Below are 57531 nucleotides of genomic sequence, written 5' to 3'. Positions count from 1 at the left end.
CTGTCGCGCTCCCAACTGGCGCGTACCACGCAGATCGACTATGACCGCGCGATGTCGTTCGTCGCCATGGCGCCTGGCGACGTACCGGGCACGGAGCGCATGCTGGGCATCGCGCAGGCCATCGTGGACCCTGATAATTTCTGTGCCGAATATGCGATCACGGTGCGCTCCGACTTGCAGGGCAAGGGGCTGGGGCGCATTCTGACCACCAAAATGATCGACTATTGCCGTCAGCGCGGCACGGCGGAAATGGTCGTCTACATCCTCGCCGATAATCGGCGCATGCTCACGCTGGCGCGTCACCTCGGGTTCGGCGAAACCGAAAGCGAAGGCGACGGCGTGTTGCGGCTGACGCTGAGACTGCAGCACTGACGTGCCGCAGGTGATCAAACATCCCCCAGGAGAAAGCGGACAATGCTGGTGAATTGCGCGGCCTATCAAGATGGCCGCAAGCTCGCTGATATTCAGCCGAACGACATCAACACCTATCTGAGCCGGCCTGGCTGCTTCGTCTGGGTTGCGCTATGCGACATCGAACCTGGCGAGCTGGCACATATGCAGCGGCAATTCGGGCTGCATGACCTGGCGGTCGAAGACGCCACGCATGGCCACCAGCGCGCCAAGATCGATGAGTACGGCGAATCGTTATTTGCCGTGCTGCACGTGATCGACCGGCAGGACGACGGCGAGCTGACGCAAGGCGAAATCGACATCTTCACCGGGCCCGACTACGTGCTGACGGTGCGCCACGGCACCCGGCAGAATTTCAAGGATGTGCGTGCGCGTTGCGAACACGATCCGGACCTGCTCAAGCAGGGGCCGGGCTTCGTGCTGTATGCGCTGATGGACAGCGTGGTCGACCGGTACTTTCCGCTGCTGGAGGATCTCGGCGCTGAAGTCGACGACATCGAGGACCGTCTTTTCGTCAAGGCAGACACGCGCGCGTCGCGCGCCGTGATCGAAGACATGTATGCCGTCAAGCGTCGGCTGATGCTGCTGCAACACACCTGCGCACCGCTGCTCGACGCCGTCGGCAAGCTATGTGGCGGTCGCGTGCCGGCGATCTGTCAGGGCATGCAGGATTACTTTCGCGACGTGCAGGACCATCTGCAACGCATCAGCAAGGTCATCGAGGGGCGTCGCGATATGCTGACTACGGCCTTGCAGGTGAATCTGGGCATGATCTCCCTGGCCGAGAGCGAGATCACCAAGCGGCTTGGCGCATTCGCCGCGCTGTTCGCCGTGCCGACCATGATCGCGGGCATCTACGGCATGAATTTCCGCGACATCCCGGAACTCCATGCAACTTACGGCTACCCGATTTGCCTGTTGGCGATGCTGGGGATCGATTTGTTCCTGTGGTGGCGTTTCAAGAAGGTGGGCTGGCTGTAGCGGCGCCGCGGTGCCAGCCCAATGGCTTGACGTCAGTGCGCGCCGCGCCGCCAGGCCACACTCAGGCCGTAGCCGAGAGCCGAGAGCAGGGTGATCCAGAAACTGCTCGGCCAGTCGGTGTAGAAGGCGAGCGTGATGCCCAGCCATGCCTCGATCACGGCCAGCAGCGCCGCACAGGCCACTCCGCTGCCCAGACGGGAGGTGAAATTCTGCGCCGCGGCGGCCGGCCCGACCATCAGCGTGAACACCAGCAACACGCCGACGATCTGCGTGCACTCGGCCACCGCCAGCGCGACGATCGACAGGAACAGCACCGACACCAGCCGCAGCGACACGCCCTTGGCTTCGGCCAGTTCCGGCTGCAGCGAGGCAAACACCAGCGGCCGCGCAATCACCGCGAGCGCCAGCAGGCTGACGATGCCGAGCACTGTCAGGATGCGCAGCGTCGATGCGCTCACGCCGAGCACATTGCCGAACAGCAAGCTGGTGACCTGGGTCGCGTAAGACGTAAAGAAATGCAGAAACAGCAGCCCGAAGCCGAGCGACAGCGAGAGAATCAGTCCGATCGCGACATCTCGCCCGGCCAGCCGCTCGCCGAGCAGCCCCATGCCAATGCCGGCCGCGAGCGTGAAACCGATCAGACCCCAGATGGGCGAGATGCCGATCAGCACCGCGCCGGTGGCCCCGGTGAACCCGACATGCGAGAGTGCATGGCCCGCGAACGTCTGCCCGCGCATGACCAGGAAAAAGCCGACCGTGCCGGCGACCAGCGCGACGATGCCCGCCGCGGCGAACGCGCTGATCATGAAGTCATACTGAAAGATGCTGGGCATGGCGGGTATCAACCTGCTTCGTGATGTTGGTGGCGATGCGCATCGGCATCGCCGTGTGCGTCGTCGTGTTCCTGGCCGCTTTCGTGCTGGTGATCGTGTTTCTCGATCTCGACGCCGCCGGACATGACAAAAATCCGGCCGTTGACCCGCATCACGTCGATCGGCGCGCCGTACAGGCGGGACAGCACCGGACCGGTAATGACCTCGGCCACCGGGCCGAGCGCGGCATCGCCGTTGCCCAGATACAGCACGCGATCGAGCGCGCCGAGCAGCGGGTTGAGTTCATGAGCGCTGAACAGCACGGTGATGTCGAGCTCGCGCTGGATGCGCCGCACCAGCTCGACCACGCTGGCCTGATGGTTCGGGTCCAGGCTGATGAGCGGCTCGTCGAGCAGCAACAGCTTCGGTTCGCCGAGCAGGCACTGCGCCAGCAAGAGGCGCTGGCGCTCGCCGCCCGAGAGCTCGGCCAGCGGCCGGTCGGCGAGCCGTTGCGCGCCCACGATCGCCAGCGCGTGCTCGATCGCCGCGCGTGCGGCCCGGTCCAGATGCGGCACGCCCCAGCGGTGCCCGTCGGCCGCGCACGCCACGAAGTCGCGCCCGCGCAGCCGGCGTCCGGCCATCGTGCTGCGCACTTGCGGCATGTAGCCGATGTCCGCATTGCCGCGCGCAACCGGCTTGCCCAGCACACGGATCTCCCCGGCGTCAGGCGCCACCAGGCCGAGCAACGCGCGCATCAGGGTCGTTTTGCCGGCGCCGTTGGGCCCCAGCACGCCGATGAATTCGCCTTGGCCGATCGACAGGCTGACGTCGCGCAGGATGACGCGCCGGCCGTGCGCCAGCCTTACGTGGGCCAGTTCGATCGTGGCGGGATTGTCCAGGTTCACCGCGCTGCTCCATGCAGCGCCGCGTCGAGTTCGTTCAACTGCTGCAGCATCCATTGCTGATAAGACAGGCCGGCCGGCTGGGTCTCGGTGACATGCACCGCCGGTACGCCGCTTTGTTCGGCCAGGCGCAGCATGCGACGGGTCAGATCGTCGCTTGCCTGGCTGTTGTAGATAAGCGCCTTGACGCGCCGCTGACGCAGATCCTGTTCGAACGCCGCGATGTCTGCCGCGCTGGCCTCGGTGCCGTTCATCGCTGCCATCTGGAAGCGCGTGTTGCGCATCGTCAGGCCGAGCGCCTTGGCCATTTCGCCGAACACCGGTTCGGTCGCGGTGATCGGCGTGCCGTGATAACGGGCGCGCATCGCGGCGACCTTCGCGTCGAGCGGCGTGAGCGAATCAAGGAATGCGACCAGGCGCTGATCGTAATCGGCCGCGTGCGCCGGATCGGCCTGCTTGAGGTAGGCCGTGACGGCCCTCGCTACCGTCGGCATGGCGGCCGGCGAGTACCACAGATGGGGGTTGTCTCCGGGCCGTTTGCCAAGCAGCGCGGCGGCCACGATGCTAACGCGGTGCGGCGCCTTCGATGCGGCCAGCAGTTTGTTCATCCAGGGATCGTAGGCGGCGCCGTTGTATACCACGAGCCTGGCTTGCGACAGCGCGCGCGCGGTTTTGGGACTGGCCTCGAACAGGTGCGGATCCTGGTCCGGGTTGCGCAAGATGCTGGTCACGGCCACATGGGTGCCGCCGAGCTGCTGCACGACGTCGCCGTAGAAATTCTCGGCCGCGACCACCGGCAGCGGGCCAGGTGCATCGTTTGCGCGACCGGGGCCGGGCGCGCAGATCAGTACCATGGCGCAGAGCGTGGCGAATATTTGCTTCAAATGAATTCTTTGCATCGGGAAAGGTCCGGGCGATCAGGGTTTGTGATGCGAGTGGCTATGCTTGCAATCGCCGCAAATGCCGCTGAGTTCCACCACCTGGCGATGCACCTCGAAGCCTTGAGCGGGTTGGCTGTGCGAGAGCTTGTCGGCCAGTTCGGTGCCGGGTATCTCCAGCGCGTGCCCGCATTCCTCGCAAATCAGAAATTGCCCCTCGTGCGGCTCACCCAGCTCGCAGCACGCGAAAAACGCATTCCTGGACTCGATCCGGTGGATAAACCCGTTCTCGACCAGGAAGTCGAGCGCGCGGTACACCGTGGTCGGGGGGACCGGCCCGCGCTGCGGCGCAAGCGCCGCCAGCAGTTCGTAGGCGCCGATCGGACGCTCGGCGGCCAGCACCAGCTCATAGACTTGCCGGCGCAACGTGGTGAAAGCAAGCCCGCGTTGTGCGGCGATGGCTTCGGCGCGGGCAAGACGATCTTGGATATTCGCGGGCATGGCGGCTCCCAGGAAGGCATTACGGCAGAGGTCGACATGATATAACGTATCAAATTAGTTGGCAAAAATTCTTTTTCTGCCGCAAGCAATGCACCGGAATCTTTCGAGGATCAAGAAGAATTCACGAAGCGGGCATACGGATATTTATGGTCCCGGTTCGTCCTGGTCTGAAAAGCGCGTTCACAAGTCATCGCGCTGGCACAAGAAGCCGTCTCGGCACAAACAAATCGCAGCCAATCCCGTCGAACTCCGCTCATCAACACGTATACCGAGGGTCTGCCATGAAGAAATCGCTTACCGTATCCGCCGGACTGGGGCTTTTGCTGAGCGGGTGTGCTGGCTTCGAGCCGCATGCGGGGTGGGTCGAGGACCGAGGGCAATACAAGGCCGACACCACTTCCTATCGGGCAATAAGCCAAAACGAGAGAATCCGTTATCTCGTTTTGCATTACACCGCCGTCGACGATGAGGAATCGCTTCGGCTATTGACCGCCGGCGGCGCCAGCGCCCATTATCTCGTCACCTCGATACCGGGATCGCACGGCGGCAAGCCGGTCGCGCTGCAGTTGGTCGACGACGACAAGCGTGCTTGGCATGCCGGTGTGAGCTATTGGAATGGGCGACACAACTTGAACGACACGTCGCTCGGCATCGAGATCGTCAATCTCGGCTATACCGACGAGGCGTCGGGCCGGCGCTGGCATCCGTATCAGCCAGCTCAGATCGAGCTGATCGAGCGCCTGGCTGCAGACCTCATCAAGCGCTACGGCATTACCCCCGACAATGTAGTCGGCCACAGCGACATTGCGCCGCTGCGCAAGTCCGATCCGGGTCCGTTGTTTCCCTGGCAGACGCTGGCGGCGAGAGGCATCGGCGCCTGGCCCGACCCCGATACCGTCGAAAAATATCTTGCCGGCAGACCGCCGACAGCACGTGCCTCGGTTGCGCGTATTCAGCAGGCGCTGGCCAAATATGGTTATCGGATTGAACAAACCGGCACGCTCGATGAGGCAACGCGTCTGGTCATTACCGCATTTCAGATGCACTTTCGGCCGGCCGATATCACTGGCGAGCCGGATGCCCAGACCGAAGCGATCGCGCTGGCGTTGGTCGAAAAGTATCGATCCTGACGCCTGAGGCGCGCTCAGCCGTGACAGGCCAATGGCGTCGGCGCATCGTGAGGTGCCGCCATGGCCTTGACGATCGGCGCTACCGAGCGCAGCAATTGCACCGCCATCGCGCTGGTGAAAGTGTAGCGCGACGCATAGGGCTCGTGCACATAGGCGGTGATGCTGCCAAACAGGCGGTTGCCGACGAAGAACACGAAGGTCGCGCTGCGATTGATGGCGTGCGTGGCGATCAACCGGCCGCCGGGCGCGTAAACCGAGAAAGTTTGCGTGCCCGTGCCGGTCTTGCCGCCGGCCGTGTCGAACACGCCTCTCAGCCCGATGGCGGTACCGCCATCGACCACGCTGAGCAGCGCGCGGTGCAGCGTGTCGGCGACGGCGGCCGGCAACAGGCGCGCCCCCCGGGTTGGGCGCCGCGCGAAATTTGTCTCGTAAGGCGTGCCGCCCGCGAATTGCAGGTTACGCACCGACTCCGCCGGCCATTGCACGCCATGATTGAGAATCAGCCCGATCAACTGCGCCAGCGCGGCGGGCCGGTCGCCCGAGGCGCCAATTGCGGTGGCCAACGATGGCGTCAGCGTGCCGAACGGATAACCCAGTCGACGCCAGTCCCGATCGATGCGCTGGAACGCCCCGATTTCGAGCAGGTGCCGGATCCGGTTCGTCTGGCCGGCGCGGCTGCGGGCCTTGAAGAGCCACGCGTAAGCTTCTTCACGCGGTGCATGGCTGACCCGCAATACCTGTGCCAGACTGGCCCCGGGATGCGCGTGCAGGTAAGCGACCAGCCACAGCTCGAGCGGATGCACCCCGACCAGATAGGCGCGGTCGTTCAGGGAAAAGTGGTCGATGTCATATTTCGTATAGAGCGTTTGCAGATCGCGATCGGACAGTCCGCGATAGGTCGCCGGCAAGCGGCGTCGCATGGCTCGCGCGAACTGCGCCTCGCTGGCCGCTGGCTCGACGGTGCGCAGCGCCGTCGCCAGACGCACCGGGGTGCCCCATTTGTTTTGCAGCAGCAGATCGAGCGCGTCGTCCGGCGTCTTGCCATGGTATGCGCGGTAGAAGCGCCGCAGGAATTCGCTGCCCTCCATATCGGCGAAGCGAGCCAGATAGGCTTGCCGCTGCGGCGACTGACGGGCCGCCAGCCACTGGTCGACCGTCGGGTCGATCCGCAGGATTTCGTAGCGCACGATATCGCGCATCAGCCGCACGAATACCAGATTCACCGAGTTCTGGAACGCCGCCTGGACCGTGAATATTTGCGAATTCTCCCACTTGGCGAAGTTGTGAAAGCGCTGCAGGCCGCCGCCAGTGGCGAACGCTTCGCCCGGGTTGGCCGAATACCTGCGCTGCATTGCGGCCCCCAGCATCTGCGGCAAGCTTGCGTTGGGCGCGTGCATCAGATAATCGACTGCCCAGCGGCTCAAGGCATCTTCGGGTGCCAACTTCAACCGCCGCAGCGCCGCTGGCGAGAGACTGGCGTAGCGCCGATGCAGTGCGGTGACGATTTCCAGATAGGTCGTCAGCGTGCGCAGCTTGGCAGTCGAGCCCAGATTCAGGCGGGCGTCGCGATTCAGGTCGAACGGTTCGTCGACGGTATCGGCTTGCACGCGCAGCCAATTGGCGTCGCCACGATGTTCATAAAGGGTAAAGCTGATCCTGAGCCGGCCCGGATCATCGGCTGGGCGCAGCATCTGCACGCCGTATATCCCGGCTGCCCGCGCCCCCGCTGGCGTGCGCGCGCGCATCAGGGCGGCCGTGATGGCGTTCTGCGCTGCCCGGTCAATACTTGTCGATGCGCTGAGATCGAGCCGATCGAGGTGGTATAGCGTATCGACCCCCAGCAAGGTCGACAACCTGGTCCGCAAGCCGGTAACGGCTTTGCGCGTCACAAACGACAGAGCGGCGCGATGGTTGGGCGCCGGCGCCAGTTGCAGCGGCAACGCCAGCGCTGCATCGCGCAATTGCGGCGCAATAACGCCAGCTTTTGCCAGCAACTCGAGGTAATGGTCGGTCAGCTTGCCCAGTGCCGTCATGTCGTGTTGCAGGTAGAACGAGGGTCCGCGCTGCGCGATGATCAGCGACAGCGCTTCCTTGTAGGCTCGTGCCTGCGCCAGCGTCCGCCGCGGGTTGACGCCTGGCGCGCCAGGTGCGCGGCGCAGCACTTGATTGACGCGATGAAAATCCTCGCCATACCAGAGCGCCAGACCGTCGCCGATTCCCTCGATCGCGCCATGGCCGGCCCGCGCGGCCAGCGGTACCGTGTTGAAATAGGTCAGCACGATGTGCTGGCGATAGGACAGCGTGTTTTCGCCGTCGAGATAGGCACGCACCGATGCGCTGGCCATTTGTCGCAGTTTTTCCATTCGCGAGACGGTGCGTCCGCCAGGCGAATGTCGATATTTCTCGATCTGGGTCGCCAGCGTGCTGCCACCGGGAGTCGGGTGATTCCGGTCGAGCAAATGCAACCCCTGGTCGAGCAATGCACGCGAGAAGCGCCGCCAATCGATGGCCGGATTGCGCATCGGGTGTGCCGTGTCGAGCAGATCATGATCTTCGATAAAGAGCAGGCTGTTGACCAGCACGGGGGGGATGGCCCGGAAATCGGCGTAGGCGAGCCGAGGAAAACGCCGGCGATACAGGGCAAGACCGTCGCAGTCGAGCAAGCGCAGGCCGGCCTGATTTTTTTCAGGATACGGTGCGAACCAGCCTCGATCCATCAGCCGGGCCATCTCGGGTGAGATACGGGCTTGCGATGCGACGTCGAATCCCTCGCGCGCGAGCCGGTGAGTGAAACGAGGCAATTGCGCGTAACCGAGACGCAAGTCGTACGGGCCATGGCCAGGGAAACGAATCGCATCGCTCGGACCGGCCCGCACCCGGTAACTCAGTCGCCTGTCGAGCCGGGTCAGGTAATACGCTTGCCAGCGCGACGACTGCATTTCCGCGGCGACCAGCGCGACAGCAAGATAGACCGCCCCACACAAGGTGGCGAGCAAAAGGTATTTACCCCAAGGACGTCGCGGCACTTTCTTATGACCGATCAGTGAAACGTCTGGGCGGCCTCGCTTGGCGATGCTTGCATCGCGCGAAATCGTCAACAGTTGGATAAAGCACGCGATGCTTTAGTTTCGCCCGAATCGCATCTAACCGGAACACTTGGTGCAAAATGACGCATGAGGCAACGGGCTTCCTGAGCTTTGCGCAAGCCCGTTTTGCCGCCGTTTTCCGCCAGATCAAGTCAAGGACGAACGATGACCGAGCGCACCGACGCAGAACTCGCGAGCCGCACCGCGCCAAGAGGCTTTTATCCACCGCTGGAGCCCTTCAAAACCGGATTTCTCGACGTCGGCGATGGGCACAGGGTTTATTGGGAGTTATGTGGTAATCCTAATGGCAAGCCGGCGGTGTTTCTGCATGGCGGTCCCGGAGGCGGGTGCTCGGCCGACCACCGGCGTCTGTTCAATCCGCAGCGCTACTGCGTGTTGCTGTTCGACCAGCGCGGCTGCGGCCGCTCGACGCCGCACGCCTGCCTGGAGGCAAACACCACCTGGCATCTCGTGGCCGATATCGAACGGTTGCGCGCCATGCTGGGCGTCGAGCGCTGGCTGGTATTCGGCGGGTCGTGGGGCAGCACGCTGGCGCTGGCGTACGCGCAGAAGCATCCCGAGCACGTCAGCGAATTGATCGTGCGCGGCATCTTCACGGTGCGCCGTGAGGAGCTTCACTGGTACTACCAGGAAGGCGCGTCGTGGCTTTTCCCCGACAAATGGGAGCATTTCATTGCGCCGATTCCGCCCGCCGAGCGGCATGATCTGATCGCCGCCTATCGGCGGCGGCTCACGGGCGACGACCAAGCGCAAAAGATGGCGGCCGCCAAGGCGTGGAGCGTATGGGAGGGCAGCACGATCACGCTGCTGCCGGACGACGCCCTTGCCGCGGCGTTCGGCAACGACGAATACGCACTGGCCTTCGCGCGCATCGAAAATCACTATTTCACACACGACGGATTTCTCGAACCGGGACAACTGCTGCGCGATGCCTCGCGCCTTGCCGGCATCCCGGGCGTGATCGTACAGGGTCGTTATGATGTTGCCACCCCCGCGCGCACCGCGTGGGACTTGCACCGCGCGTGGCCCGAGGCGCAGTTTCATCTCATTAAGGATGCCGGCCACGCCTACGATGAGCCCGGTATTCTCGACCGCCTGATCCGGGCCACCGATGAATTCGCGGGGGGTGCGGGCGAAACGGAAATGATGCCGGTATCGTAATCAGGGAGCATTTCGTATGCTTGACGACTATCGTGCCTACGTGGCGGTTGTCGACCAGGGCAGTCTATCCAAGGCTGCACGCGTGCTTGGCCGCTCGCTGTCATCGGTGAGCCGTTCCCTGATTGCCGTCGAGCAATCGTTAGGAGTCTCGCTGGTGCGGCGCAGCACCCGCAGCCTGGTGCCCACCGAGGCCGGCCTGCGTTTTCATGGCCAGCTCAAGGCCGTGCTCGACGCGCTCGACCAGGCGACCGCCGAGCTCGCCCAGGACGCGGCAGCCGTGTCGGGCCTGGTGCGCATCGGCGCTTCGCCGCTGTTTGCCGCGTCGCACGTCGTGCCTTTGCTGGCAGCCTGTCAGGCGCGCTACCCGCAACTGAGCATCGATCTGGATGTGTCGGACCAGCACGCCGATCTTTTCGCTGCCGGGCTCGATTTCGCCATCCGCATCGGCGATTTGCCTGACTCGACGTTGCGAGCCCGCGCGCTCGGAGTCCTGCGTCGAGTTGCGTTCGCCGCACCGGGCTATCTGGCCCAACACGGCACACCAGCGGCGCCGGCCGAACTGCGTGGGCACACCTGCGTGATCCGCGCGCTCGAGGCCGACGGCGGATCGGTCTGGACATTCCGCCATACCAACGGCAGCACCGAGAAAGTCACCGTCGAAGGGCGCTTCAGATCCGGCAGCGCGCTCGCATGCAATGCCGCGGTGCTCCACGGTGCGGGCATTGGCCAGGCATTCCTCTGGCAAATACGCGAGTGGGTCGACAGCGGCCAGGTGCGCCTGGTGCTGACCGAATTCGAAATGCCGCCGGTCGCCGTGCAGGCGGTCTGGCCAGGCAGCGCGTTGCTGCCGGCCCGTGCCAGGGTGCTGGTCGATTTTCTGGCCGAACATATGGTGCTCGATTCCGTCGATTAATCTGCGGTATTCTCCCGCTCGGCCGGCACGGCGTCTCGCACGCACATGGGCGTGCGGCGCACGAGGAAATCGTCGATCAGAGCGGCGATGGCCGCGCCGTGGTCTTCGAGAGCAAAATGTCCGGCCTCCAGCACATGCAGCTCCGCGCCCGGCTCTTCGCTGGCGATGGCGTGTGCGCCGTCGAGCGTGAAAATCGGATCGTGCTTGCCCCAGGTCACCAGCACGGGCGGCCGATGTTCGCGCAAATACGCTTGCCAGGTCGGATAGGCGGCCACATTGGACTGATAGTCGTAAGCCAGGTCGAGTTGAATCGCGGCCTGCTCGGGCCGCCGCAAAAACGCAATCTCGTCCATCCAGGCGTCGGGATTGAACGCTTCGAGCGGCTCACGCCCGCCGACGTGGCGCGCGATGCCGGCGGCCTCCGACAGCAGTGCGGCGCGCATCGCTGGCTCGTGATCAGCCCGCTGCGCCCAGTAGGCGCGGCGCTTTTCCCAGACTGCCGACAAACCGGCCTCGTGAATCACGGCGTTCTAAATGATCAGTGCCGTCACGCGCTCAGGGTGCGCCAACGCCAACCGGAAACCGATCGGACCGCCGTAATCCTGCAGATATAGCGTGTATTTTCGCAAGCCGAGCGCTTGGGTGAAGGCGTCGACGATCTGCGCCAGATGAGCGAATGTATAGTCGAATTCATCGGCCGGCGGCGCGTCGGAATAGCCGAAACCCGGATAGTCCGGCGCGATCAGCCGGTACCGTTCGCTCAGGTGCGTCAGCAAGGGTTCGAACATGCGCGAAGACGATGGATAGCCATGCAGCAGCAGGAGCACTGGCCCGTCCTTGGGGCCGGCCTCGCGGTAGAAAATCTTGAGACCCTCGACGACGATCGTGTGATAAGTCGTGCCGGTGCGCAGCGCTGCGGCGGCACATGAGCTGGCGGTACGGATGGTTGGCGAGAGGGATTTCATCGGCGTGCATTCGGTGAGTTGAAGACACGCCCAGTATAGGTTTGGCGCCCGCGCGCCGGTAGCCAGGCGCTGCGGGAAGGAGATTCCCGCACCTTGCAAGAATCGCCTTGCGACGCTCAGTTATCCGACCGATTCAGCTTGAAATAGGCGTCGAGCAGCGACGATTTGTAGACCACGCCGAGCAGGGTTGGATTATCAATGCTTTCCACGGTAGGTAGACGCTCCCCCTGGTGGGCCAGGAAGTGCTCCAATGCCTCGCCCAGCGACATATCAGGCGTCACGACATGCACGAAATCGCGGCGCAGGAACTCGACCGCCGGCCTGGCGCCGACGTCCTTCTTCTCGAGTAATGTGGAAGTCACGTCCTGCAACGAGACGACGCCTTGGTAGCGATTTTCGTCATCGACGATATAAACATATTTCACCGGATATTCGAGGAACATGCGTGAAATTTCCTCGAAGCTGGCCGTCAACGGCAACACCGTGTCCGCCGGCTTGATGAGATCGCGCATGCGGGTGCCGCGCAGTCGCAGGCGCGCCTTGGCGTCGCGGTTGCGCTTGATGGTAATCTCGTACATCGAGGTGTCGTCGATCGAGCGGGCGATGAAATACGCGACCACACACGCCAGCATCAGCGGCAACACGACCTGATAACTCAAGGTCATCTCGAAAATCATCAGGATGGCCATCAGCGGGGCGCTGGTGGCCGCCGAGAGAAAGGCACCCATGCCGACAATGGCGTAGGCGAACGGCGCCGAAGTCGCGCTTGGGAACAGATCGTGCACGCCGAAGCCGAACAGGTAGCCGACGGCTGCGCCGACGAACAGCGTCGGCGTGAACACCCCGCCGATCGCGCCCGAGCCCATGGTAAAGCAGGTGGCCAACAGCTTGAGCAACAACAAAACGAGTACGGCCGTCCAGGCCCACGGCTGATGCAGCATCGAATTGACCACGCTGTAGCCGTTGCCCCAGACCTGGGGCTCCCAGATGGAGATGATCCCTACCAGCAGGCCGCCGAGTCCAAGCCGCGTGGGCAGGGGCAGTTTGGTTTTCTGGAACTTGCGTTTGGCGTAGGCGAGCAACTGCAGAAACAACGGCGAGGCCAATCCGCAAAGAATGCCGAGTCCGACAAAAAAAACGACTTCCGCGCCGAAGATAGCCGGAAATGCTGGCATTTCATAGGTCGGTTGATAGCCGGGGAATTCGCGCATCGTGATATTGGCGACCACCGATGCGACGACGATCGGGCCGAAGCTTTGCATCGCGATCGATCCGAGTACGATCTCTGTGACGAAAAACGCGCCTGCGATAGGCGCGTTGTAGGCCGATGTCAAGCCTGCGGCCGCCCCGCAGGCAACCAGCAAACGCAGGCGAGGTGGGTCGAAATGGGTAATGCGTCCAATGAACGACGCGGCCATGGCCGCCAATTGGACCATCGAGCCTTCTCGCCCGATCGAGCCGCCCGAGGCCACCGTGCTCAGCGATGACGCGCTGCGCAGCAAGCTCTGCCGCACGGGAATGTTGCCGTCGCCGATAGCCACGGCCTCCATGTAGTCGGACGACGCGCCCACGGCAAATCGCTTGGCGAGCGCCAGGAAGATGCCGGCGGCCACCCCGCCGGCGGCCGGCAGCAATAAGCGGACGTACCACTGCAAGCCCTTGCCCATCTCGACGAGCGAACCGCTTTTGCCGGTGAGCATCCACTGCACGGCGTGAATCGCCTCCCGAAACGAAATGGTCGCGAAGGCGCCCACCAGACCGACCACAGCGCCCCACAGCAACATCGTGTGATCTTCTGAAAAACGGAACAGCCGTTGAACGCGGATGCGATATTTGAGAAGAGTGGTAAGCACGTTGTTGCTATGGAATAGGACTAAGAGACGCCGCGGTAATACATGTTCTGCGGATGATGCGCTTCGGCGAAGAAGAACCAGCGCTCCGCCAGAAGCCCGGCGTATTGTATCGCGAACGCCGCTGCCAGCAGCGCCGCCGAAGCATTCGCCAGGCCGGCGGCGAGCAATGCCAGCGGAACCGGGAAAGTCAGCGCCAGGAAACTCCACTTGATCGTGCGCATGGTCTGCTCGCTCTGGCCGTGGAAAAACTCCTTCAAATTGAAGGCGCCGCCGGTGAAGCCGCGCGACTTCTGCACCACCTGGCGATGCTTGATGCCGGTGGCGCTTTGCAGGGTCGCCTTGGGCCGCAGCCGGGCATTGCGTACCAGGGAAGCCACCCGCGTGACGCAGCCAACGAGGGTCAGCACGACGGCGGCGATCGCCAGGAAGCGGATGTCGGCGGGGGCCGTCCAGGCCGCGAGCCCAGCGGCCAGCGTGAAGCCGGAGGCACAGCCGAGAAAGATGAAGTTCGTCGTGGTCAGCGGCGTGGCCCATTCACGCAACACCTTGATGCAGGTATAGATCATGCCGGTGCTGACAAATAGTCCAAAGCAGCACACCGCCGCCAGCGCGCCGATGGCCAGCGTCAGGCCGGAATCGAACCAGTGCGCCAGGCCATAGGCGAACACTGTGGCCATGAATGCCGGCAGGAAGATGCATTCGCGCGACAGCCATGACGTGCGCCACATGGCAATGGCCCGCCAGGCGCGCTCCGGATGTCCGAGGTGAAAGAACGACGCCAGCAGCCCCAGGCCGGCGAGTACCACCGCGAGCACTGCGCCAGTCACGAAGAACGCCACGCCGGGCCATGCAAGCACGCCAAAACCGGCCAGCAGCTCGGTCGCGAACAGCGCCAGGAAAAGTCCCTGCGCCGCGCCGGTCAACGTGGTGAGAAAAACTACCGAAAATGCCGGACGCATAGCCCGCTCCTCTTGTTCTGATGATTGCGTGGTTACTGCCTGGCCATCGCCGCCAGGTTGATCTCGCCTCGTTCGAACTGCCGCTCGAGCTGCAGTGCGTTATCGGCCCGCTCGACCTCCTCGGCGCGCACCTGCACCTGGGTCTTGCGGCGGGGCAGGTAGTGGTTAGCCGGCTGCGTGCCCCATTCAGGCATCAGTTGGTAGCCGCCGCGCTCCTGGATGGCTTTCGAGACGACCGATTCGGGATCGTGAATGTCCCCGAACAGGCGCGCCGAAGTCGGGCAGGCCAGCACACAGGCTGGCTTGCGGTCGCGCTCTGGCAGCGCCTCGTTGTGGATACGATCCGAGCACAGCGTGCATTTGGTCATTTCCTGGCGCTTTTCGTCGATCTCGCGCACGCCGTAGGGGCAGGCCCAGGCGCAGTACTTGCAGCCGATGCATTTGTCGTAGTCGATCAGCACCAGTCCGTCTTCCTTGCGCTTGAAACTCGCCCCGGTCGGGCACACCGGCACGCACGGGGGATCTTCGCAATGCAGGCACGATTTCGGAAAATGGATCGTTTCGGTGTCCGGAAACTCGCCAGCCTCGAAGGTTTGCACGCGGTTGAAGAACGTGCCGCACGGGTCGGCGTCGTAGGGATTGAAGTCGGCCAGGCTGCCGGCTTCGCCGGACGTATTCCACTCCTTGCAGCTCGTCACGCACGCGTGGCAACCCACGCAGACATTCAAATCGATTACCAGTGCGAGTTGGGTCATGATTGCGTCCCTTTCAGGCGTTTCTTGAATTCACCGCGTCCCGCGAAATAGGCCTGGAACACGCGCTTGACGGTGTGGGTCGAGCCCGGCATGGGTTGCATCGCGTCGAATTGCGGCAGCGTGAAGCTGGCGTCGGCCTCGGCCGGGTAGATGCGCACCCGCACGTCGTACCAGCCGGCCTGGCCGGTGATCGGATCGGAGTTCGACACCGGGCCATGCTGGGTCGGCAGTTCGTCGGAAATCAAGTGGTTCAGCAGGAAGCCGCGCTGCGATTCATTGGCTCCGGGGCCGAGGTTCCAGGCCCCGGACGCCTTGCCGATGGCGTTCCAGGTCCAGACCGTGCCGGGCTCGACCGCTTCACTGTAGCGCGCCATGCAGCGCACCTTGCCCCACGGCGACTCGACGTACATCCAGCCGCCGTCGGCCACGCCGCTCTGGCTGGCGGTGCGCGGGTTGACGAACAGGTAATTCTCGCCGTGAATCTGCCGCAGCCACGCGTTTTGCGAATCCCACGAGTGATACATCGCCATCGGCCGTTGCGTGACCGCTGCCAGCGGAAAGCGCTCGCTATCCGTCACCGCGCGCTCGAGCGGCTCGTACCAGAACGGCAGCGGATCGAAGTACTTCTCGATGCGCTCTCGCAGATGAGCCGGCGGCCGGCGTCCCTGGGTCTTGCCTTGCGCGGCCAGACGGAACTTCTGCATCACCTCGGAGTAAAGCTGGATGACGATCGGTTCCTTGAACTTGCGCATGCCGGTGGCCTGCGCCCATTCGAGGTAATCGCGGTTGCAGTTGCGCATGTATTGCTGCGATTCGGGCAGCGTGTAATGAAATACGCAATTGTTCCTGGCGTATTGCTCCCACTGGTTCGGGTTCGGCTCGCCAACCACCGCCTTCTCGCCGTTCTTGCCACGCCAGCCGATCAGGAAGCCCGTGCCGGAGTCCGGCGCGGTCTGGAAGTTGACGATGAAGTCCGGATAATCCTTGAACTTGCGCGAACCGTCCTCGCGCGTGAAAGCCGGGAACTTGAGCCGGCTAGCCAGCTCGATCAGCACCTCCTGGAACGGCTTGCACTGACCGGTCGGCGGCAGCACCGGCACGCGCACCGAATCGACCGGGCCGTCGAACTCCGAAATCGGGCGATCAAGCACCGACATCGCATCATGCCGCTCCAGATAGGTCGTGTCAGGCAAGATCAAATCGGCGTATGCGGTCATCTCCGACTCGAACGCATCGCACACGACGATGAACGGGATCTTGTATTCGCCGCGCCGCTCGCCGTCCTGATGCTTGTCGTTGAGCATCTTGCGGATTTCCGAGGTGTTCATGGTCGAGTTCCACGCCATGTTCGCCATGAAAATCATCAGCGTGTCGATCGGGTAGGGATCGCCGCGCCATGCATTGGTGATCACGCTGTGCATCAGGCCATGCACCGCCAGCGGGTATTCCCACGAAAACGCCTTGTCGATGCGCACCGGGCCGCCCTGGTCGTCGACGAACAGGTCGCCCGGCTCGGCCGGCCAGCCGAGCGGGCCGGTCGCCAGCGGCGTATTGGGCTTGACCGCATCCGGGCTGTTTGGCGGTTTGGCCGAGGGCGGTACCGCACGCGGGTAGGGGGCCTTGTGGCGAAAGCCGCCGGGCCGGTCGATGGTGCCCAGCAACGACATCAGCACCGCCAGCCCGCGGATCGTCTGGAAGCCGTTCGAGTGAGCCGCCAGGCCGCGCATCGCATGAAATGCCACCGGGTTGCCGGTGACGGTCTCGTGAGTCACGCCCCAATGATCTGTCCAGCGAATCGGTAATTCGATCTTGTGATCGCGGGCCGTCACGCCCATCTCGTAAGCCAGCCGGCGGATGGTCTCGGCCGGAATGCCGGTGATACCTTCGGCCCATTCGGGCGTGCATTCCTCTACCTGCTCCATCAGCAACTGGAACGCCGGTTTCACGGGCGTGCCGTCGGGCAGGGCGAATTCCCCCAGCAGCACCGGGTCGGCCCCCTCGGCGTGCGTCTTGACCGCGCGCCGCGTATGGCGATCCCACCACATCTTGTTTTGCGGGTAGAGCGGATTGCCCACCGGACTGGCTTCGTCGTGCACGAACAGGCCGAACGTGTCGCTGGCCGGATCGGTATTGACCAGCTCGCCGGCATTCGAAAAGCGCGCAATGAACGACCGGTCATACAGCCCCTTGGCGATCAGTTCGTGAATCAGCGCCATGAACAGCGCGCCGTCAGTGCCAGGCCGAATCGGGATCCACTCGTCGGCGATCGCCGAGTAGCCCGTGCGCACCGGATTGATCGAGATGAATCGGCCGCCTTCGCGCTTGAACTTCGAGATGGCGATTTTCAGCGGATTGGAGTGATGATCTTCGGCCGTGCCGATCATCACGAACAGGCGCGCGCGGTCCAGGTCGGGCCCGCCGAACTCCCAGAACGAGCCGCCGATGGTGTAGATCATGCCGGCAGCCATGTTCGACGAGCAGAAGCCGCCGTGCGCCGCGTAATTGGGCGTGCCATATTGCTTGGCAAACAGGCCGGTGAGCGCCTGCATCTGGTCGCGCCCGGTAAACAGCGCGAATTGCTTCGGGTCGGTGGCGCGCAGCTTGCCCAGGCGCTTTTCCAGAATATCGAACGTCTCGTCCCACGAAATCGGCTCGAATACCGCCGCGCCACGCTCCGTGCCGGGCTTGCGCCGCAGGGGCTGAGTCAGGCGCGCGGGCGAATACTGCTTCATGATGCCCGAGGCCCCCTTGGCGCAAATCACGCCCTGATTCAAAGGATGCTCGGGGTTGCCGTCGATATAACGCACCTCGCCGTCGCGCAAATGCACACGGATGCCGCAGCGGCAGGCGCACATGTAGCAAGTGGTGGTTTTGACTTCGAGCTGCTCGTTTTGCTCGCGGACCGTGTGCTCCATGCCGGGGTCTCCTGCAACGCTGTCAACCGCGCCGTCGGCGCCGTTGCTCGATTTGGGGGGGGGCAGCCGGCCAGATTCTTGGTTTTCGTCGGCTGTTTCGTCCGATGATAGCGACGCAGCCGTCTAACGAAAAATCATGATTTCCGATCGAAATATAGATTATTCTGATATTTATGTCGCTCGACAAATCGCAAACGGCGCCTCGCGCAGCACAAACCGGACGCATGGCGGGGGTTCGTCGGCGCAATGGCATTTACCTTGATAGGGTCCCGAAATCGGTGTAACAATGACTGCCGCACGCAGGGCTCCGAACCGCCCGGGCAGTAACCACGACTGCATCAGCCACGTTATGAAATACATCCCTGTTCTGTTGTTCGTCATCGGTGCCCTGTGCCTGGTGCTGTTTGCAGCGTCCGGAAGCGAAGTTGCACCGAACGGTCAATTGCACGAGCCATTCGCGTTGTTGGCGCTCGGCTGGTTATGCATTGCGCTTGGCACTTGCGGCCTGATGGCCGGCGCCATCGGCCGGCTCTGGCGTCGCATCGCCCGGCGGTAGGATGCTCCGGGCAGATCGTCCCGGGCACGGCAAGGGTGTGTCACCCGGCCATTTGAGGCCAATGCTATTCGAACAGTTTGCCTGGATTCAGAATGCCCTTGGGATCGAGTGCCTGCTTGATGCGCCGCATGCAGGCCAGTTCCTCGGCAGTCCGGGAATAGGGCAGGAATTCGCGCTTGAGCAAACCGATGCCATGCTCGGCCGAAACCGATCCGCCGTACCGGCGTAGCAGCGAATACACCAATTGATCGACCGCCTCGTGAGTGACGCCCGGCACCGTGTTGCCGTCGACCGTCACATGCAGGTTCGAGTCGCCGATATGGCCGAAGAACAGCGACAGATGCGGTCCCCACTGCGCATCGAACAGCTGCTGGCATTCGTCGGCGAAGGCGCCGATTTTGCCGATCGGCAGGCTGATGTCGAAGTTGATCGGCGCTAGCCGTTGCGGAAATTCGGCGGTGCATTCGCGAATCGCCCACAGGGCGTTGGCCTCGCTGCCCGATTGGGCCAGCACCGCGTCCGATAGCCAGCCGGCCTCCAGCGCCTCGCTCAATGCGGCGCCGAAGCGCTCGGCATCGGCCTGCTCGGCGAAGCCGCGCTGCTCCACCAGGGCATATAAGGGGTGGCGTTCGGCAAACGGGCTTTTCCTGTCACGCGTGAGCGATACGCCCAACTCGAAAAACGACGGCCACATCAGCTCGAACGCGCTGACGTCGCCCCCGAGGTGGCGGCGCAACTGGTGCAGAAATCTCACCGCGGTGTCATAGTCGGGCAACGCGCACAACGCGGTCTGGCATGAGGTACGTTGCGGCTGCAAACGCAGCACCGCCCGCGTGATCACGCCCAACGTACCCTCCGAGCCGATGAATAGCTGCTTGAGATCGTAACCGGTGTTGTTCTTGATCATCTTGTTGAGCGAGCTGAGCACCGTGCCGTCGGCCAACACGACCTCAAGGCCGAGTACCAGGTCACGCGTCATGCCGGATTGAATCACGCGCGTGCCGCCCGCGTTCGTGGCGATGTTGCCGCCGATCTGGCACGAGCCGCGCGCACCGAGATCGAGCCCGAACTCGAAACCCGCCTCCCGCGCGGCCTCCTGAATCACTTGCAACGGCGTGCCGGCCAGCACCGTCATGGTGGCCGCGGCCGGATCGATTTCCTCGATACCCGCCATCTGCTCGAGCGACAGCACAATGTCGGCCGTGCCGGGAATGGCGCCGCCTGCCAGCCCGGTCATGCCGCCTTGCGGCACCACGGGCTGGCCGTGCGCATTGCACAAACGCAGCACCGCCGCGACCTGTTCGGTGCTGCGCGCAAACACGACGGCCAGCGGCTGTGCCGGTGCGTGCCGTGTCCAGTCGGTGAAATGCTTGGGGTTGATTGCAGCGCCGGTCCGAATGGCCTGTTCGCCCACGGCATAGCGCAGGGCGGAGAAAATGTCGCTCATGAATATAAGCCTTTTAGCGGGCAACCGAAGCGGTGCCACGTCGAATCATCCATTTGTCCGAGCTTCGTCTGCAGCCCGACGCTTAACCGGCAGCTGCTTTCTTGCGGTACCCCATCGACGCGTTGATACGCCCCAGGATGTAATCGCCCGCGGCCACCGGCTCATAGAGCGAGGCACCCGGCGCGACGCCAAGATCGCGCGGATCGACCACTGCGGCATAGGTCGGATCGTAGAACGTTGCAATCGAGTATCGCTCCTGCCCGGAACGGTTGATGACACGGTGCAGCGTCGAGCGAAAGCGATCGTTCGACCAGCGCGCCAGCAGGTCGCCGACGTTGATCACCAGCGTGCCTTCGATCGGCGGCGCGTCGATCCACGACTGGCTGGCGAGTTCGCGCACCTGCAGCCCGCCGATATTGTCCTGCCACAGCAAGGTGATGCAGCCATAGTCGGTATGCGGCGCTACGCCGAACTGGTCGGCGTCGGATTGCGGCGGCTGCGGCGGGTAATACACCATCTGGGTGCGTTGCATGCGCTTGGCATAGCGCTGCGCGAAAAAATGTTCATCGACATCCAGACTGATGGCGATCGCACGCAGCAAGTCGGCGCCGCACGCGCCCATTGCCTCGTAATAACCGTAGAGCGCAGGGCGCAGCGATGGCATGAAATCGGGCCAGTTGTTGGGCCCGCGCAGCGCTTCGCCGGCCATGACATTGGGATCGTCCTCCGGCAGTTCCAGCCCGATGCTGAAAAACTCCTTGTAGTCCGGTTTGGTCGCCTGGTACATCGTCGCGTCGCCCAGCGAGTTGAAGCCGCGATGGCGGTGATTGACCGCCACCCGGCGCTTGACGTCGATCGGGTGAGCGAAAAATTCGCGGGCGGCCCGCGCGGCGCCGTCGATCGCCGCCTGCGGCACGCCGTGGTTTTTAATATAAAAGAAACCGATCGTCGTGCACGCCTCGCGGATTTCGCGCGCTGCCCGTTCGAGCCCGTCGCGGCTGCCTGCCCTGACTGCCGCCATGTCGATCAAAGGAATGCCAGCCAACTGCGCCATGATGCTCATCCTCCAGGTGATTGCCGCAATGCGCAAGAGAAAGGCCGAATCTGCCCAAATGCGCCAGCCCAGTGGGGCGATACGGTGTTTGTACCGGTATATACTACCTCGGTTGCCCTGGCGCGGCTATTGGCGTTTCCCCGGTGCGCGGGCGCCCGGATCGCCGCACCAGGGTTTCCTGCACCGCCGCGTGAATGCACTCTGCAACCAATTGCGACGCGCGCGTGTGCAAAGCCTGCGCGGCGCGCGCGATGACCAGCGGCTGGCGCACCGTCTCTTCCCGAATCGGCCGCTCGACCAGCGTCGGCGTATGCATAGTTGCGCTTTTTTGCGTAATCAGCAAGGTCACGCCCAATCCTTCCGCCACCATGGCCCGCGCCAGTTCAATCGACGCGACCCGATATCGGACCTCGGGCGAGAGACCGTACTGCCAGAATGGCGCCAATAAAAATTCCCGGCTATACGGCAGGTCGATCAGAATAAACGGCTCCTTGACCAACTGGCGCAACGATACCGGCCCGCGGGTCTTGCCCAGGCGCGAACCGGCCGGAATCAGCGCGTGCGGCTTGAGGTCGGCCAGGCACTCGCGCTCGATGCCAGCAGGCAGCCCGACATCGTAGGTCAGCGCGAGATCGATGCGATGGCTCTGAAGACGGCTTTCCAATTGGGCCAGATCGCCTTCTTCGCAGCGGATCGAAAGCTTGGGGTATCGCTGTTGGGCAATCCTCAGCAAGGACGGAAGATAAACCGGCGCGATGGTCGTGAAAACACCGAGCCGGACCTCGCCGGCCGCTGCGTTTCCGCCATCGTCCGCCTCGAACGCCGCCGCCACCGCCAGCAGCTGACGTGCCTCGCTCAATTTGCGCTCCCCGAATTGCGTAGCAATCAGGCCAGAGCCGAGCCCGCGCGTGAACAATGCCTCGTTGAACACAGACTCCAGCTCGCGGATCGCCACCGAGATCGACGGCTGCGACACATTCAGCGCCCTGGCGGCGGCCGTGGTGCTGCCGGTCTCGGCCGCCGCCACGAAATACCGCAACAACCGTAGCGAGATATGCATTAAAAAATCCTATATCGATTAAATGAATTCCATATTTTACCTAATAGCTGCGCGCACTCAGAATAGCCTGGCGGATGTGGCATGAAGCTGCCTCGGACATCGAGGGCAGTTGGCCGTGAGCCGCATGTTCATCGCTGCTTGTGCGTTATTTCTGCATGGGAGGTAAACCTTGATTGCACAACGACTGCCCCTGGCCGGCATTCGCGTAGTGGACTTCTCGCGGGTATTGGCAGGCCCCTTTTGCACCGCATTGCTGGGCGACCTTGGTGCCGAGATTTTGAAGGTCGAACCGCCCGGCGGCGACGACTACCGCGCGGTCGGCCCCTTCGTCAATGGTCGCAGCGGCCTGTTCGAGGCAATCAACCGCAATAAGCAGAGTATTGTCGTGGATCTGAAATCCGACGACGGGCGCGCGCTGGCGCAACAACTGGCCACGCATGCCGACGTGGTGGTCGAGAACTTTCGCCCGGGCGTGGCCGACCGCCTCGGCATCGGGTATGCCGCGCTCGCCGCTTTGAACCCGTCGCTGATCTATGCAAGCGTGTCCGGATTCGGCCAGACCGGGCCGGAATCGCACCGGCCGGCTTACGACATTGTCTTGCAGGCAATGTGCGGCCTGATGGACGCCACGGGCTCGCCGGACGGGCCGCCGACGCTGGTCGGCGAGTCGATCTCGGACGTTGTCAGCGGCCTGTTCGCCTCGTGGGGTGTGCTGGCCGCGTTGTTTGCGCGCGAGCAGACCGGCCGTGGAACCCAGGTCGACGTTTCCATGTTCGATGCCACGCTCAGCCTGATGGCTACGCTGGTCGCGCGCTACGCGGCAACCGGTTTGACGCCGCAACGCGTCGGCAATCGACACCCGTGCTCGGCGCCGTTCGGCGCATACCGCGCGGCCGACGGATTCTATGTGGTTGCCGTGTTGAACAACCGTTTGTTCGAAACCTTTGCCCGCACCATCGGCCGCGCCGACCTGGCTACCGATCCGCGCTATGCCGATGACGACGCCCGCAGCCGCTTCGAGCCGGAATTGCGGCGCTGCATCGAAGCGTGGTCCGCCGCGTTGCCCGTGGCCGAAGTCAACCGCATCCTGGGCGACGCACACATTCCGGTGGCGCCGATCTGGAGTGTCAAGCAGGCACTCGAGAGCGAGCACGCGGCGTTTCGTGCGCTGCTCACGGAAGTGCCGGCACCGCACGGCCCGGCCGCGCGCGTGCCGTCGCAACCGGTCAAATTCTCGGGCTATGCAGCCAACCGGGTTGGGCGTGCGCCTGGCCTGGGCGAGCATACCGAACCCATCCTCGCAGACTGCCTGCGCCTGAGCCCGGAGCGCATCGCGCAATTGCGCGCCGCCGGGGCGTTCGGCCCGGCCCGCGCGACCGCTTCACAGGAGCCATGACATGTTGCCCAGACTCGGCATTGAACACGACGACATCGAAATCGCCAGCGCCATCGAGCGCTTTGCACAACACGAACTGGCGCCACATGCCCGTCAGGTGGACGAGGAGGAGATAGCCACGACACGCTACGTGCCGGCCTTGGCCGAACTCGGTGTGATGGGCATGAATCTGCCCGAGCGCTGGGGCGGGGTCGGTGCTTCGCCCACCGGCGTGATCCTGTCACTGGTCGAGATCGCCAAGGCCTGTGCCGCGACCTCCTCGATGGTCGGCGCGCATTACCTCGCTACCGACTCAGTGCTGATCGGCGGCGACGACGCCATCCGCGACCGCCTGTTGCCCGCAGCGGCAGCGGGCACCCGACTCGGGGCATTCGCCCTGACCGAACCGCGCGCCGGCTCGAATCCGGCCGATATGGCAACGCGCGCGACCGCGCACAGCGATGGCTATCGGATTCAGGGGGTCAAACACTTCATCTCGAATGCGGGCCACGCGGACTTTATCGTCGTGTACGCAAAAACCGACCCCGCAGCCGGCGTGCGCGGTATCAGTGCATTCGTGGTGGAGCGGGGCACTCCGGGCGTGGCCATTTCGCCGCCGGAAAAGTTGATGGGTATTCGCGGCGCGCCGGCGCACGAAATCGTGCTTGACTGCGTCGTGCCGCGCGCCAACCGGTTGGGTGAGGAGGGAAGCGGCTTTCGTACCGCGATGCGAGTGCTCGACAACAGCCGCCTCGACGTTGCCTCGACCTGCATCGGCATCGCCGAAGCCGCGCTGGCCGCCGCGCTGAACTGGGTTGCGCAGCGCATCGTCGGAGGCGAGCCGCTCGCCTGCAAGCAAGGCATTCAGTGGATGCTGGCCGACATGAAAGTGCGTCTGGAGGCCGCCTGGCTGCTGACGCTGCAGGCCGCCGCCAGGCGCGGCGCGGCACAGCCTTTGACGGAGGCCGCCGCGATGGCCAAATGGTACGCCTCCGAAGCGGCGGCTTACGTCACGGACATGGCCTTGCAGATTCATGGCGGCTACGGCTTCACGCGCGACATGCCGCTCGAGCGCTTCGCGCGCGACGCTCGCATCATGCGCATCTATGAAGGCTCGTCGGAAATCCAGCGCACCGTCATCGCCAGGCACATGCTGGGTCGCCCTTCAAGTACGCCATCATTGCCGGGCAACGCCCCAGCAAGCGCCATGCCGGAACCGGCGCGGGGGGCTGGTTAACACCTATAAGAAACCGATTTCTAATTCAAATGAGTTGTATATACTGGTATGGTCAGCATCGTTAGCGTCGTTGGGCAATCGCTCCACCAGCCTCCGGACCGAGGTCGGTTTTGTCAGTCTACACACTAGGAGAAGCGTCGATGAAATCTTTTTCCATCTTCAAACGGGGTGCTCTATCGCTGTGCGCATGCGCAGTGACGCTGGCAACGCTGACGGTGACTGCCCACGCCGAGGATTTGCTCGCCAAAGTCAAGCACGACGGAGTGCTCACGATTGGCACCGAAATGCAGTTCGCGCCGTTCGATTTTCTGCAAAACGGCCAGCATGAGGGGTTCAACAAAGACTTCTTCGACGAAGTCGGCAAAGAACTCGGCGTGAAGGTGAAATTTCTCGATTTGCCGTGGCCTAGCGTGCTCCCGGGACTTGAAGCGGGCAAGTTCGAATTGGTGGGCGGACCGGTAACGATCACCAAGGCGCGCATGGCGCGCTACGCGTTCACTTTGCCGATCGCCGATGCCACCACGGCGCTGCTCAAGCGCGCCGACGACAAGAGCATCAACAAACCTCAGGACATCGCCGGCAAGCCGGTCGGCGGCGGCAAGGGCTCCGCGCAGCTGGCGCAGTTGCAGGCCTACGTCGCCCACTTGCCCGGCAAGGCCGATATCCGCGAGTACATCGACAACAACCAGGCCTATGCCGATCTCGCGGCCGGCCGCATCGACGCGGTGGGCAATTCGCTGCCCAACCTGGCTTATGTGGCCAAGCAACGCCCGAAAGTCTTCGCGGTGGTGCTGCCGACCTTTGGCGCCAAGACTTACTTCGGTTTTGTCGGGCGCAAGGACGCCGATAGCCGGGCGCTGATCGACGCGGTCGACAAAATCATCATCGAAATGGACAAGGACGGGCGCATGGCCGCGCTGCAGAAGAAGTGGTTCGGGCTGGCAATGGATATGCCGCAAACGATGCCGGCAATCAATTTCTGATCGCGTGCGGACTGCCCGGCGCAGCGGCGCCGGGCCTCGTATGCGACAGATTTTTCAGCGTCTTGTCGAGAGTGTTCCTATGTCGGGTTTGACTACCTTCGTTCAAAGCATGCCGTTGCTCGCGCATGCTGCGATCAGCACGATCTGGATCTCGCTGCTGAGTTTGTTCATCGGTTTTTTCATCGGCACCGGGGTCTGCGCGGCGCGTCTGAGCCGACATGCAGTGCTGCGCTGGATCGGCGGCGTCTACGTCGGCGTGTTTCGCGGGGTGCCGATGCTGGTCCAGCTGCTGGTCGCCTATTACTGCCTGCCGTTCATCGGCATCAACGTACCCCCGCTGGTCGCCGCGGTCGGTACCGCCTCGCTGTGCACCGCGTCGTATATCGCGGAAATCATGCGCGGCGGGTTTCTCGGTATCCCGGCCGGACAACTGGAGGCGGCCCGCGTACTGGGGATGTCATGGTTCGATATGCTGGTGCGCATCCAAGTCCCGCAGGCGCTGCGCCTGACGTTGCCGGCGCTGGTCAACGAGATGATCCTGCTGCTCAAGGCTTCATCGCTGATCTCGGTGGTCGGGGTCGAGGAGTTGACCCGCACCGCCCAGAATGTCGCCGCCAGCACGTTCGAGCCGTTGCCCGCTTATCTTGGTGCGGCGGTGATCTATCTGTGCATCAACGGCGTGCTTGCGCTGGCCGGCCAGGCCGCCGAGCGGCGTCTGAAGATCGCTTGAGGGGAGCGCGATCATGCATATCAATCCAAGCGTCATCACCAGCAATGCGGGCCCGATACTCGACGGACTGGGCATTACCGTCTTTACCTGGACCGCGGGCATCGCCATCGGCATCGCCCTGGGATTTTTCATCGCCGTGCTGCAGATCTTTTGCGGCCGAGTCGTCCGCGGGGCGCTGCGCGTCTATATTGAAATCATCCGCGGTACGCCGTTCTTGCTGCAATTGTTCCTGTTGTACTACGGCGGCCCGTCGTTCGGCCTGCGGCTCGAGCCGATGACCGCCGGCATATTGGGCCTGGGCCTTTATGGCAGCGCCTATTTTGCCGAGATTTTCCGCGCCGGATTTCTCTCCGTTCCGTCCGGGCAGCTGGAAGCCGCCGACGTGCTCGGCATGGCGCGCTGGCAAATGATCCTGCGCATCCAGGTACCGCAGATGCTGGTGATCATCGTGCCGGCCCTGGTCAATCTGATCATCGTCCTGAGCAAGGAAACAGCCGTGTTGTCGATCGTCACGGTGCCCGAGCTTACCTTCGTGCTCACGGCGATCGGCTCGGCTTCGTTTGCCTTCGTCGAGACGCTGCTGACGCTGTGCCTGTGCTACCTGGCCCTGGTCGAACTGACCGCGCGTGCCGGACGCTGGATGGAATCCCGCGTCGGGCGCTTCATGATTCGCTGAAATACCGGAAAAAGCCGTTATGGACCTTATCAATCAAAACCCGGCCAGCGCCGATGCCGCGCCGCTGATTCAGATCAAACAGCTCGCCAAGCATTTCGGGGCGACACAGGTGCTGAAAGATATTTCGCTCGACATCCGGAAATCGGAGGTGGTGTGCATCATTGGCCCGTCGGGCTCCGGCAAAAGTACGCTGCTGCGCTGCCTGGCGTTCCTCGAGGAATACTCGAGCGGTCAGGTGCTGATCGAGGGTGAACTGCTGGGCTATGTCGATCAGGCCGACGGCCAGCGCGCGCGCGCGCCGCAGCGCGAGATCAACCGGGTGCGGCGCAACGTCGGCATGGTGTTCCAGCAATTCAATCTATGGCCGCACATGACGGCGCTGGGCAACGTCATGGAAGCGCTGCTGCGGGTACGCAAGATGCCGCGCGACCAAGCCCGCGAGCATGCGCTGGCGATGCTCGACAAGGTCGGGCTGAGTGCCAAGGCCGACGCCTATCCGGCGCGCCTGTCGGGCGGCCAGCAACAGCGTGTTGCGATTGCCCGGGCGCTGGCGATGGAGCCGCACATCATGCTGTTCGACGAGCCGACCTCGGCGCTCGACCCGGAGCTGGTCGGGGAAGTGCTGCAGGTCATGAAGGACCTGGCCCGCGAGGGCATGACGATGGTGGTGGTCACGCACGAAATGGGTTTCGCCGCGCAAGTGGCCGACACGGTCGTGTTCATCGATCATGGCACTATCGTGGCGCGCGGCACGCCGCAGCAAGTCTTCCACGACAACCATCATCCGCGCCTGTCGCAGTTCCTGCAGAACTATTTCGACCGCAATGCGTTCTGGACGCGTGAGGACGCCTCCAAGGAAGACGCCGCATGAGCACCGCGCCTTTGCTCGAACGCGTACGCCCGGCGGTGCGGGACTTGCCCGCCTATAACGCCGGCCTGTCGGCCGAATACGTGCGCCGCACCTATGGCGTGGCACACGTGGCCAAGCTCGGCAGCAACGAAAACCCACTGGGCGCCAGCCCCGCGGTGGCGACAGCCCTGGGACAAATCGGCGCCGAACTGGCGCAGTATCCCGATCCGGCCTGCGGCGCGTTGAGCGAACGCCTGGCGGCCGAGCTCGGGATTCATCCCGCGCGGCTGATTTTCGGTAACGGCTCGGAAGATCTGATCGCGATCGCCGCGCACACTTTTCTCGCGCCCGGCGACGAGGTGGTGACGATGACGCCGGCATTCGGGCTGCACACGATCTATCCGGCCGCCGCCGGCGCCCGTGTGGTGACGGTGCCGCTCAGGCCTGATTTCACCATCGACGTCGAGCGTCTGATTGCCGCGGTCTCGCCGGATACCCGGATGCTGATCCTGAGCAATCCGTCGAATCCGGTGGGCTCCGCGCTTTGCCGCCAGGACATGCAGCGCCTGCTGGCGGCGCTGAGTCCGGCCACGCTGGTACTGTGGGACGAAGCTTATTACGAGTACGCGGCGACCGATGCCGATTACCCGGACGGCCTGCAGTTGCTGGGCGCCACGTCGCTGCCCTGGCTGTTGCTGCGTACTTTCTCGAAGGCATACGGGCTGGCCGGGTTGCGCATTGGTTACGGCGTGGCCGCCGACAGCGCCATGCTCGAACTGATGCACCGGATACGTACGCCGTTCAACGTCAACCGGTTGGCGCAAAGCGCCGCGCTCGCGGCACTCGACGACCGAGCGCATCTGCGGGCGAGCGTGCGCCATGCCACGGATGAGCGCGAGCGCATCGGTGACGCGTTGCGCGAGCGCGGTTATCGCGTCGCACCCTCGCGCGCCAATTTCGTGTTTTTCGATACCGGCGAACATGCGCTGTCGCTGGCCAGACGACTGCTCGAGCGCGGCGTCATCGTCAAGCCCTGGCTCGAGCCCGGCTACCAGCGCTGCATGCGCGTGTCGGTCGGCAGCCGCGCCGACAACGACCTGTTTCTCGCCGCGTTGCACGCCTGCGCCAGCATCAGGCCGGCGCAGCATCCCATTGACCGCTCTTGAGAATCCTTGTCCAAGCCATGAAACCCAACGCCCGATCACACATATCCTCGGTTCGGGAACCGGCCGCGCCCGCTGCGTTGTACGAGCAGGTGAAGAATTTCATTCGTGAGCGCGTCAGCGCTGGCGAGTGGAAGCCCGGCGACCGCATCCCGTCGGAATTGAACCTGGTCGATACGCTGGGCGTCTCGCGCATGACGATCAATCGCGCGTTGCGCGAACTGACCGAGCAGGGCGCGCTGGTGCGGCTCTCCGGCGTCGGCACGTTTGTGGCGGAGAGCAAACCGCAATCGACGCTGCTGATGATCGCCCACATCGGTGACGAAATCCGCGCGCGCGGCCACAGCTACGACTACGAGATCCTGCTGCAGGCCCGCGAGACGGCGTCCGTCGAGGTAGCCGCCGCGCTCGATTTGCCGGCCGGCAGTTCGGTGTATCACGTCATTTGCGTGCACCGCGAGGATGGCCTGCCGGTGCAGCTCGAAGACCGTTACGTCAATCCGGCCAGCGCGCCGGACTTCTTGCAGCAGGATTTCACGGCGATTCGCCCGTCGCAGTATCTGCTCGATACCGTGCCGGCCCACGAGATCGAACATGTCGTGGAGGCTGAGTTGCCGACCCCGACGGAAGCCAAATGGCTCGACATCCGCGCCGACCAGCCGTGTCTGACGCTGGTGCGCCGGACCTGGGCGCGCGGCCTGCCGGTCACCTTCGCCCGCTTCGTTCACCCCGGCTCGCGCTATCGGCTGGGCTGCCGCTTTCAACCCGACACCATGCAGCAACAAAGCTGACGGCCAGTGACGGTTCAAACCAAGAGGACATGATGAGTAATTTCGGTGACATTTTGACGCTCGTGCCGGGCTCCGTGAGCCTGGCTCAACTGCGCCGCATCTGGCGCGGCCGCACGCCGCTGGCGATCGACACCTCGGCGCTGGTCGAGGTCGGCCGCGCGCAGGCGGTGGTGGCCGAGGTGGTGGCGAGCGACGCCGTCGTGTACGGCATCAATACCGGCTTCGGCAAATTGGCGCAAACCATCATTCCGGTCGACCGTCTGGCCGAGCTGCAGCGCAATCTGGTGCTTTCGCACAGCGTGGGCACCGGCGCGCTGCTGCCCGAAGCCACGGTGCGCCTGGTGATGGCGCTCAAGGCAATCAGCCTGGCGCGCGGGCATTCGGGCGTGCGGCCTGAGGTGGTGCTGGCGCTGGTGCGCCTGATCAACGCAGGCATCTACCCCTGCATCCCCGCCAAGGGTTCAGTGGGCGCCTCGGGCGACCTGGCGCCGCTGGCCCACCTCGCCGCGACCTTGATCGGCGTGGGCGAGGCGATGGTCGACGCACGGCGCATGCCGGCGCTCGACGCGTTGCGCCAGGCCGGGCTCGAACCGCTCGTGCTGGGTCCCAAGGAGGGCTTGGCGCTGCTCAACGGCACCCAGGTGTCGACCGCGCTGGGACTCATTGGGCTGTTCGGCGCCGAAGATGTGTTCGCCGCCGGCGTGATGGCCGGGGCGCTCTCGCTCGAGGCGATCAAGGGGTCGATCGTGCCGTTCGATCCTCGCATTCACGCCGCGCGCGGGCAGGTCGGGCAAATCGACATCGCCGCCGTGTATCACGAACTGATCGCCGGCAGTCAGATCCTGGCCTCGCATCGCCATTGCGGACACGTACAGGACCCGTATTCGATCCGCTGTCAGCCGCAAGTCATGGGGGCGTGCCTGGATCAGATCCGGCACGCGGCCGGGATCCTGCAAATCGAAGCGAATGCCGCGTCGGACAACCCGCTGGTCTTCAGCGATGCCGGCGATGTGCTCTCGGGCGGCAATTTCCACGCCGAACCGGTGGCCTTTGCCGCTGATGCGCTGGCCGTGGCGATCGCCGAAATCGGTGCGATCTCCGAGCGGCGCCTGGCGCTGCTGCTCGACTCGAACCTGAGCGGTCTGCCGCCGTTCCTGGTGACCGACGGCGGCATCAATTCGGGTTTCATGATCGCGCAGGTGACTGCCGCGGCGCTGGCCTCCGAGAACAAGTCGCTGGCGCACCCGGCCAGCGTGGACAGTCTGCCCACCTCGGCCAACCAGGAAGACCACGTCTCGATGGCCACCTTCGCGGCGCGCCGGCTGGGCGACATGGTCGAGAACACCGCCGTGGTGGTCGGCATCGAGGCAATGGCCGCCGCGCAGGGTATCGAATTCCACCGGCCGTTGCGCTCGACCGACTTGATGGAGCAGGCGCTCGCCGAGATCCGTTCGCGCGTCGCGTTCTATGAGCAAGACCGCTATTTCGCCCCCGACATTGCCGCGATGAAGGACTGGGCGCTCACGCCCGGCGCGCCCGCCATACTGGCGCGTACGTTGCCGAGCGCGGCCCGTTGAGGCCTTCTCCCTTTCACCCGATTGCTGTTAGGAGTCTGTCATGAATGCCCCGCAACCTCTCGACCTGCTGCGCACCGATCCGTCCCGAGTGATCCGTGCGCCGCGCGGCAGCGTCAAAACCTGCAAGAGCTGGCTTACCGAAGCCGCCTATCGCATGATCCAGAATAACCTGGACCCGGAAGTCGCCGAGAACCCGCAAAGTCTGGTCGTGTACGGCGGTATCGGCCGCGCGGCGCGCAACTGGCCTTGCTTCGACCAGATCCTCGAGAGCCTGAAGGCCCTGGAGGAGGACGAAACGCTGCTGGTGCAATCGGGCAAGCCGGTGGGCGTGTTCAAAACGCATGCGGATGCGCCGCGCGTGCTGATCGCCAATTCGAATCTGGTGCCGCGCTGGGCAACCTGGGCGCATTTCAACGAACTGGACCAGAAGGGCTTGATGATGTACGGCCAGATGACCGCCGGCAGCTGGATTTACATCGGCTCGCAAGGCATCGTGCAGGGTACCTTCGAAACCTTCGCCGAGGCAGGGCGCCAGCACTATGGCGGCGATCTGGCCGGGCGCTGGATCGTCACCGCGGGCCTGGGGGGCATGGGCGGCGCGCAGCCGCTGGCGGCCACGCTGGCCGGTGCGGTATCGCTCAATATCGAATGCCAGCAGTCGAGCATCGACTTTCGCCTGCGCACCCGCTACCTGGACAAACAGGCCAGAGACCTCGACGACGCACTGACGCTGATTGCCCATCACTGCGCACGCAAGGAAGCGGTATCGATCGGCCTGCTGGGCAATGCGGCCGACGTTCTCCCCGAGTTGGTCAAACGGGCGCAGGCGGGCGGCCCGCGACCCGACCTGGTCACCGACCAGACCTCGGCACACGACCTGATCCATGGGTATCTGCCGCGCGGCTGGAGCGTCGAACGCTGGAAGGCCGCGCAGCAGGATGCGTCCCAGCACGCCGCACTCACCGAGGCGGCGGCGCAGTCGTGCGCGGTGCACGTGCAGGCCATGCTCGCCTTCCATGCAATGGGCGTGCCGACCGTCGACTACGGCAACAACATCCGCCAGGTAGCGCTTGAACAGGGCGTCGCCAATGCCTTCGATTTTCCCGGTTTCGTGCCGGCCTACATTCGCCCGCTTTTCTGCGAGGGCAAGGGTCCGTTTCGCTGGGTCGCGCTCTCTGGCGACCCGGAGGACATCTACAAGACCGACGCGAAAATCAAGGAGCTTTTCCCGCACAACCGCCATGTGCACCGCTGGCTCGACATGGCGCGCGAGCGCATCGCGTTCCAAGGGCTGCCGGCGCGCATTTGCTGGCTCGGCCTGGGCGAGCGTCATGTGGCCGGGCTGGCCTTTAACGAAATGGTACGCAATGGCGAGCTGAAAGCGCCGATCGTGATCGGACGCGACCACCTCGATACCGGCTCCGTCGCCAGCCCCAACCGAGAAACCGAATCAATGCGCGATGGCAGCGACGCCGTATCCGACTGGCCGCTGCTCAATGCCTTGCTCAATACCGCCGGCGGCGCAACCTGGGTCAGCCTGCACCATGGCGGCGGGGTCGGCATGGGATTCTCGCAGCACGCCGGCGTGGTGATCGTGTGCGACGGCACCGAGGCGGCGGACAAGCGCATCGGGCGGGTGCTGTTCAATGATCCGGCCTCGGGCGTCATGCGCCACGCCGACGCCGGTTACGATGAGGCAAGGGCCTGCGCACGGCGCAATCATCTGAACCTGCCGTTTCTCAAGGCCTGAGCCGCTGGAGGATCCATGCCTGAATTGACGGTGCTTCGTGTCGACGCCTTGCCCGCCATGCCGTGGAAGAACGGCGGCGGCACGACGCGCGAGCTGGCGGTGTTCCCGGCGGGCGCGGGATTCGATGACTTTGTCTGGCGAGTGAGCGTGGCTGACGTAGCGCAAAGCGGTCCCTTCTCGGTGCTGCCCGGCGTCGATCGAGAGATCGTCTTGCTCGAAGGCGAGGGGATGCTGCTGCATGGCGAGCATCTCACCCACCCGCTGGTGAAGCCGTTCGAGCCCCACGCATTTGCCGGTGAGACGCCGGTCGAGGCGACGCTGTGCGGCGGCGCCACCCGGGACCTGAATTTGATGACCCGCCGTGGTGCCGCCCGCGGCCGGATCGCGGTGTGGCGCGGTGCGCAGCCGCAAGCGATCGCGCTCGAGTCCGATGCCCTGCTGGTGTATTGCGCGGCCGGCAGCACGACGTTGCGGCTGGACGACGGCCCGTCCTGGCAGTTGCGCGCCGGCGATATGCTGCACGTGCCGGCACCGACGGCGGCGTGCCGGATGCAGGGCGGCAGCACCGACGCCGTGCTGGTGGCCGCGGTGATCCAGCTGGCGCCGGCTGGCGAGGAGGCTGCATGACGCACGTCACTCTGAGCGTGTGGCGCAATGCCCGGCTATGCCCGCGTGGCGATCCCGCCGACGTGATCGAACAGGGCGCCCTGATCGTGCAAAATGGCCGCATCGACTGGCTCGGCGCGGAGGCGGCCTTGCCGCCGGAGGCCGCGAACTTCGCATTGCAGCACGATGCCGGCGGACGCTGGATTACTCCTGGACTGGTCGACTGCCACACCCATCTGGTCTATGCCGGACAGCGCGCCGACGAGTTCGCGCAGCGTCTGGCCGGGGTCGGTTATGCCGAGATCGCGCAGCGCGGCGGCGGCATCCTGCGCACCGTGCGCGCCACCCGCGACGCCAGCGAAGATGCCTTGTTCCATCAATCGGCCCGCCGCCTCGAGGCGCTGCTGGCCGAGGGCGTCACCGCGCTCGAGATCAAATCGGGCTATGGGCTCGATCTGGCCAGCGAGCGCAAGATGCTGCGGGTCGCGCGCCGCCTGGGCGCCGCCTATCCGGTCAGCGTCTACACGACCTTCCTCGGCGCGCACGCGCTGCCTCCCGAGTATGCCGGCCGGGCCGACGACTATATCGACGAAGTCTGCGAGCGCATATTGCCGACCCTGCACGACGAGGGACTGGTCGATGCGGTGGACGTGTTCTGCGAACGCATCGGGTTCACTGCGGCCCAGTGCGAGCGCGTGTTCCAGGCGGCCCAACGTCTGTCGCTGCCAGTCAAGATTCACGCCGAACAATTATCCAACGCTGGCGGCACGCGCCTGGCGGCACGCTACGGGGCACTGTCGGCCGACCATCTGGAGTATCTCGACGAAGCGGGCGTGCAGGCGATGCGGGCCGCCGGGATGGTCGCCGTCCTGTTGCCCGGCGCCTTCTATTTCATTCGCGAGAAGCAGTTGCCGCCGCTCGACTTGCTGCGCCGTCACGGCGTACCGATCGCACTGGCCACCGATAGCAACCCGGGCACTTCTCCTACCACCTCGCTTTTGCTGATGATGAACATGGGATGCACGCTGTTTCAAATGACCGTGGCCGAAGTGCTGAGCGGCGTAACCCGCCACGCTGCGCGCGCGCTTGGTCGATCCGACACGCACGGCGAATTGGCCGCGGGGCGTGCGGCCGACTTCGTGCTGTGGGACGTCGATTCGCTGGCCGAACTGCCGTATTGGAGCGGCCTAGACCGCTGCCATGCGCGGGTGCGCCAGGGCGTTCTCACGCATCGGCCAAGCGGAGCGCGCCCATGACGCCATCGACACTTTTTGCCTCTCACGCGCTGTTGCCCGACGGCTGGCAGCATGATGTCGTGCTGGCTTGGGACGCCGCCGGACGCTTCACTTCGATCGACGCCGGCGTGCCGGCGCCGCGAGGCGTTCCGTGCGCCGCCGGCCCCGTGCTGCCGGGCATGCCGAACCTGCATTCACACGCGTTCCAGCGTGCCATGGCAGGCCTGACCGAATATCGCAGCGATCCGGCCGACAGCTTCTGGAGCTGGCGTACCCTGATGTACCGTTTCGCGGCCGCGCTTAACCCTGAGGATCTCGAAGCAATCGCGCGCCAGCTTTACATCGAAATGCTTCTGGCCGGGTACACCTCGGTGTGCGAGTTTCATTATCTGCATCACGATCGCCACGGCCAGCCCTATGCCGAGCGCGGCGCGTTGGCGCAATGCCTGATCCGCGCGGCGGCCGACACCGGCATCGGACTGACGTTGCTGCCGGTGCTCTATCAGTACAGCGGGTTCGGCAGCGCGCCGCCGATGCCCGAGCAGGCGCGTTTCATTCACTCTCCGCAGGCGCTGCTCGATCTGCTCGCCGGGTTGCGCCGCATCCATGCACCGCACGACGGTCTGGCCTATGGCGTGGCGCCGCATTCTTTGCGTGCGGTATCGCCCGGGTCGCTGGAGGCACTGTTGCAGGGCATTGATGCGACCGATCAGCGCGCCCCGGTGCATATCCATATTGCCGAGCAGGTGGCCGAAGTGCAGGGGTGCATTGCCGCGATGGGCTCGCGGCCAGTGCAATGGCTGCTCGACCATGTCGAGGTCGATAGCCGCTGGTGCCTGGTGCACGCCACCCACATCGACGAGCGCGAGCGCCACGCCGTCGCGCGCAGCGGAGCGGTGGTCGGCCTGTGCCCGAGCACCGAGGCCAATCTGGGCGACGGCATTTTCGACGCGCCCGACTATCTGGAGGCGGACGGGCGCTGGGGCATCGGTTCCGACAGCCATGCCAGTGTCAGTGTCGCCGAAGAACTGCGCCTGCTCGAATACAGCCAGCGCTGGCGCGATCGCCGACGCAACGTGCTGGCCAGCGCGCGGCAGCCGTATGTGGCCGACGCGCTGTATCTTGCCGCGCAACAAGGCGGCGCGGCCGCCAGCGGGCGGCCGATCGGCGGTCTTGCGCGCGGGCTGCGCGCGGATTTCCTGGTGCTCGACGGCACCGATCCGGCGATCAGTGGCGTGAGCCCATCGCAAGCGCTGGCCGGGATGGTATTCGGCAACCATGGCGGCAACCCGATTCGCGACGTGGTTGTAGGCGGACGCCGGATCGTCGACAATCGTACTCATGCGATGCAAGCCGCCGCGCGGCACGATTTTCTCGCGGCGCGCCGCGCGCTGCTGACTTGAACCGGCCGACGCCACCGCGTCGCCGTGCCTAACAGGGAAACTCATGAAAACCCCAACCTTCAGCTTGCGGCGCGGCCGCGTCCCGATGCTGGTGTCGATGCCTCACGTGGGTACCGCCATCCCAGCGGCGCTGGCCGCCGGCATGACACCGGTGGCCAGCCGCGTCGATGATACGGACTGGCATCTCGAACGCCTGTACGACTTCCTCGACAGTCTCGGCGTCTCGATTCTCGTGCCGGTTCATTCACGTTACGTGATCGACCTGAATCGCCCGCCCGACAACGTCAACCTCTACCCGGGCCAGGACACCACCGGGCTGTGTCCGGTCGATACCTTCGACAGGGAGCCGCTATACGGGCCGGGCCGCGCGCCCGACGAGGCGGCTATCGCCCAGCGCGTGGCGGCCTACTGGCAGCCTTATCATACGGCGCTGCAGGAAGAGTTGGCGCGCATCCACGCACAGCATGGCCGCGCCTTGCTGTGGGACGCGCATTCGATCCGCTCGCAGGTGCCGCGTTTTTTCGACGGACGGCTGCCGGATTTCAATTTCGGCACCGCCAGCGGCGCGAGCTGCGGACCTGGGCTTGGCGAGCGGCTGCGCGATATCGTTGCCACTCATGGCGCCTATTCGACCGTGCTCAATGGCCGTTTCAAGGGCGGCTACATCACCCGCCAGTACGGCCGTCCGGCGCAGCATATCCATGCAGTGCAGCTGGAGCTGTCGCAAATTACTTATATGCAGGAAACGCTGCCCTATGCGTTCGACGACACCCGCGCGGCCGCCGTGCGACCAGTGCTGCATGCACTGGTGGAGGCCATGCTGGCCTGGCCGGGCTGAGGTCTGTCGGGCATGGGAAAATTTGTCCTGCGGGGGCGGTATCTAAGTCAGGGCTAAGCCTCGACCGGCAAAATCAAGCCTCCTCACCCTGCCCGAAAGGAAATGTATGTCGTCGACGCACAAATACGATTCTGTCGCCAGAGCGTTGCACTGGCTGGTGCTGATTCTGCTGGTAGCCCAGTATGCGGTCGCCTGGACCATGCCAGACATTCGCAAGGACACCTTGCCGGTCGGCCTGGTCGCCTGGCATCTGTCGCTGGGCACCGCCTTGCTCGCCGCGATGGTTCTGCGACTGGTCTGGCGCATCGGCCACCCGGCACCGCCCGCCGCGGATGTGCCGCCGCTGTTGCACGGGCTTTCTCGCCTGACGCATGCGGCGCTATTGTTGCTGTTCATCGTGCCGGTCATGGGCTGGATCAACGCGTCGGCGCGCGGCTACGCGGTCAAGCTGTTCGGCAGCATCACGCTGCCCGCGTTGTCTTCCACCGGCTCGTCGCTCGGCCACGAGATGGGAGACATCCACCAGTATGCGGCCTACGGCCTGCTCGCCCTGATCGGCCTGCATGTGGCGGCAGCCCTGTACCACCACTTCGTGCGGCGCGACAGTACGCTGCGGCGCATGCTGCCCAACGTCTGAGCACGCCGCGGCCCGGCTCGCTCACGCCGCTTGCCCGACCTGCGCGGCGGCTGCGCGCCGCGGTGCAGGCACGAAACAGAGCAGGGCGGCCATCGCCGCCGCCAGCAGCACCGCGACAACCGCCAAGCCAGGATAGACGCTGCCGGTATGCGCCTTGAGCGTGCCGACCAGCGCCGGGCTGATGGCGCCGCCCAAGGCGCCGATCGCGGTGATGGCGGCAATCCCGCCGGCGGCTGCGCCGCCCTCCAGGTACGCGGTCGGGATGGTCCAGAAAATACTCAGCACCGAATAGATGCAGGCCGACGCGACGATCAGCAGCGCCGTTGTCAGCGCAATGCTGTGCGCGGCCAGCGGTAACAGCAGAAAGCTCGCCGCCGTCGCCAGTCCGCAACCGGCGACGTGCCAGCGACGCTCCATCCGTCGATCGGAGCTGCGGCCGATCAGCACCATGCCGATAGCCGTGAATACCGAGATCGCGCCGCTGAGCCAGCCGATATTGCCGACCTGCTGCACGCCGACCTGGCGCAGTATCGTCGGAATCCAGAAGCCCACCGCGTTCAACCCCATGAAGATCGCCACGTAAATCACCGACAGCAGATAAATGCGCGGGTTGCGCAGTACTTCAGTGAGCTTCGCCGGCACGGCGCCTTGCTCGCGGCGGCGCTGCGCGTCGGCCTCTAGCGCGGCAAGCACGCGCTCCTTTTCCGCATTGTCGAGCCAATGCGCGTTGCGCGGACGATCGGTGAGCAGGAACATTGCCAGCACCCCGAGCACGATGGCCGGCAAGCCTTCGGCGATAAACAGCCATTGCCAGCCGCGCAGGCCCAGCACGTCATGGAAATGCCCCATGATCGCTCCCGAGACGGGGCCGCCGATAATGCCGGCCAACGGCACAGCGACGATAAACAGGCTAGTGATGCGGCCGCGCCGGTTATCCGGAAACCAGTAGGTCAGGTACAGAATGATGCCGGGGAAAAAGCCCGCTTCGGCCGCCCCGAGCAAAAATCGCAGCACGTAGAGCATCGGCGCGTTTTTCACGAACATCAGCAATACCGTGATGACACCCCACGAGACCATGATGCGCAGCAGCGTCTTGCGCACCCCGATGCGCGCCAGCAGCAGATTGCTGGGCAGCTCGAAGAGCACGTAACCGATGAAAAACATGCCGGCGGCTACCCCGAACACCGCATCGTTCAGATGCAGGTCATGCAGGAATTGCAGCTTGGCAAAGCCGATATTGACGCGGTCGATAAAGTTGACGACGTAGCAGACGAACAGGAATGGCACGATGCGCCAGGCGATCTTGCGATAGATCGCGTCGTCTTGCGAGCGGGCGGGCGAGGTTGACATAAAGGTCTCCGGTGATCCTGCCGGCGCCGCCGGCAGGAAATCTTGCTTTTGTTGTGTGCGGTAAAAAGGGGAGCGACGTTCAGGCAAGGATTTACCATTCGCCGAAAAAAACGCCCCACTGCTTGTGCGTGTTGGTCTTGCTCTCCACGGTCGGATTGTCGAGGGTGATGCGCTGCTTGAGCGTGCCGTACCAGTCGGCCAGCTTGCCGTGCATGCGCACGCGCACAGCTTCATGGGCGGGGTCTGCGCCAAGGTCGACGAACTCGTCGGGATCGGCCGTCAGGTCGAAAAGTTGCGGGCGGTACCCCAGCCAGTGCACGTATTTCCAGCGCGCGTCGCGCACCATCCAGCCGCGGCATTCGCTGGGCCCTCGACCCAGCGCCAGACGCGCGCCGCGAAAACTGTAATCGAGCTCCGACACCACATAATCGCGCCAGTCGGCAACCGCCGCGCCGCGCGTAAGCGGCAGCACCGAGACCCCTTCAACGCGCTCCTCGAAGCGGGGCAGGCCGAGCGCGTCGAGCACGGTCGGCACCACGTCGATGCCCGACATAAAGCGTGCTTCGACGGTGCCGCGCGTCGCATCGGCCTGCGGCGACGGGTCGTGAACGATCATCGGCACGCGCTGCACGGTGTCGTAGAACTGCTCCTTCTCCCCCAGCCAATGGTCGCCCAGGAAATCGCCATGATCGGCGGTGAAGACAATCAGCGTATCCCGCCAGCGGCCGAGCCGCTCGAGCGTCTCCCAGAGCCGGCCGAGATGATCATCGATCTGCTGGATCAGGCCCTGATACACAGGCCGCACCGTGTTCGACACTTCCTCGCGCGAGAAATTGATGCATTCCTCCTGGGTGCGGTACGCGGCCAGCACCGGGTGGGCATTCTCCAGCTCCGAGGTCCGGCGTGCCAGCGGCAGGCACTGGTCGAGCGAATACATGCTGTGGTACGGGCGCGGTGCCACATAGGGCCAGTGCGGCTTCACGTAGGACAGGTGCAGTGCCCAGGGTTCGTCGCCTTGCTGCTCGATGTAACGGATCGCCTGGTCGGTCATGTAGGCGGTTTCGGAATGCGGCTCGGCCACGCGCGAGGGCCACCGCACATTGCGCATCTTCCAGCCTGAGTGCGTGGCGCCGGCGTCATCCTCGACGCTGATGACGAAATCGCTCCAGGGCGTGTCGCTGTCATAGCCGTGCTGCCTCAGGAATGCCGGATAGCCGCTCTCCCTGCCGGGTTCATGGTGCCCATCGTAGCGGTCGAGTTCGTGAAAGGATCCGGTCGACAGGCGTTGTCCAAGTTTGCTCGAACGTGCGATTTCGAGACGCTCGAAGCCGCCGATGTCAGTCAGCACGTGCGTCTTGCCGGCCAATGCCAGCGTGCGGCCATGCCGCTGCAGATATTCGCCCAGGGTGATTTCGCCGATCGACAGCGGCACTCGGTTCCAATTCGCGCCGTGACTGCTCATGGTGCGGCCCGTGTAATACGACATGCGCGATGGCCCGCACACTCCCGAGGTGACGAACGCATTGTCGAAACGCACGCCGCGCGCGGCCAGCGCGTCGATATTGCGGGTGCGCAGATAAGGGTGGCCGTAGCAACCGAGATGGTCTCGGCGCAATTGGTCGCACATGATAAACAGAACGTTTCGAGTCGCTGCCATGGCAAGATCGTGGAAGGTTTTTGGCGCACGGCCAATGCACTGCCATGCTAGGCATCGAGACCACGTTTGACCTAATCAAACATATGTGCAAATGCACAAACCAGGGACGCAGCGCGGCCCGCGGCCCGACCGAGCCGATATAATTGAATCCGCTCCCGCTCCTTCCTCCAGATCATGCCGCGTCGATCGTCGCCCCCGCCAGCACCGGCAGCACCCCTGCTGAAAAATCCCGGGCATATCGAAGACTTCCTGCTGTACCGGATGCATAACCTGACGCGCCTGGCGGTGCGCGGCGTTGGGTTGATGTTCCAGCGTGAGGTCGGCATCAGCCGGCGCGACTGGCGGATTCTGGCTTTTGTCGGCAAGGCCCCGCAAGTCAGCCTAACCGAGCTGGCCGCCATGGCCGGGCTCGATATGGTGGTGACCAGTCGCTGCGTAGCGACGCTGGTCGAAGCCGGGCTGATCGCCAAGGTCCGTCTGGCCTCCAACAAGCGCATCACGGCGCTGACCTTGACCGAAGCAGGGCGCGATGCCTACGAGCGTGCGCGCCTCGGGGGGCAGCGGTACAACCGGGAGTTCACCGCGTGCCTGAGCGACGAAGAGGCGGAACTGTTCAATCGCCTGCTGCTCAAGCTTGAGCAGCAGGCCAAGGTCCTGACGCAGCGCGAGATCGACAAATGCGACGGCACCCCGGGCGCCGACCGCGTTTAGGTGCACCAGGGTCGGACTCGACAAGATTTCACTTGAAGCCCTCCGAACATTTATTTAATATGTTAAGTAAATAACCGGTGCGATTCGATCCGCGCCGTAGCCATCTCTGGAGAGAGCGATATGCGACAAGCTCGGATAGCCGTGGGGTCGACCCCGCCGAGGCAAGTCAATGTGGCAGCCGACTCGCTGCTGCCGTTCGATGCGCGCGGCGTCTATGCCGAAGGTTCGTTTGCGTGGCTGCCGCCGGTCACCGGCGCCGTCTACGGCACGCTGCTGAATTTTCAGGGGGCGCTTGCCGCCTTGGGCGAAAGTGTGCACGCCGCCCCTTACCTGGCTCCTCCCCAGGGGCCGCTTCTCTATTTGAAGCCGGTGAATACGCACGCCGGGCATGGCGCGGCCATTGCATTGCCGCCCGGCGGCGACGCTGTCCGAATTGGCGCGTCGCTGGCAGTCGTGTTCGGCAGGCAGGCCACGCGCGTCGATGCGCGCAATGCCCTCGAGCATGTCGCCGGGTACACCGTGGCGGCAGACGTCAGCGTGCCGCACGACAGCTACTATCGACCCGCCATCCGGCATCAATGCCGCGACGGCTATTGCCCGCTCGGACCATGGATCGTTGCCGCGGCCGATGTGCCGAACCCGGATGCGCTGGCGATCACCGTGCGGGTCAACGGCCGGATACGCCAGCAAAACCACACATCGAACCTCATCCGGCCGGTGGCGCAACTGATCGCCGAGATCACCGCCTTCATGTCGCTGCATGCGGGCGACGTGCTGCTGGTTGGCGTGCCCGAGGGGTCGCCGCTGGCGCGCGCGGGGGATCGCATCGAAATCGACATCGACGGCGTCGGGGTGCTCGCGCACAGCGTCGAGGCTGCCGCGCAAGGAGACCAGTAAGCGATGAAAACCGCACGCGTGGCCTATGACGGCCTGATTCATCTGGCCCATCCGGCACAGGCCGGCTTCCTGTCTCTGGCCGACGGCCGCCGCGTGGCCGAGACCGAGGTGACCTGGTTGCCGCCGATCGAGCCGCGCACCACCCTCGCGCTCGGCCTGAACTATGCGGACCACGCAAAGGAACTCGCGTTCAAGGCGCCGGAGGAACCGCTGGTGTTTCTCAAGGGGCCCGGCACGTTCATCGGACACCGCGCGCGCACCGTGCGCCCCGACGGCGTGAAGTACATGCATTACGAGTGCGAGCTGGCGGTCGTGATCGGCAAAACCGCGCGCGCCGTCAAGGCGTGCGAGGCGTACGAGTACGTGCGCGGCTACACGGTGGCCAATGATTACGCCATCCGCGACTATCTCGAGAACTATTACCGGCCCAACCTGCGGGTCAAGAATCGCGACACCTGCACGCCGCTCGGGCCGTGGCTGACCGATCGCGACGACATCGCCGACCCGATGAATCTGACGCTGCGCACCACCGTCAACGGCCAGCTCACGCAGGAGGGCTCGACACGCGACATGATTTTCAGCATCCCGTGGCTGATCGAATATTTCAGCGGCTTCATGACGCTCGAAGCCGGCGACATGATCCTGACCGGCACGCCCCAGGGCCTGGCTGACACGCAGCCTGGCGACGAAGTCGTCACTGAAATCGAGGGCATCGGGCGCCTGGTCAACACCATCGCCGCCGAGCGCGACTATTACGGCGCACGCTGAATGCGCCGCTGCATTTTGGAGAGACGAACAATGATCAAGCATTGGATCAACGGCAAGCAGGTCGAAAGCCGCGAGACATTCGTTACGCACAATCCCGCGACCGGCGAGGAAATTGCGGCAGTCGCCTCGGGTGGCGAAATCGAAGTCGAGGCGGCAGTGGCCGCGGCCAAGGCGGCCTTTCCAGGCTGGGCCGGTACGCCGGCCAAAGAGCGTGCGCGCATCATGCGCCGGCTGGGCGAGCTGATCCAGGATAACGTGCCGCAACTCGCCGCGCTCGAGACGCAAGATACCGGACTGCCGATCGCGCAGACCAGCAGGCAGCTGATTCCACGGGCTTCGGAAAACTTCAATTTCTTTGCCGAAGTGTGCGTGCAGATGAATGGCCGCACCTATCCGGTCGACGATACCATGCTCAATTACACGCTCTACCAGCCGGTCGGCGTGTGCGCGCTGATCTCGCCATGGAACGTGCCGTTCATGACGGCCACCTGGAAAGTCGCGCCTTGCCTGGCGCTGGGCAATACCGCCGTGCTGAAAATGTCGGAGCTCTCGCCGCTTACCGCCGACCAGCTTGGCCGCTTGTCGCTCGAAGCCGGCGTGCCGGCCGGGGTCCTGAACGTTGTGCAAGGTTTTGGCGCGACGGCCGGCGATGCGCTGGTCCGCCACCCGGATGTGCGTGCCGTCTCATTTACCGGCGGGACGACTACCGGGCGCCGCATCATCGAACGCGCCGGCCTGAAGAAGTTCTCGATGGAGCTCGGCGGCAAGTCGCCGGTGTTGATTTTCGACGACGCCGACCTCGAGCGCGCGCTCGATGCGTCGCTGTTCACGATTTTCTCGATCAATGGCGAGCGGTGCACCGCCGGCTCGCGCATCTTCATACAGGAAACGATCTACGACGATTTCGTGCGCCGGTTTGCCGAGCGCGCCAACCGCCTGACGGTGGGCGATCCGGCCGACGAGAAAACCCACGTGGGCGCCATGATCACCCGCCAGCACTGGGAAAAGGTCACCGGCTACATTCGCCTGGGCGAGCAGGAAGGCGCCTCGATCGCCGCCGGCGGACCGGATCAGCCTGCCGGGCTGCCGGCACACCTGAAAAATGGCAATTTCGTGCGGCCCACGGTGCTCGCCAATGTCGAGAACCGGATGCGCGTGGCGCAGGAGGAAATCTTCGGGCCGGTGGCTTGCCTGATTCCATTCAAGAACGAAGCCGACGGCCTGGCGCAGGCCAACGACGTCAAATACGGGTTGGCGTCGTATGTATGGACGCAGGACGTGGGCAAGGTGCACCGCCTGGCACGGGGCATCGAGGCAGGCATGGTGTTCGTCAATAGCCAAAACGTGCGCGATTTGCGCCAGCCGTTCGGCGGCACCAAGGAATCGGGCACCGGCCGTGAGGGCGGCGAATACAGCTTCGAGGTATTTGCCGAAGTGAAGAATGTCTGCATCTCGATGGGCAATCACCACATTCCCAAGTGGGGCGTGTAAAGCGAACGGGGCATCAGACCGGGCTGGCGAAATTGAGAGGAGACACGAGAAATGGGTAAATTGTCGCTGGCGGCCAAGATCACACATGTGCCGTCGATGTATCTGTCCGAGCTGCCCGGCAAACATCATGGCTGCCGGGAGGCGGCCATCGCGGGTCATCGTGAAATCGGCCGGCGCTGCCGCGAACTGGGCGTCGATACGATCGTGGTGTCGGACGTGCACTGGCTGGTCAACGCGGGTTATCACGTCAATTGCAACCGTCGCTTCAAAGGCGTGTACACCAGCAACGAGCTGCCGCATTTCATCAGGGACATGGCCTACGAATACCCGGGCAACCCGACGCTCGGCCGGTTGATCGCGCAGACCGCCAGCGAGCAGGGGGTGTTCACGCGCGCGCATGAAATCGACAGCCTCGAACTCGAATACGGCACGCTCGTGCCCATGCGCTATATGAACGGCGACGCGCATTTCAAGGTGGTGTCGATCGCCGGCTGGTGCGCATGGCACCAGCTCGACGAGAGCCGCCGCTTTGGCGCTGCGCTCATGGACGCGATCGGGAAAAGCGACGCCAACGTAGCGTTTCTCGCCAGCGGCTCGCTGTCGCACCGGTTCAACGACAATAACAGCCCGGAAGAGGCGATTCATGAGATCAGCCGCGAGTTCTTCCGTCAGGTCGACCTGCGTGTGGTCGAATTGTGGAAGCAGGGCGATTGGGCAACGTTTTGCAAGATGCTGCCCGAATACAATGAGCATTGCATCGGCGAGGGCGGCATGCACGACACGGCGATGCTGCTCGGGCTGCTCGGATGGGACGCCTATGACAAGCCGGTGGAAATCGTCACCGATTATTTCGCGAGCTCAGGCACCGGACAGATCAACGCGATCTTCCCGGTGCCTTGAGCCATTTCGATCCGCTGGAGGTTTGCGATGCCCCACGTCATTGTCGAATACACCGACAACATCCGCGCCGAGGCCCACGTGCCAGCGCTGCTCAAGACCATCAACGACACCCTGATCGCGCAAGGCGACGTGTTCCCGATCGGCGGCATACGCTCGCGCGCGATCGAATTGCGCGACTACCGCATGGCCGATGGCGACCCGGGGGCAGACTATGCCTTTGTGCATGTCACGCTCAAGATTGCCGGCGGGCGCGACGAGGCGGTCAGGAAAAAAGCCTGCGATGCACTGTTCGACGCAATCAAGCAGCATTTTGCGTCACTGTACGCGCGACGCTACCTGGCGCTGTCGCTTGAGCTGGTCGAGTTCAGCGAAGGCGGCAGCTACAAGCACAATAACGTGCATTCACGCTTCAAGAAGGCGTAATACCGATGCTAAGCCGAGACACCATCGAGCAGATTGCCGCGCGCCTGCACGAAGCCGAGCAAAAACGCGCGCAGATCCGTCAGATTTCGCTCGATTATCCCGAGATCACGATCGAGGACGCCTACGCGATTCAGCACGCGTGGGTATCGATGAAGCTGGCGGCAGGGCGCACCGTCAAAGGGCACAAGATTGGCCTGACCTCGCGCGCGATGCAGATGTCCTCGCAGATCGACGAGCCCGACTATGGCACCTTGCTCGACGATATGTTCTTCGCCGAAGGCTGCGACGTGCCGGCCGGGCGCTTCATCATGCCACGCGTGGAAGTGGAGCTCGCGTTCGTGCTGGGCAAGCCGCTGGCGGGCCCCAACTGCACGCTGTTCGATGTCTATGACGCAATCGACTATGTGATTCCGGCACTGGAGATCATCGATGCGCGCAGCCAGTCGATCGATCCCGGCACCAAGCGTCCGCGCAAGGTATTCGATACGATCTCGGATAATGCAGCCAACGCTGGCGTGATATTGGGCGGGCGGCCGATCAAGCCGTTCGACGTCGATTTGCGCTGGGTTTGCGCGATCCTGTCGCGCAACGGCGTGATCGAGGAGACTGGCGTGGCCGCCGGCGTCCTGAATCATCCGGCCAATGGAGTCGTGTGGCTGGCCAACCGGCTGGCCCGGTTCGACGTCGCGCTCGCCGCCGGCGAGGTTATCCTGAGCGGCTCGTTCACCCGGCCCGTGCTGGCGCGCGCCGGCGATACGTTCCACGCCGATTACGGTCCGATGGGCTCGATCGCCTGTCATTTCGCATGAGGAGCAAGTCATGGAGTTTTCGCGTAACCCATTCAAGCAGGCGCTCCTGGCCGGTGAGCAGCAGATCGGGCTATGGCTCGGGCTGGCCAGTGCCTATACGGCTGAGCTGCTGGCTGGCGCCGGCTTCGACTGGCTCCTGATCGACGGCGAGCATGCCCCCAACAATGTACCGTCGATACTCGCTCAACTGCAGGCCGTGGCACCGTATCCCGTGCACCCTGTAGTGCGCGCGGCGTGGAACGACGCGGTGCAGATCAAGCAGCTGCTCGATATCGGCGCGCAGAACCTGCTGGTGCCGATGGTGCAGGACGCCGCGCAGGCCGCAGCGGCGGTGGCCGCCACCCGCTACCCGCCGCAGGGCATACGCGGGGTTGCAAGCTCGATCGTTCGCGCTTCGCGCTGGAATCGCGTACCGGACTACGTCACCCGGGCCAACGAAGAAATGTGCGTGCTGGTGCAGGTCGAGACACGGGCGGCGCTTGCCAATATCGAGACGATCGCCGCGGTGGATGGCGTCGACGGGGTGTTCATCGGACCCGCCGATCTGGCGGCCGATTTCGGTCACCTCGGCAACCCGGGCCACCCCGACGTGCAGCACGCGATTGACGATGGCCTGCGGCGCATCCGCGCGGCGGGCAAAGCCGCCGGCATTCTGAGCAGCGACGAAAAGCAGGCCCGGCACTATATGGCGCAGGGCAGCACCTTCACCGCGGTTGGCGTCGACGCGGCAGTGCTCGCGCGCAGCGCGCAGGCGCTTGCGGCGCAATTCAAGGGCGGTGCGGATGCCGCGGCCGCAGGCCGCGGCGATAAAGCGTATTAGCGCGGCCCGGCGTTATCGGCCCGCTTGATCAAGTGCGCTGTTCAGCGCGGCGAGCGACTGGGCGCCGCTCATGCGCGCGCCGTTGGCGAAAATGATGGTCGGCGTGGCGCTGACATCGAGCCGGCTGCCGAGAGCCAGATTGCTGTCGAGCGCGCTCGCGTTGCATGAAGCCTGAGGCTGAGGCTTGCGCTGCTTCAACATCCAGTCCGTCCAGGCCGCGTCGCGATTGGGCGAGCACCAGATGTCGCGCGACATCGGCTTTGAGTTGGGCGTAAGCACCGGGAACAGGAAGGTATAGATCGTCACGTTGTCGACATGTTGCAGGGTCTGCTCGAGACGCTTGCAAAAAGGGCAGTACGGATCGGCGAAGATCGCCATCTTGCGGCTGCCATTGCCCTTGACGGTTTTGATGGCGTCGGCCAGCGGCAGGCTCGAGAAGTCGGTCTTCTGGGCGGCCTGCAGGCTGGCCTCGGTCAGGTTCCTGCGTCCCTGGGTCTGGATGAGCTGGCCCACCAGCATGTACTTCCCGGCTCGATCGGCGTAAATGATTTTGTGATCGACGTAGACTTCGTAAATGCCGGGCAGCGGTGTCGCCGACACTTTCGACACGCTCAGGCCGTCACCCAGGTTCTGGTCCAGCGCAGCCTGCATGGCTGCCACCGTCGGCGGCGTCTCGGCCCATGCCGGGGCAAGCATGCCGAACAGCGCCGCGCACAGCAAGGCGCGGTTTGCAACATGTGATTTCATTGGGATTATCTGGCGTGCAGTGATTGATACAGCATGTAAAGGGCGACCAGGATGATCATCCCGGCGAAAATGCGGTTCAGTGCGCCGCGCTTGTTGGCAAGATGGCCCGCCGCACGAGCGCCAAGCCATCCGCCGATGACGCCGCCAGCGACGAATTCGATCGCGATCGCCCAATCGACCTGGCTGGTCAACGCGTAATTGATCGCGGTAGTCAGCCCGAACGATCCCACTGCGAACAGCGACGTGCCGATCGCTTCGGCAATTGGCATCGGTCCTGCGAACATCAGGCCCGGGACGATCAGAAATCCGCCGCCGATGCCAAAGAACCCCGACAGGCCGCCCGCGCCGAGCCCGGTACCCCAAAGCCGCGGATGGGCGCCCGGGCGAAGCGCTTGGCCTGGGGGATGCGCGGCTCTTGGCCGCAACATCAGGAACGCCACGAAACACATCAGCACGGCAAAATAGATCAGCAGGCTGTGGCCATTGACCAATTTGCCGATCGACGAGCCAATGGCCGCACCGATCACGCCGCTGGCCGCGAACGAAAACGCCGCACGCCAGCGCACACGGCCGGCGCGGGCGTGCGGAATCAGATTGATGTAAGCGTTGGTCGCCACCGCCAGTGCCGACGTGCCGATCACCAGGTGAGGGTCTTTCAACCCCACCACATACAGAATGAGCGGCACCGCGAGAATCGAGCCGCCGCCGCCGACCAGACCCAGAGAAAAGCTGACGAATCCGCCGCACAACGCGGCAACCACGCCTTGTGTCAGCGAGGGCATTGCAAAAATATCCATGATTTCATTGCTCGAAAAGCACTTGGCCCATTGCGTGCGGGAACCCCGGCCGCGCAGGACCAGCCAGCTGGATCGCTGGCCGCGACGTCAATATTACTCTACGAAATAAGCATATATCTATGAGTAATATGGTACGTAAAAGTGCCCGCCTTGTCAAAGCGAAGCGCGGCTTTCGTGCACGCTGACGCGTGACGAATCAGAGCCCGCCAGGAGGGAACGGCCGCATTGGGCCGAGCGAGCCGATAATTAAAGTAAAACTTTAATTATCAGTCTCAATATATTGTTTTATTTATATTTTTTCGGCGGGATTCATTCGCTGCCCAGGACATGGCCGTTGACCGTACGGCCGTACATCGAGTACTTGGAGTTGTGATACTTGAGGCGCGTGGCCTCGACCGAACCAGTGAAACGCGGGTCCTGCGGCCGCTCATGACTGTCCATGAAAGTCGCCACGTCCCACGCTTGCTGGTCGGTCAGCGAGCCACCCAGGCCCAGCGGCATATTGGCCTTGATGAAGTTGGCCGCGTTCTGAATCGAATGCATGCCCGCGCCCCAGTTGAACGAGCGTGCGCCCCACAGCGGCGGAAAAACCACTTTGCCGCCGCTCGATTGTCCTTGCCCGTCGGGGCCGTGGCACAGCGCGCAGTGCTGCGCAAAAACCTCGCTGCCGCGCGCATAGCTTGGGGTAAGCGCAGGCGCGGGCAGCTTCGGATACCCACGTCCGGCCACTGGACCGCCGACCGGCGCGCCGGTGGACAGCCAATACGCGTAGCTCTCCAGCGCCACCAGCACCGGATCGCCCAGCGGCGGCGCCTTGCCGTTCATGCTGAAGCGGAAGCAACCCTGTATGCGCTCGGCGAACGTATTCACGTGGCCATTCTTGCTGCGATAGGCCGGGTAGGAAATATATGCGGCCCAAAGCGGACTCGCATTCGGCCGGCGGCCGGCATCGAGGTGACAACTGGCGCAATTGAGCGAATTGCCGACGAACTTTCCGGCGAAGGTGCCCGTATGGATGAAAATCTGCTCACCCAGTTTGACGGATTTGCCGAATTCGCCCTTGGGCATCGCGCTCTCGGGCGGCGGCGTGAACTGCACCGGCGCAGGGCCCGCCGCATTGGCGCCGGGCAAGGCGCCGATGACAAGCAGCAGGCCGAGCAGGGGGGCGGTGACCAGCAAGTGAATGCGCTTCATTGTCCGTCTCCATGAACGTTCGCGCGAGCCGCCACCGGGTGGCCCAATCCGCCGTAATAAGTCGACACGGCAGTGATATCGGCCTCGGACAGCTTGCCCGCGACCATGTGCATCAAGCCCAGAGGCCCTGGCGGGCGGGTACCGGCCTGGAACGCATGCAACTGGCTCGCAATGTAGGCCGCCGACTGGCCCGCCAGCGGCGGAAACGTTGCCCCGACGCCGATGCCGCCCGGCCCGTGACACTGCGCGCAAGCAGGCAGGCCGGCAAGCCAGCGCCCGCGATTGGCCAGCCAGGCGCCCGCGTTGGTGGGTTCGATGGTCGCGTCGTCGATCGGCGGCACGGCAACTGGTGCGGGCAATTGACTGAAATAGGCCGCTACGGCAATGCGCTCGCTCGGCGTCAATGCTTTCGCGAAGGGGTGCATGACCGGATTCTGGCGCTGCCCGCTGGCAAACGCATCGAGCTGCCCGACCAGGTAGGCGACGCTGAGTCCCGCGAGCCGCGGAAAACCCGCTGCCGCGTTACCTTGCCCCTGCGTACCGTGGCAACTGACGCAAGCCGGCACGCCTTGGGCGGTGCCATGCGTGGCAATAGTCAGGCCGAGTCCGGCGGGTGCCGCCGCTTGCAATCCGGCCGTTTGCGCCCGCGCCTGTTGCCCGATGATGAAGATGCTCGCCAATGCTGCCGCCAGCAACCACCACGGGTGTGTGCCTCGGTGTCGCGCAGAGGCTACTCGTCCTCGCTCCATGTTTCGTCCCCTCTCGTTGTTGTTGACGTATGCTCGCGTGCCGGTCGCGGCGGCCGGCGGCATGCGCTGGTACTGCCAGTCGGCCATCACGACTCGATCATAGCGCTTGTCGCTTCGAGCGCACAGTCCGGGCCGGCCTCCACAGCGGCCTCGCGTTCGGGCGACCAACCGCCGCACTCAGCCCTGCGGACGCGGCGCCGCCGCGGGCTGTCCGCAAGCCAGATTGGCGGGCACGGCGATATCCATCATCTTGGGAGCCGGCAAATTGAGGTTATTCATCAGTGCGATGTATTCGCCCTGGGTCTTGCCGGCCAGGCGCGGATTGAAGCGCTTTTCTTCACCGATGCTCGACGCCGTCCAGCCTCTGTAATCGTGGCCGGGGTACAGCGTCGTGTCGTCGGGCAGCCGAAACAGCTTATTGACGATCGAATCCCAGGAACGGGCGGGGTCGCCGCCCTGAAAATCCGTGCGCCCGGTGCCGCGAATCAGCAGCACGTCGCCGGTGAAGACCGCGCGCGGCGCGGCGGGCGCCAGCACGAAGCTGAACGACTCGTCGGTATGCCCGGGCGTATAGAGCGCGGCCAGCTCGATACCGTCCACGCGCAGAATCTCGCCGTCGCTCACCTGCCGCGACACGCATTCCGCCTTGGAGCGCTCGCCCATGAGCGTGGTGCATTGCGTGGCATCGCGCAGATCGCCGAGCGCCGTCACGTGATCGGCATGCGTGTGGGTATCGATCGCATGCACCAGCCGCAAGTCGAGTTGTTCGATGAGCGTGGTGTAGTCCGCCAGATGCTCCTTGACCGGATCGATGAGCAATGCTTCACCGCCGGGTCGGGAAGCGAGCAGATAGGTATAAGTGCTCGACGCAGTGTCGAAAAGCTGACGAAAAATCATGGGGATATCGGTCTGTGCCGCCAATATTACTTATTGAAATAAGCATATACTTATAAGTAATAGACTATAAGGCGGCAATCCCGGTGTCAATGCGGTTTTGCGCTATGGCTGTGCCGCCTGGCCCAGCATCACCCGCACACGATGAATCTGGCCGTCGTCGACCAGCGTGACACTGGGGGTATTCGAGGGCAGGGGCACGCCGTCCAGTTCGACACGCGCAACGCCTTTGGACACGCCATGCGGGTTATCGATTGTCACCAGGTAGTGCGTCACGCCATGCCGGTAGTCGAGACGGAAGTTGCGCCAGTCGCGAGGGATGCAAGGATCGATGATCAAGTGCTCGCCATGCTTTTGCAGGCCCAGGACCGATTCGAGCCCGCCGCGATAGAGCCATCCGGCCGAGCCGGTATACCAGGTCCAGCCACCGCGCCTGACGTGCGCCGGCGCGGCGTAAATGTCGCCCGCCACCACATACGGCTCGACCTTGTAGGCGTGCACGCCGGCGCGGGTCGAGGCATGATTGACGGGATTGAGCATCTTGAGCAAATCACCCGCCCGATCCCCGTCGCCCAGCATTGCATAGGCGATCATGCACCACGCCGCGGCATGCGTATATTGGCCACCGTTCTCGCGCACGCCGGGCAGGTAGCCTTTGATGTATCCGGGATCATGCGGCGTTTTATCGAACGGCGGCGCGAGCAGCAGCACCAGATCATCGCCCGGCCTAATCAAATACTGCTCGACCGACGCCATCGCGCGCCGTTGCCGCGTGAGCTCGGCCGCGCCCGATATCACGCTCCAGCTTTGCGCCAGCGAATCGATCCGGCACTCCGCATTGGCAGAACTGCCCAGCGGCGTGCCGTCGTCGAAATAGGCGCGCCGATACCAGGCGCCATCCCAGGCATCTTTTTTCAACGCGGCGCGCAAGGCGGCGGCATGCTTGTGCCAGCGCTCGACGCAGGCGTGCTCGCCGCGCGCGGCGGCCAGCACGGAAAATTTCGCGATGGTCGAGTACAGGAACCAGCCAAGCCACACGCTCTCCCCCTTGCCCGCCTGGCCCACGCGGTTCATGCCGTCGTTCCAGTCGCCGCCGCCCATTAACGGCAGCCCATGCGCTCCATTGGCCAGGCTGCAATCGATCGCGCGCACGCAATGCTCGAACAGCGTCCCGGTCTGGGCCGAGACCTTCGGCGCGTAATAGGCGTCGTCGTGCTCGGCCGGCACTGCGGGGCCTTCGAGGAATGGCAGCACTTCATCCAGGACAGCCGCGTCGGCGCTCACCCCTACATATTGCGCGACCACATACGGCAACCAGAGGCGGTCATCCGAGATACGGGTGCGTACACCGCGCCCCTGAGGTGGATGCCACCAGTGCTGCACATCACCCTCGACGAACTGCCGGGCAGCCGCATCCAGCAGGTGAGCGCGCGCGAGATCCGGCCGTGCCAGCGTCAGCGCCATGCAGTCTTGCAACTGATCCCGGAATCCAAAAGCGCCGCTGGCTTGGTAAAAGGCGGCGCGAGCCCACATCCGGCACGCCAGCACCTGATAGAGCAGCCAGCCGTTGAGCATCAGATCGGTGGCACGATCCGGGGTTTCGACCTGCACCTTGGTCAAGATGCGGTCCCACTGCGCATTTACTTCGGCGAGCACTTCCGTCGGGTCGAGCGCGCGGTAGCGGCCGATCAGTTGCCGGGCTGCCGGCCGGTCGGCGGTCTGGCCGAGCAGGAAAGTCAGCTGCACGCGTTGGCCGGGCGCGAGTTCAACCGCGGTCTGAAGCGCGCTGCATGGATCGAATCCGGCGCCGGTGCGGTTGCTCAGGCCGGCTGAGCCAGCCAATGCCGCCGGTTGCTCGAGCGTGCCGTTGCGGCCGATGAATTCGGTGCGATCACCCGTCCACGACGTTTTGCGGCCGACCCAGTCGACGAAGGCAATGCGCTTGCCGAACCCGGCATTCCAGGGGTTGGCGGCAAACATTGCGCCGGTCTGCGCATCCATTTCCGTCACGATGAACGGAGCGCTGGCGGCCCTGGATGTGCCCAACACCCACTCGGCATAACCCGTCACCGAGAGTTTGCGCGGGCGGGAAGACAGGTTCTCCAGCGTCAGGACCGAAATCTTGACCGGATCGCTCCAGCTCACGAATTGCAGCAATTCGCTCATCACGCCGTGCGAGCTGTGCTGAAAACGGCTATAGCCATGGCCGTGACGGGCGATGTAGCGGGTGTTTTCGATTCGTATCGGCAGTGCAGTGGGCGCCCAAAGCTCCCCCGTTTCGTCATCGCGCAAATAAAACACCTCGCCTGGCGTATCGCAAACCGGATCGTTGGACCAAGGCGTTAGCTGGTTCGCCTGGCTGTTCTCCGACCACGTGTAGCCGGCACCGGACTCGGAGACTTGAAAGCCGAAAGCCGGATTCGCAATTACGTTGATCCAGGGCGCCGGCGTGCGCTGATCCGGCCCCAGCACGGTGACATACTCGCGGCCCTGGCTGGCGAAGCCGCCCAGGCCATTGAAAAACTCCAGCGTCGGCACGGCCGGCAGCGCCGTTTGCGCGAATGCCCGGGGCGTCAGCGGCGCCGGCAAGGGCGGTGGGGCGACCGGCTTGGATTCCGCGCGGCGCAGGCGCAACACCTGCTCCTCCAGGCTGCCTTGCTGGATGCCCAGCACCACCGCGCGCGCCGCGCACAACAGCAGATCCCGTTCGGAAGCCTCGATCAAGTCGGCGCGCAGCACGAAAATGCCGCCACCCCTGCCCCCCGGGGCGGGCGTTGCCTGGCAGCCGCTCACCATATTTTCCAGCGACGTTTGCAAATCCTGGACATAAGAGGCTTTTCTCTCGTTCAGGATAACCAGATCGACCGCCAGGCCCTTGCCATGCCAATATTCGTGCGCGCGCAGCAACTGCCGGACAATTTCACGATCTTCCTGATCGTCGGTGCGCACCAGCACAATCGGCAGATCTCCCGAAATGCTATAGCGCCACAGGGCCGTGGCATTGAGCGTATTACGCTTGAGTACTTCGCTGCTGGGTCGCATGACGGGGTCGGAATAGAGCACCCGATTGGCGAGGTACTGAAAGGTATGCGCTTCCTCCGCCGTGATCCCGAGATGGTGCAGGCGCACCTGGCCCTGCGTCCACGCCAGGGTCGAGATGCGCTCGAAACTCGCCGCATCGCGGTATTTGTCCGCCAGATCGATGATCTCACCGCGGGTTGGCGCGACCATGGTGGCGAACAGGATGTCCGCCGTGGCGCCAGCCGCGACCTGCACGCGAGTGCGCAGGCTCAGCACAGGATCGAGCACCGATCCCACGGTATTGGAGAGCGGCCGGCCGTCCATGATCGCGACCGGATCGCGTATCGGGTGGCCGCGCCCGAGAAAGCGGGCACGATCGGTCTCATAGCCGACGTTTTCGCTGCGCGAGCCGCCGGCCAGGATGTGCGCGGCCCATACCGGGGCGTCGGTAGCGCTGTGCGGTCGTCGCATGGCCAGCAGACCATGCACCTCCGGCAAGTATTCGGTATGGATGAAAAGATTCGAAAAAGCCGGGTGCGTCGCGTCGGCCGCCATGGGCGCGAGCACGACCTCCGCATAGGAAGTCAGTTCGATTTCCACGGCTTGCGCGCCCGAATTGGTAAGCGTGAGACGGCGGATCTCGGCGTTGTCTTCCGGCGAAACAATGATTTCCAGACAGGTCGAAAGGGTCCCGTCGTGGCGCACGAAGCGGGCTCGATCCTCCGAGAAAACCACCTCGTAGCGATCGGGTTCCAGGCCGAGCGGCTGATAGGTTGCAGACCACACGTCGCCGCTCGCGGTATCGCGCAGGAAAATATAGCTTCCCCAAGCGTCGCAAGTGACATCCTCGCGCCAGCGCGTCACGGCCAGGCCATCCCAGACGCTATACCCCGAGCCCGCGGTGGTCACCATCACGGCATAGCGCCCGTTCGACAGCAGATGAGTCGACGGCACGGCTTGCCGGGCCGAGTGAAAGCGGCGGGAAACAGGCCTGATGATCTCTTTGGCCAGCACCGCATCGGCGATATCCGGGCGAACTTGAGCTTTTCCGACTTCACGTGGACGCGGTTCCTGCAGCAGCAGATCGGCGGCGCGAACGATCGGTTGACGATGAAAGCGGCGGCGCATGACATCGTCGAACAGCACGTTGCCAAGCGCCACCAGGGACATTCCCTGGTGGTGGGTCATATAGGCGCGCACGGGCGCCACGCTGCGGTTTTCGGGCAGGCGCGACGGCGTGAAATCGATCGCATCGTAGTAACCGAAGATGCCGCGCCCGCCGGCCGCATCGAGTTGCTTGAAGTTGGCGACGGCCGCGCGCGTATCGTACATGGCGGCGAGCAGGGTAGCGTACGGCGCAATCACCAGGTGCTGTGCCAAGCCGCGTTTCAATCCCAGTTCCGGGATGCCGAAGTCGGCATACTGATACGTCAAGGCGCGATCGCGGACGTTATAGGCCGACTCGGAAACGCCCCACGGCAGGTGCCGCTCGCGCCCGTATGCGATTTGCCGCTTGACGGCCAGATGACAGGTTTCATCCAGCAGGCTGTATGACGGCGTGAACATCACCAGCGAGGGCATCAGGTACTCGAACATCGAGCCTGACCAGGACATCAGGACCGCGCCGCTGCCCTGTGGCGTCATCGGACGTCCCAGGCGGAACCAATGGGTGGCCGCGACGTCGCCCTTGGCGATGGCGATAAAGCTGGCCAGGCGGGACTCCGAAGCGAGCAAATCGTAGTAGCTGTTGTCCAGCACTCCTTCCTTGATGCGATAACCCACCGAGAACAGGCGGCGTTCGGGATCGAAAAGAAAGCCGAATTCCATTTCCTCGCATAGACGCCTTGCAGTCGCAGCCAGGGCTTCGAGCCGACCGGCCAGCCCGGCGCAGGCATTTCCGATCGGGTGCAAGGCGTCACGGGCGACAGCGGCGGCATCGCCAAAGCCGTGTCCGGTGGCGGGGCCGGCCGACAATGCCGTACTGAGCGAATGGCAAAAATCAGGAGTCGCGGCGATCGAGATGCCGGGCTGCAATGCGCCCTCGCGACGCGGCAAAGGCGTGGCGTATTCGATTGCCTGCACAAGCGAGGTC

The 57531-nt window shown here is 64.1% G+C and carries 51 protein-coding genes (2 of these 51 running past the window's edge); 29 read left to right on the top strand and 22 right to left on the bottom strand.

What is annotated here, in order from left to right:
• Together EPN80_RS14975 and EPN80_RS14970 are read left to right on the top strand one after the other, a co-directional pair.
• Positions 1-372 carry the end of a bifunctional acetate--CoA ligase family protein/GNAT family N-acetyltransferase gene (locus EPN80_RS14975; RefSeq protein WP_293028850.1) on the top strand. 2310 nt of this gene lie to the left of the window's left edge, so the window shows 372 of its 2682 coding nt (coding positions 2311-2682); its start codon lies beyond the left edge, outside the window; it ends in the stop codon at positions 370-372.
• Between the two features lie 42 nt (positions 373-414).
• Positions 415-1392 carry a magnesium and cobalt transport protein CorA gene (locus tag EPN80_RS14970; RefSeq protein ID WP_293028847.1) on the top strand — a complete coding sequence of 326 codons (978 nt, stop codon included), beginning with the start codon at positions 415-417 and terminating at the stop codon, positions 1390-1392.
• Positions 1393-1424: 32 nt separating this feature from the next.
• On the opposite strand, the gene EPN80_RS14965 is transcribed toward EPN80_RS14970, so the two are convergent.
• The 4 genes from EPN80_RS14965 to EPN80_RS14950 form a co-directional block, all read right to left on the bottom strand.
• Positions 1425-2216: a metal ABC transporter permease gene (locus EPN80_RS14965; RefSeq protein ID WP_293029143.1), complete on the bottom strand. Its 792-nt coding sequence runs from the start codon at positions 2214-2216 to the stop codon at positions 1425-1427.
• Between the two features lie 17 nt (positions 2217-2233).
• Positions 2234-3109 carry an ATP-binding cassette domain-containing protein gene (locus tag EPN80_RS14960; protein WP_293028844.1) on the bottom strand — a complete coding sequence of 292 codons (876 nt, stop codon included), beginning with the start codon at positions 3107-3109 and terminating at the stop codon, positions 2234-2236.
• Positions 3106-3960, bottom strand: coding sequence for a metal ABC transporter solute-binding protein (locus EPN80_RS14955; protein ID WP_293029141.1), 855 nt, complete (start codon positions 3958-3960; stop codon positions 3106-3108). The genes EPN80_RS14960 and EPN80_RS14955 overlap by 4 nt, the downstream gene beginning before the upstream one ends.
• Before the next feature lie 63 nt (positions 3961-4023).
• Positions 4024-4485: a Fur family transcriptional regulator gene (locus EPN80_RS14950; RefSeq protein WP_293028842.1), complete on the bottom strand. Its 462-nt coding sequence runs from the start codon at positions 4483-4485 to the stop codon at positions 4024-4026.
• A gap of 281 nt (positions 4486-4766) precedes the next feature.
• Here EPN80_RS14950 and EPN80_RS14945 point away from each other — a divergent pair, with 281 nt between their 5' ends.
• The gene (locus EPN80_RS14945; protein ID WP_293028839.1) at positions 4767-5615 is read left to right on the top strand and encodes an N-acetylmuramoyl-L-alanine amidase; all 849 of its coding nucleotides are present in this window, start codon (positions 4767-4769) and stop codon (positions 5613-5615) included.
• 14 nt (positions 5616-5629) lie between these two features.
• Here the strand turns inward: EPN80_RS14945 and EPN80_RS14940 are convergent, their stop codons facing one another.
• On the bottom strand, positions 5630-8611 hold the full coding sequence (locus tag EPN80_RS14940) for a transglycosylase domain-containing protein (protein WP_293028837.1): 2982 nt from the start codon (positions 8609-8611) through the stop codon (positions 5630-5632).
• Between the two features lie 255 nt (positions 8612-8866).
• On the opposite strand from EPN80_RS14940, the gene pip reads away from it, so the two are divergent.
• Both pip and EPN80_RS14930 read left to right on the top strand, forming a co-directional pair.
• Positions 8867-9883: a prolyl aminopeptidase gene (gene pip, locus EPN80_RS14935; RefSeq protein WP_293028834.1), complete on the top strand. Its 1017-nt coding sequence runs from the start codon at positions 8867-8869 to the stop codon at positions 9881-9883.
• Between the two features lie 16 nt (positions 9884-9899).
• On the top strand, positions 9900-10796 hold the full coding sequence (locus tag EPN80_RS14930; protein ID WP_293028831.1) for a LysR family transcriptional regulator: 897 nt from the start codon (positions 9900-9902) through the stop codon (positions 10794-10796).
• Here EPN80_RS14930 and EPN80_RS14925 read toward each other — a convergent pair.
• The 6 genes from EPN80_RS14925 to EPN80_RS14900 form a co-directional block, all read right to left on the bottom strand.
• Positions 10793-11302: an alpha/beta hydrolase gene (locus EPN80_RS14925; protein WP_293028828.1), complete on the bottom strand. Its 510-nt coding sequence runs from the start codon at positions 11300-11302 to the stop codon at positions 10793-10795. The genes EPN80_RS14930 and EPN80_RS14925 overlap by 4 nt on opposite strands.
• Before the next feature lie 24 nt (positions 11303-11326).
• On the bottom strand, positions 11327-11761 hold the full coding sequence (locus tag EPN80_RS14920) for an alpha/beta fold hydrolase (protein ID WP_293028825.1): 435 nt from the start codon (positions 11759-11761) through the stop codon (positions 11327-11329).
• 116 nt (positions 11762-11877) lie between these two features.
• Positions 11878-13614 (bottom strand): ClcB-like voltage-gated chloride channel protein, encoded by a 1737-nt coding sequence (locus tag EPN80_RS14915; RefSeq protein WP_293028822.1) that lies wholly within the window; start codon positions 13612-13614, stop codon positions 11878-11880.
• 20 nt (positions 13615-13634) lie between these two features.
• Positions 13635-14573: a DmsC/YnfH family molybdoenzyme membrane anchor subunit gene (locus EPN80_RS14910; protein WP_293028819.1), complete on the bottom strand. Its 939-nt coding sequence runs from the start codon at positions 14571-14573 to the stop codon at positions 13635-13637.
• Positions 14574-14605: 32 nt separating this feature from the next.
• The gene (locus EPN80_RS14905) at positions 14606-15328 is read right to left on the bottom strand and encodes a 4Fe-4S dicluster domain-containing protein (protein WP_293028816.1); all 723 of its coding nucleotides are present in this window, start codon (positions 15326-15328) and stop codon (positions 14606-14608) included.
• The gene (locus EPN80_RS14900; protein ID WP_293028812.1) at positions 15325-18243 is read right to left on the bottom strand and encodes a molybdopterin oxidoreductase family protein; all 2919 of its coding nucleotides are present in this window, start codon (positions 18241-18243) and stop codon (positions 15325-15327) included. The genes EPN80_RS14905 and EPN80_RS14900 overlap by 4 nt, the downstream gene beginning before the upstream one ends.
• 349 nt (positions 18244-18592) lie before the next feature.
• On the opposite strand from EPN80_RS14900, the gene EPN80_RS14895 reads away from it, so the two are divergent.
• Positions 18593-18799 carry a DUF3955 domain-containing protein gene (locus EPN80_RS14895; RefSeq protein WP_293028809.1) on the top strand — a complete coding sequence of 69 codons (207 nt, stop codon included), beginning with the start codon at positions 18593-18595 and terminating at the stop codon, positions 18797-18799.
• A gap of 64 nt (positions 18800-18863) precedes the next feature.
• Here EPN80_RS14895 and EPN80_RS14890 read toward each other — a convergent pair whose 3' ends face one another.
• The 3 genes from EPN80_RS14890 to EPN80_RS14880 form a co-directional block, all read right to left on the bottom strand.
• The gene (locus EPN80_RS14890; RefSeq protein WP_293028806.1) at positions 18864-20246 is read right to left on the bottom strand and encodes an FAD-binding oxidoreductase; all 1383 of its coding nucleotides are present in this window, start codon (positions 20244-20246) and stop codon (positions 18864-18866) included.
• An 82-nt stretch (positions 20247-20328) separates the two neighbouring features.
• A complete protein-coding gene (locus tag EPN80_RS14885; protein ID WP_293028803.1) occupies positions 20329-21300 on the bottom strand; it encodes a 2-oxoglutarate and iron-dependent oxygenase domain-containing protein in 972 nt (323 codons plus the stop codon).
• 103 nt (positions 21301-21403) lie between these two features.
• Entirely contained in the window at positions 21404-22360 is a 957-nt protein-coding gene (locus EPN80_RS14880; RefSeq protein WP_293028800.1) for a LysR family transcriptional regulator, read from the bottom strand.
• Positions 22361-22529: 169 nt separating this feature from the next.
• Between EPN80_RS14880 and EPN80_RS14875 the strand changes: the two genes are divergently transcribed.
• The 15 genes from EPN80_RS14875 to EPN80_RS14805 all read left to right on the top strand — a co-directional run bounded on the left by EPN80_RS14875 (position 22530) and on the right by EPN80_RS14805 (position 38211).
• Positions 22530-23756, top strand: a complete 1227-nt coding sequence (locus EPN80_RS14875; protein ID WP_047213769.1) for a CoA transferase — start codon at positions 22530-22532, stop codon at positions 23754-23756.
• Position 23757: 1 nt separating this feature from the next.
• A complete protein-coding gene (locus tag EPN80_RS14870; protein ID WP_293028796.1) occupies positions 23758-24972 on the top strand; it encodes an acyl-CoA dehydrogenase family protein in 1215 nt (404 codons plus the stop codon).
• 140 nt (positions 24973-25112) lie between these two features.
• Positions 25113-25955 (top strand): transporter substrate-binding domain-containing protein, encoded by an 843-nt coding sequence (locus EPN80_RS14865; RefSeq protein WP_293028793.1) that lies wholly within the window; start codon positions 25113-25115, stop codon positions 25953-25955.
• Between the two features lie 79 nt (positions 25956-26034).
• The gene (locus tag EPN80_RS14860; RefSeq protein WP_047213771.1) at positions 26035-26685 is read left to right on the top strand and encodes an amino acid ABC transporter permease; all 651 of its coding nucleotides are present in this window, start codon (positions 26035-26037) and stop codon (positions 26683-26685) included.
• Between the two features lie 10 nt (positions 26686-26695).
• Positions 26696-27361: an amino acid ABC transporter permease gene (locus EPN80_RS14855; RefSeq protein WP_156884686.1), complete on the top strand. Its 666-nt coding sequence runs from the start codon at positions 26696-26698 to the stop codon at positions 27359-27361.
• Between the two features lie 19 nt (positions 27362-27380).
• Positions 27381-28232 carry an amino acid ABC transporter ATP-binding protein gene (locus EPN80_RS14850; RefSeq protein WP_047213773.1) on the top strand — a complete coding sequence of 284 codons (852 nt, stop codon included), beginning with the start codon at positions 27381-27383 and terminating at the stop codon, positions 28230-28232.
• Positions 28229-29377 (top strand): histidinol-phosphate transaminase, encoded by a 1149-nt coding sequence (gene hisC, locus EPN80_RS14845; protein WP_293028787.1) that lies wholly within the window; start codon positions 28229-28231, stop codon positions 29375-29377. The genes EPN80_RS14850 and hisC overlap by 4 nt, the downstream gene beginning before the upstream one ends.
• A 17-nt stretch (positions 29378-29394) precedes the next feature.
• A complete protein-coding gene (gene hutC / locus EPN80_RS14840) occupies positions 29395-30165 on the top strand; it encodes a histidine utilization repressor (RefSeq protein WP_293028785.1) in 771 nt (256 codons plus the stop codon).
• A gap of 32 nt (positions 30166-30197) precedes the next feature.
• Positions 30198-31742, top strand: coding sequence for a histidine ammonia-lyase (gene hutH, locus EPN80_RS14835; protein WP_293029136.1), 1545 nt, complete (start codon positions 30198-30200; stop codon positions 31740-31742).
• A 40-nt stretch (positions 31743-31782) separates the two neighbouring features.
• Entirely contained in the window at positions 31783-33492 is a 1710-nt protein-coding gene (gene hutU / locus EPN80_RS14830; protein ID WP_293028782.1) for a urocanate hydratase, read from the top strand.
• 15 nt (positions 33493-33507) lie between these two features.
• Positions 33508-34119: a HutD family protein gene (locus tag EPN80_RS14825; protein ID WP_293028779.1), complete on the top strand. Its 612-nt coding sequence runs from the start codon at positions 33508-33510 to the stop codon at positions 34117-34119.
• Positions 34116-35354: an imidazolonepropionase gene (gene hutI / locus EPN80_RS14820; RefSeq protein WP_293028776.1), complete on the top strand. Its 1239-nt coding sequence runs from the start codon at positions 34116-34118 to the stop codon at positions 35352-35354. The genes EPN80_RS14825 and hutI overlap by 4 nt, the downstream gene beginning before the upstream one ends.
• Entirely contained in the window at positions 35351-36736 is a 1386-nt protein-coding gene (locus EPN80_RS14815; protein ID WP_293028773.1) for a formimidoylglutamate deiminase, read from the top strand. Before hutI ends, EPN80_RS14815 begins: the two co-directional genes overlap by 4 nt.
• 43 nt (positions 36737-36779) lie before the next feature.
• Positions 36780-37574, top strand: a complete 795-nt coding sequence (hutG, locus tag EPN80_RS14810; protein WP_293028770.1) for an N-formylglutamate deformylase — start codon at positions 36780-36782, stop codon at positions 37572-37574.
• 106 nt (positions 37575-37680) lie between these two features.
• Complete coding sequence (locus tag EPN80_RS14805) at positions 37681-38211, top strand: cytochrome b (RefSeq protein WP_293028767.1); 531 nt, start codon at positions 37681-37683, stop codon at positions 38209-38211.
• A gap of 21 nt (positions 38212-38232) precedes the next feature.
• Here the strand turns inward: EPN80_RS14805 and EPN80_RS14800 are convergent, their stop codons facing one another.
• Together EPN80_RS14800 and EPN80_RS14795 are read right to left on the bottom strand one after the other, a co-directional pair.
• The gene (locus tag EPN80_RS14800; protein WP_293028764.1) at positions 38233-39561 is read right to left on the bottom strand and encodes an MFS transporter; all 1329 of its coding nucleotides are present in this window, start codon (positions 39559-39561) and stop codon (positions 38233-38235) included.
• A 91-nt stretch (positions 39562-39652) separates the two neighbouring features.
• Positions 39653-41218 carry a sulfatase-like hydrolase/transferase gene (locus EPN80_RS14795; protein ID WP_293028761.1) on the bottom strand — a complete coding sequence of 522 codons (1566 nt, stop codon included), beginning with the start codon at positions 41216-41218 and terminating at the stop codon, positions 39653-39655.
• 174 nt (positions 41219-41392) lie between these two features.
• Here EPN80_RS14795 and EPN80_RS14790 point away from each other — a divergent pair, with 174 nt between their 5' ends.
• From EPN80_RS14790 to hpaI, 8 genes are all read left to right on the top strand, one after another.
• A complete protein-coding gene (locus tag EPN80_RS14790) occupies positions 41393-41929 on the top strand; it encodes a MarR family transcriptional regulator (protein WP_293028758.1) in 537 nt (178 codons plus the stop codon).
• A gap of 120 nt (positions 41930-42049) precedes the next feature.
• Positions 42050-42826 carry a fumarylacetoacetate hydrolase family protein gene (locus EPN80_RS14785; RefSeq protein WP_293028755.1) on the top strand — a complete coding sequence of 259 codons (777 nt, stop codon included), beginning with the start codon at positions 42050-42052 and terminating at the stop codon, positions 42824-42826.
• Positions 42827-42829: 3 nt separating this feature from the next.
• The gene (locus EPN80_RS14780) at positions 42830-43594 is read left to right on the top strand and encodes a fumarylacetoacetate hydrolase family protein (RefSeq protein WP_293028753.1); all 765 of its coding nucleotides are present in this window, start codon (positions 42830-42832) and stop codon (positions 43592-43594) included.
• Positions 43595-43624: 30 nt separating this feature from the next.
• The gene (gene hpaE, locus EPN80_RS14775) at positions 43625-45085 is read left to right on the top strand and encodes a 5-carboxymethyl-2-hydroxymuconate semialdehyde dehydrogenase (protein WP_293028750.1); all 1461 of its coding nucleotides are present in this window, start codon (positions 43625-43627) and stop codon (positions 45083-45085) included.
• A gap of 51 nt (positions 45086-45136) precedes the next feature.
• Entirely contained in the window at positions 45137-45985 is an 849-nt protein-coding gene (gene hpaD, locus EPN80_RS14770; RefSeq protein WP_293028746.1) for a 3,4-dihydroxyphenylacetate 2,3-dioxygenase, read from the top strand.
• A 27-nt stretch (positions 45986-46012) separates the two neighbouring features.
• Positions 46013-46408 carry a 5-carboxymethyl-2-hydroxymuconate Delta-isomerase gene (locus tag EPN80_RS14765; protein ID WP_293028743.1) on the top strand — a complete coding sequence of 132 codons (396 nt, stop codon included), beginning with the start codon at positions 46013-46015 and terminating at the stop codon, positions 46406-46408.
• Positions 46409-46413: 5 nt separating this feature from the next.
• The gene (hpaH, locus tag EPN80_RS14760; protein ID WP_293028740.1) at positions 46414-47217 is read left to right on the top strand and encodes a 2-oxo-hept-4-ene-1,7-dioate hydratase; all 804 of its coding nucleotides are present in this window, start codon (positions 46414-46416) and stop codon (positions 47215-47217) included.
• A gap of 10 nt (positions 47218-47227) precedes the next feature.
• Positions 47228-48037, top strand: a complete 810-nt coding sequence (gene hpaI, locus EPN80_RS14755; RefSeq protein WP_293028737.1) for a 4-hydroxy-2-oxoheptanedioate aldolase — start codon at positions 47228-47230, stop codon at positions 48035-48037.
• 12 nt (positions 48038-48049) lie between these two features.
• Here the strand turns inward: hpaI and EPN80_RS14750 are convergent, their stop codons facing one another.
• From EPN80_RS14750 to EPN80_RS14725, 6 genes are all read right to left on the bottom strand, one after another.
• Positions 48050-48784 carry a DsbC family protein gene (locus tag EPN80_RS14750; protein ID WP_293028734.1) on the bottom strand — a complete coding sequence of 245 codons (735 nt, stop codon included), beginning with the start codon at positions 48782-48784 and terminating at the stop codon, positions 48050-48052.
• A gap of 5 nt (positions 48785-48789) precedes the next feature.
• Complete coding sequence (locus EPN80_RS14745) at positions 48790-49581, bottom strand: sulfite exporter TauE/SafE family protein (protein ID WP_293028731.1); 792 nt, start codon at positions 49579-49581, stop codon at positions 48790-48792.
• A gap of 309 nt (positions 49582-49890) precedes the next feature.
• A complete protein-coding gene (locus EPN80_RS14740) occupies positions 49891-50775 on the bottom strand; it encodes a c-type cytochrome (protein ID WP_293028729.1) in 885 nt (294 codons plus the stop codon).
• Entirely contained in the window at positions 50772-51611 is an 840-nt protein-coding gene (locus tag EPN80_RS14735; protein ID WP_293028726.1) for a c-type cytochrome, read from the bottom strand. Before EPN80_RS14735 ends, EPN80_RS14740 begins: the two co-directional genes overlap by 4 nt.
• A gap of 90 nt (positions 51612-51701) precedes the next feature.
• Positions 51702-52421: an MBL fold metallo-hydrolase gene (locus EPN80_RS14730; RefSeq protein WP_293028723.1), complete on the bottom strand. Its 720-nt coding sequence runs from the start codon at positions 52419-52421 to the stop codon at positions 51702-51704.
• Between the two features lie 102 nt (positions 52422-52523).
• A protein-coding gene (locus EPN80_RS14725; RefSeq protein WP_293028721.1) for a glucoamylase family protein crosses the window boundary here: on the bottom strand, positions 52524-57531 show its 3' portion. 3743 nt of this gene lie beyond the right edge of the window; 5008 of the gene's 8751 nt are visible here — the last part of the coding sequence; its start codon lies beyond the right edge, outside the window; its stop codon occupies positions 52524-52526.

The sequence above is a fragment of the Pandoraea sp. genome (genome assembly GCF_004297875.1).
In the GTDB taxonomy this organism is placed as follows: domain Bacteria; phylum Pseudomonadota; class Gammaproteobacteria; order Burkholderiales; family Burkholderiaceae; genus Pandoraea.
Note: the sequence above shows the minus strand (reverse complement) of the source record. Positions and strands in the feature narration are given on the sequence as shown.

What these genes read in the sequence shown, in the direction of transcription:
- EPN80_RS14970 (WP_293028847.1), top strand. Translation starts at nt 415, where the DNA reads ATGCTGGTGAATTGCGCGGCCTATCAAGATGGCCGCAAGCTCGCTGAT.
- EPN80_RS14955 (WP_293029141.1), bottom strand. Translation starts at nt 3,960, where the DNA reads ATGGTACTGATCTGCGCGCCCGGCCCCGGTCGCGCAAACGATGCACCT.
- EPN80_RS14950 (WP_293028842.1), bottom strand. Translation starts at nt 4,485, where the DNA reads ATGCCCGCGAATATCCAAGATCGTCTTGCCCGCGCCGAAGCCATCGCC.
- EPN80_RS14945 (WP_293028839.1), top strand. Translation starts at nt 4,767, where the DNA reads ATGAAGAAATCGCTTACCGTATCCGCCGGACTGGGGCTTTTGCTGAGC.
- pip (WP_293028834.1), top strand. Translation starts at nt 8,867, where the DNA reads ATGACCGAGCGCACCGACGCAGAACTCGCGAGCCGCACCGCGCCAAGA.
- EPN80_RS14930 (WP_293028831.1), top strand. Translation starts at nt 9,900, where the DNA reads ATGCTTGACGACTATCGTGCCTACGTGGCGGTTGTCGACCAGGGCAGT.
- EPN80_RS14920 (WP_293028825.1), bottom strand. Translation starts at nt 11,761, where the DNA reads ATGAAATCCCTCTCGCCAACCATCCGTACCGCCAGCTCATGTGCCGCC.
- EPN80_RS14910 (WP_293028819.1), bottom strand. Translation starts at nt 14,573, where the DNA reads ATGCGTCCGGCATTTTCGGTAGTTTTTCTCACCACGTTGACCGGCGCG.
- EPN80_RS14905 (WP_293028816.1), bottom strand. Translation starts at nt 15,328, where the DNA reads ATGACCCAACTCGCACTGGTAATCGATTTGAATGTCTGCGTGGGTTGC.
- EPN80_RS14900 (WP_293028812.1), bottom strand. Translation starts at nt 18,243, where the DNA reads ATGGAGCACACGGTCCGCGAGCAAAACGAGCAGCTCGAAGTCAAAACC.
- EPN80_RS14895 (WP_293028809.1), top strand. Translation starts at nt 18,593, where the DNA reads ATGAAATACATCCCTGTTCTGTTGTTCGTCATCGGTGCCCTGTGCCTG.
- EPN80_RS14890 (WP_293028806.1), bottom strand. Translation starts at nt 20,246, where the DNA reads ATGAGCGACATTTTCTCCGCCCTGCGCTATGCCGTGGGCGAACAGGCC.
- EPN80_RS14885 (WP_293028803.1), bottom strand. Translation starts at nt 21,300, where the DNA reads ATGGCGCAGTTGGCTGGCATTCCTTTGATCGACATGGCGGCAGTCAGG.
- EPN80_RS14880 (WP_293028800.1), bottom strand. Translation starts at nt 22,360, where the DNA reads ATGCATATCTCGCTACGGTTGTTGCGGTATTTCGTGGCGGCGGCCGAG.
- EPN80_RS14870 (WP_293028796.1), top strand. Translation starts at nt 23,758, where the DNA reads ATGTTGCCCAGACTCGGCATTGAACACGACGACATCGAAATCGCCAGC.
- EPN80_RS14865 (WP_293028793.1), top strand. Translation starts at nt 25,113, where the DNA reads ATGAAATCTTTTTCCATCTTCAAACGGGGTGCTCTATCGCTGTGCGCA.
- EPN80_RS14860 (WP_047213771.1), top strand. Translation starts at nt 26,035, where the DNA reads ATGTCGGGTTTGACTACCTTCGTTCAAAGCATGCCGTTGCTCGCGCAT.
- EPN80_RS14850 (WP_047213773.1), top strand. Translation starts at nt 27,381, where the DNA reads ATGGACCTTATCAATCAAAACCCGGCCAGCGCCGATGCCGCGCCGCTG.
- hisC (WP_293028787.1), top strand. Translation starts at nt 28,229, where the DNA reads ATGAGCACCGCGCCTTTGCTCGAACGCGTACGCCCGGCGGTGCGGGAC.
- hutC (WP_293028785.1), top strand. Translation starts at nt 29,395, where the DNA reads ATGAAACCCAACGCCCGATCACACATATCCTCGGTTCGGGAACCGGCC.
- hutH (WP_293029136.1), top strand. Translation starts at nt 30,198, where the DNA reads ATGAGTAATTTCGGTGACATTTTGACGCTCGTGCCGGGCTCCGTGAGC.
- hutU (WP_293028782.1), top strand. Translation starts at nt 31,783, where the DNA reads ATGAATGCCCCGCAACCTCTCGACCTGCTGCGCACCGATCCGTCCCGA.
- EPN80_RS14825 (WP_293028779.1), top strand. Translation starts at nt 33,508, where the DNA reads ATGCCTGAATTGACGGTGCTTCGTGTCGACGCCTTGCCCGCCATGCCG.
- hutI (WP_293028776.1), top strand. Translation starts at nt 34,116, where the DNA reads ATGACGCACGTCACTCTGAGCGTGTGGCGCAATGCCCGGCTATGCCCG.
- EPN80_RS14815 (WP_293028773.1), top strand. Translation starts at nt 35,351, where the DNA reads ATGACGCCATCGACACTTTTTGCCTCTCACGCGCTGTTGCCCGACGGC.
- hutG (WP_293028770.1), top strand. Translation starts at nt 36,780, where the DNA reads ATGAAAACCCCAACCTTCAGCTTGCGGCGCGGCCGCGTCCCGATGCTG.
- EPN80_RS14805 (WP_293028767.1), top strand. Translation starts at nt 37,681, where the DNA reads ATGTCGTCGACGCACAAATACGATTCTGTCGCCAGAGCGTTGCACTGG.
- EPN80_RS14800 (WP_293028764.1), bottom strand. Translation starts at nt 39,561, where the DNA reads ATGTCAACCTCGCCCGCCCGCTCGCAAGACGACGCGATCTATCGCAAG.
- EPN80_RS14795 (WP_293028761.1), bottom strand. Translation starts at nt 41,218, where the DNA reads ATGGCAGCGACTCGAAACGTTCTGTTTATCATGTGCGACCAATTGCGC.
- EPN80_RS14790 (WP_293028758.1), top strand. Translation starts at nt 41,393, where the DNA reads ATGCCGCGTCGATCGTCGCCCCCGCCAGCACCGGCAGCACCCCTGCTG.
- EPN80_RS14785 (WP_293028755.1), top strand. Translation starts at nt 42,050, where the DNA reads ATGCGACAAGCTCGGATAGCCGTGGGGTCGACCCCGCCGAGGCAAGTC.
- EPN80_RS14780 (WP_293028753.1), top strand. Translation starts at nt 42,830, where the DNA reads ATGAAAACCGCACGCGTGGCCTATGACGGCCTGATTCATCTGGCCCAT.
- hpaE (WP_293028750.1), top strand. Translation starts at nt 43,625, where the DNA reads ATGATCAAGCATTGGATCAACGGCAAGCAGGTCGAAAGCCGCGAGACA.
- hpaD (WP_293028746.1), top strand. Translation starts at nt 45,137, where the DNA reads ATGGGTAAATTGTCGCTGGCGGCCAAGATCACACATGTGCCGTCGATG.
- EPN80_RS14765 (WP_293028743.1), top strand. Translation starts at nt 46,013, where the DNA reads ATGCCCCACGTCATTGTCGAATACACCGACAACATCCGCGCCGAGGCC.
- hpaH (WP_293028740.1), top strand. Translation starts at nt 46,414, where the DNA reads ATGCTAAGCCGAGACACCATCGAGCAGATTGCCGCGCGCCTGCACGAA.
- hpaI (WP_293028737.1), top strand. Translation starts at nt 47,228, where the DNA reads ATGGAGTTTTCGCGTAACCCATTCAAGCAGGCGCTCCTGGCCGGTGAG.
- EPN80_RS14750 (WP_293028734.1), bottom strand. Translation starts at nt 48,784, where the DNA reads ATGAAATCACATGTTGCAAACCGCGCCTTGCTGTGCGCGGCGCTGTTC.
- EPN80_RS14745 (WP_293028731.1), bottom strand. Translation starts at nt 49,581, where the DNA reads ATGGATATTTTTGCAATGCCCTCGCTGACACAAGGCGTGGTTGCCGCG.
- EPN80_RS14740 (WP_293028729.1), bottom strand. Translation starts at nt 50,775, where the DNA reads ATGAAGCGCATTCACTTGCTGGTCACCGCCCCCCTGCTCGGCCTGCTG.
- EPN80_RS14735 (WP_293028726.1), bottom strand. Translation starts at nt 51,611, where the DNA reads ATGGCCGACTGGCAGTACCAGCGCATGCCGCCGGCCGCCGCGACCGGC.
- EPN80_RS14730 (WP_293028723.1), bottom strand. Translation starts at nt 52,421, where the DNA reads ATGATTTTTCGTCAGCTTTTCGACACTGCGTCGAGCACTTATACCTAT.